57 protein-coding genes, 1 tRNA gene and 1 pseudogene (1 of these 59 running past the window's edge) are annotated in these 53,993 nt (G+C 70.3%); 26 read left to right on the top strand and 33 right to left on the bottom strand.

All coding sequences use genetic code 11. The annotated features are described in order from the left end of the window. Window positions 1-645: pseudogene (locus JNK30_RS13900) on the top strand (hypothetical protein); the annotation flags it as partial. 26 nt (window positions 646-671) lie between these two features. Here the strand turns inward: JNK30_RS13900 and JNK30_RS13905 are convergent. Beyond that, a complete protein-coding gene (locus JNK30_RS13905) occupies window positions 672-1,316 on the bottom strand; it encodes a PEPxxWA-CTERM sorting domain-containing protein (RefSeq protein ID WP_293483019.1) in 645 nt (214 codons plus the stop codon). A 143-nt stretch (window positions 1,317-1,459) separates the two neighbouring features. Further along, window positions 1,460-1,804: an MmcQ/YjbR family DNA-binding protein gene (locus JNK30_RS13910; protein ID WP_293483020.1), complete on the bottom strand. Its 345-nt coding sequence runs from the start codon at window positions 1,802-1,804 to the stop codon at window positions 1,460-1,462. A 203-nt stretch (window positions 1,805-2,007) separates the two neighbouring features. Here JNK30_RS13910 and JNK30_RS13915 point away from each other — a divergent pair, with 203 nt between their 5' ends. Further along, a complete protein-coding gene (locus JNK30_RS13915; RefSeq protein ID WP_293483022.1) occupies window positions 2,008-2,733 on the top strand; it encodes a class I SAM-dependent methyltransferase in 726 nt (241 codons plus the stop codon). Here JNK30_RS13915 and JNK30_RS13920 read toward each other — a convergent pair. From JNK30_RS13920 to ubiA, 7 genes are all read right to left on the bottom strand, one after another. Then, entirely contained in the window at window positions 2,727-4,493 is a 1,767-nt protein-coding gene (locus JNK30_RS13920; protein WP_293483023.1) for a gamma-glutamyltransferase family protein, read from the bottom strand. The genes JNK30_RS13915 and JNK30_RS13920 overlap by 7 nt on opposite strands. A 131-nt stretch (window positions 4,494-4,624) precedes the next feature. Continuing rightward, on the bottom strand, window positions 4,625-4,969 hold the full coding sequence (locus tag JNK30_RS13925) for a VOC family protein (protein ID WP_293483024.1): 345 nt from the start codon (window positions 4,967-4,969) through the stop codon (window positions 4,625-4,627). A gap of 37 nt (window positions 4,970-5,006) precedes the next feature. Next, a complete protein-coding gene (locus JNK30_RS13930) occupies window positions 5,007-5,657 on the bottom strand; it encodes a methyltransferase (protein ID WP_293483025.1) in 651 nt (216 codons plus the stop codon). A 52-nt stretch (window positions 5,658-5,709) separates the two neighbouring features. Next, complete coding sequence (locus tag JNK30_RS13935) at window positions 5,710-6,210, bottom strand: SMI1/KNR4 family protein (protein ID WP_293483026.1); 501 nt, start codon at window positions 6,208-6,210, stop codon at window positions 5,710-5,712. Then, complete coding sequence (locus tag JNK30_RS13940; protein ID WP_293483027.1) at window positions 6,207-7,199, bottom strand: fatty acid desaturase family protein; 993 nt, start codon at window positions 7,197-7,199, stop codon at window positions 6,207-6,209. Before JNK30_RS13940 ends, JNK30_RS13935 begins: the two co-directional genes overlap by 4 nt. Beyond that, complete coding sequence (locus JNK30_RS13945) at window positions 7,199-7,819, bottom strand: TetR/AcrR family transcriptional regulator C-terminal domain-containing protein (RefSeq protein WP_293483028.1); 621 nt, start codon at window positions 7,817-7,819, stop codon at window positions 7,199-7,201. Before JNK30_RS13945 ends, JNK30_RS13940 begins: the two co-directional genes overlap by 1 nt. 290 nt (window positions 7,820-8,109) lie before the next feature. After that, a complete protein-coding gene (gene ubiA, locus JNK30_RS13950) occupies window positions 8,110-9,093 on the bottom strand; it encodes a 4-hydroxybenzoate octaprenyltransferase (RefSeq protein ID WP_293483030.1) in 984 nt (327 codons plus the stop codon). A gap of 465 nt (window positions 9,094-9,558) precedes the next feature. Between ubiA and JNK30_RS13955 the strand changes: the two genes are divergently transcribed. After that, window positions 9,559-11,346, top strand: a complete 1,788-nt coding sequence (locus JNK30_RS13955) for an ABC transporter ATP-binding protein (RefSeq protein ID WP_293483032.1) — start codon at window positions 9,559-9,561, stop codon at window positions 11,344-11,346. Here the strand turns inward: JNK30_RS13955 and JNK30_RS23000 are convergent. The 3 genes from JNK30_RS23000 to ppk2 form a co-directional block, all read right to left on the bottom strand. Continuing rightward, entirely contained in the window at window positions 11,327-11,854 is a 528-nt protein-coding gene (locus tag JNK30_RS23000) for an endonuclease domain-containing protein (protein ID WP_367118753.1), read from the bottom strand. The genes JNK30_RS13955 and JNK30_RS23000 overlap by 20 nt on opposite strands. Beyond that, the gene (locus JNK30_RS13960) at window positions 11,851-13,074 is read right to left on the bottom strand and encodes a winged helix-turn-helix domain-containing protein (protein ID WP_293483034.1); all 1,224 of its coding nucleotides are present in this window, start codon (window positions 13,072-13,074) and stop codon (window positions 11,851-11,853) included. The genes JNK30_RS23000 and JNK30_RS13960 overlap by 4 nt, the downstream gene beginning before the upstream one ends. Window positions 13,075-13,243: 169 nt before the next feature. Then, window positions 13,244-13,996: a polyphosphate kinase 2 gene (ppk2, locus tag JNK30_RS13965; RefSeq protein ID WP_293483036.1), complete on the bottom strand. Its 753-nt coding sequence runs from the start codon at window positions 13,994-13,996 to the stop codon at window positions 13,244-13,246. 72 nt (window positions 13,997-14,068) lie between these two features. Here ppk2 and JNK30_RS13970 point away from each other — a divergent pair, with 72 nt between their 5' ends. After that, window positions 14,069-14,782, top strand: a complete 714-nt coding sequence (locus tag JNK30_RS13970; protein ID WP_293483038.1) for a 16S rRNA (uracil(1498)-N(3))-methyltransferase — start codon at window positions 14,069-14,071, stop codon at window positions 14,780-14,782. 21 nt (window positions 14,783-14,803) lie between these two features. Here JNK30_RS13970 and JNK30_RS13975 read toward each other — a convergent pair whose 3' ends face one another. From JNK30_RS13975 to nhaA, 3 genes are all read right to left on the bottom strand, one after another. Next, window positions 14,804-17,038 (bottom strand): molybdopterin cofactor-binding domain-containing protein, encoded by a 2,235-nt coding sequence (locus tag JNK30_RS13975; protein WP_293483040.1) that lies wholly within the window; start codon window positions 17,036-17,038, stop codon window positions 14,804-14,806. Beyond that, window positions 17,035-17,490, bottom strand: coding sequence for a (2Fe-2S)-binding protein (locus JNK30_RS13980; RefSeq protein ID WP_293483042.1), 456 nt, complete (start codon window positions 17,488-17,490; stop codon window positions 17,035-17,037). The genes JNK30_RS13975 and JNK30_RS13980 overlap by 4 nt, the downstream gene beginning before the upstream one ends. Before the next feature lie 63 nt (window positions 17,491-17,553). Further along, window positions 17,554-18,753 carry a Na+/H+ antiporter NhaA gene (gene nhaA, locus JNK30_RS13985; protein WP_293483043.1) on the bottom strand — a complete coding sequence of 400 codons (1,200 nt, stop codon included), beginning with the start codon at window positions 18,751-18,753 and terminating at the stop codon, window positions 17,554-17,556. An 88-nt stretch (window positions 18,754-18,841) separates the two neighbouring features. Between nhaA and JNK30_RS13990 the strand changes: the two genes are divergently transcribed. The 3 genes from JNK30_RS13990 (at window position 18,842) to JNK30_RS14000 (ending at window position 21,812) form a co-directional block, all read left to right on the top strand. After that, window positions 18,842-19,411 (top strand): carboxymuconolactone decarboxylase family protein, encoded by a 570-nt coding sequence (locus JNK30_RS13990; RefSeq protein WP_293483044.1) that lies wholly within the window; start codon window positions 18,842-18,844, stop codon window positions 19,409-19,411. 1 nt (window position 19,412) lies between these two features. Further along, window positions 19,413-20,213 (top strand): SDR family NAD(P)-dependent oxidoreductase, encoded by an 801-nt coding sequence (locus JNK30_RS13995; RefSeq protein ID WP_293483045.1) that lies wholly within the window; start codon window positions 19,413-19,415, stop codon window positions 20,211-20,213. 180 nt (window positions 20,214-20,393) lie between these two features. After that, window positions 20,394-21,812, top strand: coding sequence for a protein adenylyltransferase SelO (locus JNK30_RS14000; RefSeq protein ID WP_293483046.1), 1,419 nt, complete (start codon window positions 20,394-20,396; stop codon window positions 21,810-21,812). Here JNK30_RS14000 and JNK30_RS14005 read toward each other — a convergent pair. Genes JNK30_RS14005 through JNK30_RS14015 form a run of 3 tightly spaced genes read right to left on the bottom strand, consistent with a single transcriptional unit; the run spans window position 21,809 to window position 24,168 of the window. Beyond that, a complete protein-coding gene (locus tag JNK30_RS14005) occupies window positions 21,809-22,699 on the bottom strand; it encodes a DMT family transporter (RefSeq protein WP_293483047.1) in 891 nt (296 codons plus the stop codon). The two genes, JNK30_RS14000 and JNK30_RS14005, sit on opposite strands and share 4 nt — an antisense overlap. Next, complete coding sequence (gene gluQRS / locus JNK30_RS14010; protein WP_293483048.1) at window positions 22,692-23,519, bottom strand: tRNA glutamyl-Q(34) synthetase GluQRS; 828 nt, start codon at window positions 23,517-23,519, stop codon at window positions 22,692-22,694. Before gluQRS ends, JNK30_RS14005 begins: the two co-directional genes overlap by 8 nt. Before the next feature lie 10 nt (window positions 23,520-23,529). Then, window positions 23,530-24,168, bottom strand: coding sequence for a TetR/AcrR family transcriptional regulator (locus tag JNK30_RS14015; protein WP_293483049.1), 639 nt, complete (start codon window positions 24,166-24,168; stop codon window positions 23,530-23,532). Between the two features lie 1,051 nt (window positions 24,169-25,219). Here JNK30_RS14015 and JNK30_RS14020 point away from each other — a divergent pair. Beyond that, the gene (locus tag JNK30_RS14020) at window positions 25,220-25,780 is read left to right on the top strand and encodes an HNH endonuclease (protein WP_293483051.1); all 561 of its coding nucleotides are present in this window, start codon (window positions 25,220-25,222) and stop codon (window positions 25,778-25,780) included. On the opposite strand, the gene JNK30_RS14025 is transcribed toward JNK30_RS14020, so the two are convergent. Further along, window positions 25,753-26,361, bottom strand: coding sequence for a TetR/AcrR family transcriptional regulator (locus tag JNK30_RS14025; RefSeq protein ID WP_293483053.1), 609 nt, complete (start codon window positions 26,359-26,361; stop codon window positions 25,753-25,755). The genes JNK30_RS14020 and JNK30_RS14025 overlap by 28 nt on opposite strands. A gap of 117 nt (window positions 26,362-26,478) precedes the next feature. Here JNK30_RS14025 and JNK30_RS14030 point away from each other — a divergent pair, with 117 nt between their 5' ends. Next, window positions 26,479-27,381: a haloalkane dehalogenase gene (locus JNK30_RS14030; RefSeq protein WP_293483055.1), complete on the top strand. Its 903-nt coding sequence runs from the start codon at window positions 26,479-26,481 to the stop codon at window positions 27,379-27,381. A 14-nt stretch (window positions 27,382-27,395) separates the two neighbouring features. Next, the gene (locus JNK30_RS14035) at window positions 27,396-27,815 is read left to right on the top strand and encodes a DUF1330 domain-containing protein (protein WP_293483056.1); all 420 of its coding nucleotides are present in this window, start codon (window positions 27,396-27,398) and stop codon (window positions 27,813-27,815) included. Between the two features lie 60 nt (window positions 27,816-27,875). Here JNK30_RS14035 and JNK30_RS14040 read toward each other — a convergent pair whose 3' ends face one another. The 6 genes from JNK30_RS14040 to JNK30_RS14065 form a co-directional block, all read right to left on the bottom strand. After that, window positions 27,876-28,316 (bottom strand): hypothetical protein, encoded by a 441-nt coding sequence (locus tag JNK30_RS14040; RefSeq protein ID WP_293483057.1) that lies wholly within the window; start codon window positions 28,314-28,316, stop codon window positions 27,876-27,878. A 49-nt stretch (window positions 28,317-28,365) separates the two neighbouring features. Further along, window positions 28,366-30,045, bottom strand: coding sequence for a sulfatase-like hydrolase/transferase (locus JNK30_RS14045; RefSeq protein WP_293483058.1), 1,680 nt, complete (start codon window positions 30,043-30,045; stop codon window positions 28,366-28,368). A gap of 87 nt (window positions 30,046-30,132) precedes the next feature. Then, window positions 30,133-30,330, bottom strand: coding sequence for a hypothetical protein (locus JNK30_RS14050; protein ID WP_293483059.1), 198 nt, complete (start codon window positions 30,328-30,330; stop codon window positions 30,133-30,135). Between the two features lie 46 nt (window positions 30,331-30,376). After that, entirely contained in the window at window positions 30,377-31,834 is a 1,458-nt protein-coding gene (locus JNK30_RS14055; protein WP_293483060.1) for an ATP-binding protein, read from the bottom strand. Then, window positions 31,831-32,562 carry a response regulator gene (locus JNK30_RS14060; RefSeq protein ID WP_293483061.1) on the bottom strand — a complete coding sequence of 244 codons (732 nt, stop codon included), beginning with the start codon at window positions 32,560-32,562 and terminating at the stop codon, window positions 31,831-31,833. Before JNK30_RS14060 ends, JNK30_RS14055 begins: the two co-directional genes overlap by 4 nt. Window positions 32,563-32,640: 78 nt before the next feature. Beyond that, the gene (locus JNK30_RS14065; protein ID WP_293483062.1) at window positions 32,641-33,198 is read right to left on the bottom strand and encodes a Spy/CpxP family protein refolding chaperone; all 558 of its coding nucleotides are present in this window, start codon (window positions 33,196-33,198) and stop codon (window positions 32,641-32,643) included. A 445-nt stretch (window positions 33,199-33,643) separates the two neighbouring features. Between JNK30_RS14065 and JNK30_RS14070 the strand changes: the two genes are divergently transcribed. Further along, window positions 33,644-34,486: a PEPxxWA-CTERM sorting domain-containing protein gene (locus tag JNK30_RS14070; RefSeq protein ID WP_293483064.1), complete on the top strand. Its 843-nt coding sequence runs from the start codon at window positions 33,644-33,646 to the stop codon at window positions 34,484-34,486. 78 nt (window positions 34,487-34,564) lie between these two features. Continuing rightward, a complete protein-coding gene (locus tag JNK30_RS14075; protein WP_293483065.1) occupies window positions 34,565-35,365 on the top strand; it encodes a PEPxxWA-CTERM sorting domain-containing protein in 801 nt (266 codons plus the stop codon). Here JNK30_RS14075 and JNK30_RS14080 read toward each other — a convergent pair. After that, window positions 35,362-35,646 carry a hypothetical protein gene (locus JNK30_RS14080; protein WP_293483066.1) on the bottom strand — a complete coding sequence of 95 codons (285 nt, stop codon included), beginning with the start codon at window positions 35,644-35,646 and terminating at the stop codon, window positions 35,362-35,364. The genes JNK30_RS14075 and JNK30_RS14080 overlap by 4 nt on opposite strands. A gap of 79 nt (window positions 35,647-35,725) precedes the next feature. Then, window positions 35,726-36,055: a helix-turn-helix domain-containing protein gene (locus JNK30_RS14085; protein ID WP_293483067.1), complete on the bottom strand. Its 330-nt coding sequence runs from the start codon at window positions 36,053-36,055 to the stop codon at window positions 35,726-35,728. 65 nt (window positions 36,056-36,120) lie between these two features. Between JNK30_RS14085 and JNK30_RS14090 the strand changes: the two genes are divergently transcribed. Beyond that, window positions 36,121-36,669: a carboxymuconolactone decarboxylase family protein gene (locus JNK30_RS14090; protein ID WP_293483068.1), complete on the top strand. Its 549-nt coding sequence runs from the start codon at window positions 36,121-36,123 to the stop codon at window positions 36,667-36,669. Here the strand turns inward: JNK30_RS14090 and JNK30_RS14095 are convergent. From JNK30_RS14095 to JNK30_RS14105, 3 genes are read right to left on the bottom strand one after another with little or no spacing between them, the layout of a single operon-like run. Continuing rightward, window positions 36,666-37,229 carry a demethoxyubiquinone hydroxylase family protein gene (locus JNK30_RS14095; RefSeq protein ID WP_293483069.1) on the bottom strand — a complete coding sequence of 188 codons (564 nt, stop codon included), beginning with the start codon at window positions 37,227-37,229 and terminating at the stop codon, window positions 36,666-36,668. The genes JNK30_RS14090 and JNK30_RS14095 overlap by 4 nt on opposite strands. After that, on the bottom strand, window positions 37,226-37,741 hold the full coding sequence (locus tag JNK30_RS14100; RefSeq protein ID WP_293483070.1) for a disulfide bond formation protein B: 516 nt from the start codon (window positions 37,739-37,741) through the stop codon (window positions 37,226-37,228). The genes JNK30_RS14095 and JNK30_RS14100 overlap by 4 nt, the downstream gene beginning before the upstream one ends. A gap of 29 nt (window positions 37,742-37,770) precedes the next feature. Then, complete coding sequence (locus JNK30_RS14105; protein WP_293483071.1) at window positions 37,771-38,349, bottom strand: YqaA family protein; 579 nt, start codon at window positions 38,347-38,349, stop codon at window positions 37,771-37,773. A 172-nt stretch (window positions 38,350-38,521) separates the two neighbouring features. On the opposite strand from JNK30_RS14105, the gene JNK30_RS14110 reads away from it, so the two are divergent. The 7 genes from JNK30_RS14110 (at window position 38,522) to JNK30_RS14140 (ending at window position 44,284) form a co-directional block, all read left to right on the top strand. Next, window positions 38,522-39,112, top strand: a complete 591-nt coding sequence (locus tag JNK30_RS14110) for a PEPxxWA-CTERM sorting domain-containing protein (RefSeq protein ID WP_293483073.1) — start codon at window positions 38,522-38,524, stop codon at window positions 39,110-39,112. 133 nt (window positions 39,113-39,245) lie between these two features. Beyond that, on the top strand, window positions 39,246-40,349 hold the full coding sequence (gene hppD, locus JNK30_RS14115; protein WP_293483074.1) for a 4-hydroxyphenylpyruvate dioxygenase: 1,104 nt from the start codon (window positions 39,246-39,248) through the stop codon (window positions 40,347-40,349). Window positions 40,350-40,380: 31 nt separating this feature from the next. Further along, a complete protein-coding gene (locus tag JNK30_RS14120; RefSeq protein ID WP_293483075.1) occupies window positions 40,381-41,370 on the top strand; it encodes an isoaspartyl peptidase/L-asparaginase family protein in 990 nt (329 codons plus the stop codon). A gap of 1 nt (window position 41,371) precedes the next feature. Continuing rightward, the gene (locus JNK30_RS14125; RefSeq protein WP_293483076.1) at window positions 41,372-42,505 is read left to right on the top strand and encodes a homogentisate 1,2-dioxygenase; all 1,134 of its coding nucleotides are present in this window, start codon (window positions 41,372-41,374) and stop codon (window positions 42,503-42,505) included. Beyond that, window positions 42,502-42,777 carry a hypothetical protein gene (locus JNK30_RS14130; RefSeq protein WP_293483077.1) on the top strand — a complete coding sequence of 92 codons (276 nt, stop codon included), beginning with the start codon at window positions 42,502-42,504 and terminating at the stop codon, window positions 42,775-42,777. The genes JNK30_RS14125 and JNK30_RS14130 overlap by 4 nt, the downstream gene beginning before the upstream one ends. Next, window positions 42,774-43,778, top strand: coding sequence for a fumarylacetoacetate hydrolase family protein (locus tag JNK30_RS14135; RefSeq protein WP_293483078.1), 1,005 nt, complete (start codon window positions 42,774-42,776; stop codon window positions 43,776-43,778). Before JNK30_RS14130 ends, JNK30_RS14135 begins: the two co-directional genes overlap by 4 nt. After that, complete coding sequence (locus JNK30_RS14140; protein ID WP_293483079.1) at window positions 43,775-44,284, top strand: MarR family winged helix-turn-helix transcriptional regulator; 510 nt, start codon at window positions 43,775-43,777, stop codon at window positions 44,282-44,284. The genes JNK30_RS14135 and JNK30_RS14140 overlap by 4 nt, the downstream gene beginning before the upstream one ends. 18 nt (window positions 44,285-44,302) lie before the next feature. Here JNK30_RS14140 and JNK30_RS14145 read toward each other — a convergent pair whose 3' ends face one another. From JNK30_RS14145 to JNK30_RS14155, 3 genes are all read right to left on the bottom strand, one after another. Then, window positions 44,303-44,638 carry a hypothetical protein gene (locus JNK30_RS14145; protein ID WP_293483081.1) on the bottom strand — a complete coding sequence of 112 codons (336 nt, stop codon included), beginning with the start codon at window positions 44,636-44,638 and terminating at the stop codon, window positions 44,303-44,305. Between the two features lie 74 nt (window positions 44,639-44,712). Next, a complete protein-coding gene (locus JNK30_RS14150) occupies window positions 44,713-46,587 on the bottom strand; it encodes a ferrous iron transporter B (protein WP_293483082.1) in 1,875 nt (624 codons plus the stop codon). Continuing rightward, the gene (locus tag JNK30_RS14155; protein ID WP_293483083.1) at window positions 46,584-46,916 is read right to left on the bottom strand and encodes a FeoA family protein; all 333 of its coding nucleotides are present in this window, start codon (window positions 46,914-46,916) and stop codon (window positions 46,584-46,586) included. The genes JNK30_RS14150 and JNK30_RS14155 overlap by 4 nt, the downstream gene beginning before the upstream one ends. Window positions 46,917-47,038: 122 nt before the next feature. Here JNK30_RS14155 and JNK30_RS14160 point away from each other — a divergent pair. The 6 genes from JNK30_RS14160 to JNK30_RS14185 form a co-directional block, all read left to right on the top strand. Beyond that, a tRNA-Leu gene (locus tag JNK30_RS14160) sits at window positions 47,039-47,124 on the top strand. Window positions 47,125-47,293: 169 nt separating this feature from the next. Further along, on the top strand, window positions 47,294-48,538 hold the full coding sequence (locus tag JNK30_RS14165) for an integrase arm-type DNA-binding domain-containing protein (protein WP_293483084.1): 1,245 nt from the start codon (window positions 47,294-47,296) through the stop codon (window positions 48,536-48,538). Window positions 48,539-49,690: 1,152 nt separating this feature from the next. Then, a complete protein-coding gene (locus JNK30_RS14170; protein WP_293483085.1) occupies window positions 49,691-49,855 on the top strand; it encodes a helix-turn-helix domain-containing protein in 165 nt (54 codons plus the stop codon). A 7-nt stretch (window positions 49,856-49,862) separates the two neighbouring features. Then, the gene (locus tag JNK30_RS14175) at window positions 49,863-50,354 is read left to right on the top strand and encodes a helix-turn-helix domain-containing protein (protein ID WP_293483086.1); all 492 of its coding nucleotides are present in this window, start codon (window positions 49,863-49,865) and stop codon (window positions 50,352-50,354) included. Beyond that, window positions 50,351-51,469 (top strand): tyrosine-type recombinase/integrase, encoded by a 1,119-nt coding sequence (locus JNK30_RS14180; protein ID WP_293483087.1) that lies wholly within the window; start codon window positions 50,351-50,353, stop codon window positions 51,467-51,469. Before JNK30_RS14175 ends, JNK30_RS14180 begins: the two co-directional genes overlap by 4 nt. 77 nt (window positions 51,470-51,546) lie before the next feature. After that, window positions 51,547-53,993 carry the 5' portion of a DNA methyltransferase gene (locus JNK30_RS14185; RefSeq protein WP_293483089.1) on the top strand. The gene runs 331 nt beyond the window's last position, so the window shows 2,447 of its 2,778 coding nt (coding positions 1-2,447); it begins with the start codon at window positions 51,547-51,549; its stop codon lies off the right edge, out of view.

A 53,993-nucleotide genomic window follows, 5' to 3' on the forward strand; every position in this document is an offset into this window, starting at 1 on the left:
GACGGCCGGCTGCCCTACAGCGCCGAGGGGCGGAAGCGGTTCGCCGAGGCGGTCACCGGGATCCGCACCAACTTCGACGGGCCCGAGGGACGCCAGGTGGCCGAGCGCTGCCTGATGGGCTTCGGCTCCACCGCGGGCCCACCGATGATGAACGTGCTCTACAACAACACCTATCAGATCCAGCAGACGGCGGACGCCGTGGTGATCGTCGTGGAGATGAACCACGATGCGCGGGTCATCCGGCTGGGCGAGACGCGCCGGCTGCCGGGACACGTCCGCCAGTGGATGGGCGAGTCCATCGGCCGGTGGGAGGGCGACACCCTGGTGGTCGAGACCACCGGCTTCCACCCGGGCGAACAGCTGCGGCCGGGCATTCCGACGACCTTCTACGTCTCGAAGGACGCCAAGGTGACCGAGCGCTTCACCCGCATCTCGGACCAGCAGATCCGCTACGAATTCACGGTCGACGATCCTGCGACGTACACGCGGCCCTGGAAGGGCGAGATGCCGTTCAACGCCGCCAAGGGCCCCGTGTACGAGTACGCCTGCCACGAAGGGAACTACGCCCTGCCGGGCATCCTGCGCGGCGCCCGCGTGGCCGAGGCCGAGGGTCGCAAGCCTGAGGCGGTGGACGTCGGGGAGTAGGCGCGCCGCAGGGTCGGGTCTCGACCCTATCCGACCGTCGTCGCGGCCTTGATTCGGCGGGAGCGAAGCGTCGCGCCGGCCAGCCCGAAGCCCGCGATCATCAGCGCCCAGGCGCCCGGCTCGGGGACCCCGCCGGGCGCGGCGGTCACCGTCATGGTCACGTCGTCGAGCCCCGGCGCGCCACGGGCCGACGACCCGCTGTTGCCGGTGAACTGAATCCGGACAACGCCCGAGAGCGGCACGACGCCGCTGACGGAGTACTGGGTCCATTCCGACGTCGAGGCGCCGGGCAGGTGCGCCAGGGTGATGGCGTTGGTCGCGGTCGTTTCGCCGAACAGGGTGGCGGTGAGCGTGCCCGCGCTGTTCTGCGCCCAGCGGCCCACCCAGAAGCTGAAGGTGACCGCGTCGCCGGCGTTCAGTCCGGTCACGTCCTGGTAGAGGCCGCCCGTGGGGCTGGCGCCGTTCATGTCCAGGAAGCGGCTGCCGCCGTGCGGGTCGAGCAACTGGGCGAAGCCCGCGCCGGTCTGGTTGTAGGCGTTGTCCAGGATGTCGGGCGCCTCGAGGCCGCTGACGCGGCTCCAGCCGGTCGGCGTCAGGGGGCCGCGATAGTACGTGCCGAAGTTGTAGGCCGGCCCCGCCTCGAAGCCGCCGTTGGTCAGCGTGGCCGCCATGGAAGGCGCCGCCACAAGCACACTCGCCGCCGCGACCGCGGCCGAAACAAACCTACGCATCCGATGAGCCCCATGCCACTTGCCCCGCAAAGCTGCGACGGCGATCAGGCTTGGACATCCCCCGATTGGGGGCCCGGGCGATGTCAGCCCCTCGCCGCCTCCCAGGCCTTCACGACGCTCTTCTTGGCGATCTTGCGGAAGCGGCGTTCCAGGAAGTTGCGGAACGAGCCGGCGTGAAGGGACTCGAGACGGGCCAGCACGCTGGGATAGTCCTTGTAGTGCGGCGTGATGTGGAAGGTCAGCGGCTCGGCCTCCATCAGCATCTCGCGCTCGTCGAACGGCACGTCGACCAGGACCACGCTGTCGTCCTCGGCGCGCAGGCGGGTGAGGAACTTGCCGTTCACCTTGAAGGCGGGCCGGCCGTAGCTCACGCCCTCCTCGGCGCCCGGGAAGCTCAGGGCGATGTCGCGCATCTCGTCACGGGTCATGACCGCGAGTGTGGCGCCGGGCGGCGGCGGTGTCAGCCGCCGCGTGACGCCGGCGCGTGCGCCGCCGGCCGCCGTCTCGCTGAGCGGGGGATGGGCGGCGAGACGAGAGGGCGTGTGAGGCGGCGGCGGGTGGACGGGCCGGGATGCGCGCGCGATGGTCGGCCCGTTCCACAAGAGGTGAGTCCTTGGGCGCAGGATCGATCGTGCGACGGCTCGCGGGCGCGGCGAACCGGGCGGTTCTGTCGGTCGCCGGCCGGTTCATGGACAAGCCCTACCTGATCCCGGACCTGCCGGCGCCGCGGCTGACGGCGCACCAGGGCCTCTTCGAGCAGGTGGTGGCGCTGGGCGACCGGCCGGGCTTCCGCATCCTCGAGATCGGCAGCCGCGAGGTCACGGGCAGCTACGGCCTGCGAAGCCGGCTGCAGCACGCGCAGTACGTGGGGTTCGACTACTACCTGGGCCCGAACGTCGACGTGGCGGGCGACGCGCACCGCCTGTCAGACCTGGTGGAGGGCCCCTTCGACCTCGTCTTCTCCACGGCGGTCTTCGAGCACCTGGCCATGCCGTGGGTGGTGGCCGAGGAGATCGCCAGGGTCGTGAAGCCGGGCGGCCACGTGCTGGTCGAGACGCACTTCTCGTACTCGGCCCATGAGCGGCCCTGGCACTTCTTCCAATTCAGCGACATGGGCCTGCGGGCCCTCTTCTCGCCGGCGCTGGGCTTCGAGGTGGTCGAGGCCACGATGCAGAACCCCATCGTCGGCCGCTTCTCGGCCTTCGCCGACCGCTACCTGCGGTTCCAGCCGGTGACCGCGCTCTACTGCCACGCCACGATCCTGGCCCGGAAGACGCGCGACGTACCCGGGTTCCGCTGGCGCGACGTCGACCTGGCGGCGGTGGTGGGCGAGACCGCCTATCCGCCGCCTCAGTAGGCCAGGGCCACGCCGTCCTTGCGCATCTCGGTGGCGGCGGCATAGCGGCCGGGCCAGCGCTGGATGGCCTGGTAGCCGCCGTAGCCGCCGGGATTGGGCTTGAACGTCCAGCCGATGCGGGCGAGCTCGGCCTTGGTCTTCTCCGGCACGCCGGTCTCGAGGTTCAGCACGCCGGGCTGGCCCAGGTCCTCGCCGGTGGGCTCGCTGCCGCCGGTATGATGCCAGCGCGGGCTGTCGCCCGCCTCCTGCAGGCCCAGGCCGAAGTCCACCAGGTTCGAGATCACCTGCGTCTGGCCCTGGGGCTGCATGTCGCCGCCCATGACGCCGAAGCTGAGGAGGGCGTCTCCATCCTTCGTGGCGAAGCCGGGGATGATGGTCTGGAAAGGCCGCTTGCCCGGGGCGTAGACGTTGGGATGTCCGTCGGCGAGGGCGAAGAGTTCGCCCCGGTTCTGGAACATGAAGCCCAGGCCGTCGGGCATGAGGCCCGAGCCCATGCCGCGGTAGTTGGACTGGATCAGGGACACCATCATGCCGTCCGCGTCGGCGGTGGTGAGGTAGGTCGTGTCGCCGTGTCCCGGCGCCTTGCCGGGATAGACGGCCGGCGCGATGCGGTCCGGCCGGATCAGGGCCGCACGGGCCTTGGCGTACTCCTTCGAGAGGAGCCACTCGACCGGCTGTCGATAGAAGGCCGGATCGGCGTAGAACCGTGCGCGGTCTTCGAAGGCCAGGCGCTTGGCCTCGACGCCGTGGTGGATCGCGGCCGCCGACTGGAAGCCCATGCCGCGCACGTCGAACTCGTCGAGGATGTTCAGCATCTGCAGCGTGACCAGGCCCTGGCTGTTCGGCGGCAGCGCCCAGACGTCGATGTCGCGGTAGCGGACCGACCGGGGCTCCACCCACTCGGACCGGTGGGCGGCCAGGTCCTCGCGGGTCATCCAGCCGCCGATGCGCCGGAAGTAGCGCTCGATCCGCTCGGCGATCTCGCCCTCGTAGAAGGCGCGGCCGCCGCCCTCGGCGATCAGGCGGTAGGTGCGGGCAAGGTCCGGATTGCGGAAGATCTCGCCCTCGCGCGGCGTGCGGCGTTCGGGGGCCCAGAGCCTGCGGAAGTTCTCGACCTCCTCGATCCCGGACTCGGGCCGCGTGAAGATGCGGTTCGAGGATTCCACGTAGAAGGCGGTGGCCTGGATGACCGGCGCGCCCTCCTCGGCGTGGCGGATCGCCGGCTCAAGCACGCGCTTCCAGGGCAGCTTGCCGTAGCGCTGGTGCAGGCTCCACCAGGCGTCGACGGCGCCGGGCACGCTGACGGTCACGGCGCCGTGCGACGGCAGGGTCCCGTTCGGCCGGGCGCGCCCGCGCACGGTGTCCAGGGACAGGCCGCGGGGGCTGCGGCCCGAGCCGTTGAGGCCGATGACCTTCTTCTGCTTGGGATCCCACAGCATGCAGAAGGCGTCGCCGCCGATGCCGCAGGCGATGGGCTCCCCGAAGCCCAGCACGGCGTTGGCCGCGATGGCGGCGTCCACCGCCGAGCCGCCCGCTTTCAGAATCTCGATGGCCGCCAGCGTCGCCAGCGGATGCGCGGTGGCGGCGGCGCCGTGCAGGCCCCAGGCCGCCGAGCGGCTGGCGAAGGTGGCGCCGTCCACCCGGTCGCCGGGCGCCACGTCGGGCCGGTCGCGGTTGGGGTTCTCGCCGCGGCTCGTGGCGAGGGCCGGCGCAGCGGCCGCGGCGGCGGGCAAGGCGGCGAGGAAGGTGCGGCGGCGCATGGCGGACTCCGGAGCGTTGCCGCCTACGTCTAGCAGGCCAGCGCGCCGTGGAGCGAGGGCTTGGAACCCGCAGCTGAGCCCTTCCATCTGGATCCCGGCCTTCGCCGGGATGACCCCGTGTGAGTCGGACTCTAGCCCTCGCTCCAGACCGCCAGCTCGTTGCCGGCGGGGTCGGTGAAGTGGAAGCGGCGGCCGCCGGGGAAGCTGAAGATGGGCTGGCTGATGACGCCGCCCGCGGCGCGGACCCTCGCCTCCATCGCCTCCAGGTCCCGGGCGTAGAGGATGACGAGCGGCTTGTTCACGGCCCCGGCTTCCGCGCTGCTCTGGAACCCGCCGTCGAGGCCTTCCGCGAAGGCGGCGTAGTCCGGCCCGTAGTCGGTGAAGCGCCACCCGAACGCCTGGGCGTAGAACGTCTTGGTTCCCGGCAGGTCGCCGCCGGGCAGCTCCACATAGTCGACCTTGCCGTCTTCACGCATGCCGAAGTTCCCTGTTTGTTCGCAAGCTAGCTGCGCTTCAGGGCAGAGTCCAGACGGCGGTCTTCTTGACCTCCATGTCCTCGAGTTCGCGGGTCGTGGGGACCTCGTACTGGGCGAGGCGGACGAGGCCCTCGCGGGGGAAGTAGCTGCGGCCCGGGTCGCCGATAAGCACCTCCGCGCCGGCCGCGCGGGCCTCGCCGAGCCAGGCCATGACACGCTCGGCCAGCGGCTTCTCGTAGCAGATGTCGCCCGCCAGGATGACCTCGGCCCAGGCCGGCGGCGACGCGTCGAGCAGGTCGGCGTCCGTGAACGCGCAGGCCACGCCGTTGGCCTCGGCGTTGAGCGCCAGCGCCGCGCCGCAGAACGCGTCGATGTCGGCGGCCAGGACCCGGGCGGCGCCGGCCCTCGCGGCCGCGATGCCGACGATGCCCGAGCCCGACGCGAAGTCGATCACGCCCCTGCCGGCCACGACGCCCGGGTTGTCCAGCACGTAGCGGGCGAGCGCCTGGCCGCCCGCCCAGGCGAACGCCCAGAACGGCGGCGGCAGCCCGATCTCGGCGAGCGCTTCCTCGGTCATCCGCCAGATCGGCGTGATCTCGTCGGCCAGGTGAAGCTGCAGTTCGGGCGTATGCGGCGGCCGCTGCGGGCGCGTGTTGTCGAGGATGAACTGACGGCGGTCGACGATCATCGCCCTAACTCCCACGTCCCGCGCATCGGCGGGAGGGGGCGCGGCCCCGCGTTCAGGCCTGAACGTCCTCGAAGTGGACGAACTCGATCGCGTCGTAGTCCTGCAGCCAGTCCACGAAGGAGCCTGCGACCTCGGCCACCTCGCCCGTCTCGTGGTCCATGCGCACCACGGGGGCGTCGGTCGGGCGCGGCTCGCCGCTGGCGGGGCAGAGGAAGCCGTAGCGGTCGCCCATGCAGTCCGAGGCGAAGGGCACGAACGCGGCGGGCGTGGCCGCCGTGCGGTAGTCGTCGAGCCGCGCGATGGTCTCGGCCGGGGTGAAGAACTCGCCGACGTCCCCGCAATCGGCGTCGGCCTCGACGATGCTGGTGAGCAGCGAGCCCGTCAGGCGCGGCAGGCCCACCGCGACCAGGGCGTCATGATAGGCGCGCGGGAAGAGGCGGCCGATGCTGTACTCGGTGATCGCCAGGTCGCCCGGGTCGATGACCACGGGGGGCGTGTGCGGGCTTCCCCACTTGGTCGCGAAGCGCTGCAGCGCGAGTTCGGCCGGGCTCACTGGATGACCGCGCGGACCACGCCGCGCTCCTCGGGCGTAGGGCTGCCGCCACGGTCTTCGCCCACGGGTCGCGAGGTCGCCAGGCGCAGGACGTCGAGGTAGCTGGGCGCGGTGAGCATGCGCGGCAGCACCCCCTTGGCCTTCAGCAGCCGATGCGTCCGGGGCAGGTTGTAGCAGGGCACATGCATGAACATGTGATGCTCGCAGTGGTAGTTCACATAGTAGGGCGCGAGGAACACCCGCTCCAGCAGACTGGCGTGCGTGGTCCGCGCGTGGCGCAACGGATCGGGCTCGTCCTTGGCGATGCAGGCGTGCTCGGCGATGTTGCGCAGGCGGGTGACCATGGGCAGCCAGGTCGCCGACGGCAGCCACCAGAGCACGAACCAGGCCCAGCCGTAGCCGAACGGGGCGGTGAGCGCGATCGTGACGGCGCCCCAGACGAAGAACTTCGGCCGCGACCGGACGAACTTCCACAGGATCGACGCCACGCTGTCGCCGGGCTTGCGCTCCCGGATCCGGCGGAACAGCGGCGCCCAGCGCTGCTTGAGGTGCGTCTGGCCGGTGAGGTCCCGGATGATCTTGCGGCGAAGGCTCGTGCGGGTGATCGGGAAGGGGGCGGACAGGCCCAGGTCCGGATCCTCGGACTGCTGGGCGAACTTGTGATGGCCCAGGTGGTAGTTCCGGTACTGGACCAGACCGCCGGGCGTCAGGTTCTCGCCCACCCAGTCGTTGACCTTCAGGTTCGGGTGCAGCGCGCCGTGGGCCGCGTCGTGCATGAGGATGGCGAGGCCCAGCTGGCGGGCGCCGATGATCATCACCGCGAGCGGGATGGTGACCGGCCAGGCCATGGCCATGGCGGCGGCGAGCAGGATCACGCCCCAGCCATGGGCCACGAGCGCCAGGCCCTTCCAGGACGAGCGCGCCGACAGGGGCGTCCACTCGGCGGGGCTGAAGAAGTCCTTGGGCGCGACACGGGCGGCGACGGCCATCAGCGGGCTCCGGCGGTTCTGGCGGGTTCAGGGCGCAGCAGGGCCATCATCTCGTCGACGGCGTCCCCGATCGAGGTCTCGGTGGCCCCTTCGCGCAGGGTGACTCCCAGGGCCAGGGTCCAGAAGCGGCGGGCGGCCACGCCCGCATCGCCGTCGGCACGCCACCCGCGCCGGCTGCGGGCCTCGGCGTAGGCGCGGTCGCCCTCGGCGTGGAGCCGTTCGAAGGTGCGCGCGATCTGGGGCGCGAGATCGGGGCGGCGGCGGGTGAGCGAAAGCGCCTCCACGAACAGCGCCAGGCCCGGAGACCCGATCACCGTCTCCACGAGGCGGCGGTTGTAGTCCGATCCGCTGACCGCCCCCGCGGCGGCCTGCTCGGCCTGGCGCGCCACGTAGAGCACCTCCCGGCAGGCGGCCTCCACGAACAGCGCTTCCTTGGTGCGGAAGTAGTAGGTGACCTGGCTGGGGTAGGCGTCCGCCGCGGCGGCGATCTCGGCGACGGACACGCCCGAAAGGCCCCTGGCCTTGAACATCTCCACGGCGGCGTCGAGCAGGCGCGAGCGCATCCGCCGGCCCGTCTCGCGGACGGCGCGTACCTCGGCGAGGGGCTGCACGGTCGCCATGAATGAGTTGTATGGCGTACAAGAACCTGTGTCAAAGGCGTCAGGCCGCCGCTTCGTTTGCCGGCGCACCCGAGCGGCGCGCCTGCGCCAATTTGACGCCGCATCCATTCGGCCGGCGGCCACGTGGCGGTCACAAGCGGCCGCGATCCTCCACGCATGCGTACGGAGGCAGTTGTGATGCGTCGGGGATGGTTCAGTGGATTGCTGCGGTTGATGCGGAAGCCGCCGCGGAAGAAGGCGATGGCGCTTCCCGGTTGGGCGGGCAAGCGGTCCGTCTGAACGGTGAGGCTCTAGCTGAGGGCGCCGGCCGCCAGCGCCACGACGAGCATGAGGCCCGCCGAGGTGTTGGACTTGAAGAGGCGCAGCGCCAGCGCGGGGTTGTCCAAGCGGACACGCCGCGCCTGCAGCGCAAGGTGGATGGCGAAGGCGAAGAGGGCGAGGTGGAAGCCCGCTCCCAGGCCGGCCGCCTGGCCAGCCACGAAGGCGGCGGTGACGGCCAGGAAATAAAAGCCCATCACCGCCTTCGGCGCGGCGCGGCCAAGCCGTCGCGCCGAGGATTTCACGCCGGCCAGGGCGTCGTCCTCGAGGTCCTGGATCGCGTAGATCGTGTCGTAGCCCAGGGTCCAGAACACGCCGCTCGCGTAGAGCAGGATCGCGGCTGCGCTGAGATGGCCGTAGTCGAGCAGGACGAAGCCCTGCGTCTGCCAGGTCCAGGCGCCGCCCAGCACCGACCCGCCGGTGGCGGCGGCGTAGCCCAGCAGCGCGCCCCAGTTGAAGGTCAGCCCCAGCCAGGCCTGCGGCCACCAGGTGATCCGCTTCATGAACGGGTAGGCGGCGACCAGCGCCAGCGAGGCCACCCCCAGCGCCACCGCGAGCGGAGACAGCGCCAGCAGGATCACGAGCGAGACCAGGCTGCACGCGATCAGGAAGGCCCAGGCCTGCTTCACCCGGATCTGGCCCGAGGCCACCGGCCGGCCGGCCGTGCGCGCCACCTTGGCGTCGATGTCGCGGTCGACGATGTCGTTGTAGGCGCAGCCCGCCGCGCGCATGAGCGCCGCACCCACGAAGAACAGCGCGAGCAGCATGGGGTCGGGCAGGCGGCCGTCCTCGGCCGCGGCCAGCGTGATTCCCTGCCATCCCGGCAGCATCAGCAGCCAGACGCCCACCGGCCGGTCGAACCGTCCCAGCTTCAGCCAGGGCCGCAGGCGCGCCGGGGCCCATCGGTCGACCCAGTTGGTCGGCGCGGCGTCGGGCAGGGGCGCGGAAGGCTTCATGCCCTCCCTTTATGAGGCGGGGCAGGCCGGCGCCAGCGGGCCGGAGCGGGAAGTGCGCCGCGCTCCGGGGCGGTGGGACTGTGTCTCCCGCGCCACCCCTGGCGCTCGGAACGACGTGGGATGACCTCGTTCCTTGACCGTTCGATCGACCCCGCCTAGCGTCCAAGCCTTCGAGGCCACGAACGAGGGAGGTCCGTCGGAATGACAGCTGTCGCGATGACCAAACCCTGCGCGCGTCGTCTCGGGCCGCCGCCGCCGCTCCTGTAACTCCGAGCCGCTTCGCCGCGTGGCCTGACGGGCCGCCTCCGCGAAGCGATCCCGCGCGCCTCCAGAAGACCGCCCAGCCGAGGGCCTCCGGGCCTGTCGGCTCGAAGCCTACCGCGAAGCCCATCGACCTTTTTCCGCGCAGGACCATGTGCGGGCTCCAGAGGAGCCGCCGGTCCGGCGCCCGCATTCGAGACCGCCATGACCGACCACTACGAGGACGAAGAAGAAACCCGCCAGCGCCAGCTCTCCAATCGCAAGGTGCTCGGATTCATCGCCACCTACTGGCGCCGCCGGCCCTGGCTGCTGGCGGCGACCGTCGTGCTGACCCTGATCGCCATCGGGTTCGACCTGATGCTGCCCTGGGCGGCCGGGCGGCTGGTGGACGCCGTCGCCGCCGGCCCCGGCGACCCGGATCCCGCCTGGCGGGCGTGGCTGATGTTCGTGGGCGTCTACCTGGCGTTCTCGGTGATCCGGAACACCGCCATGCGCTTCCTGACGCCCTTCTCGGCCAACAACATGAAGGACATGACGGACGACGGCTTCCGCCGCGTGCAGAGCTTCTCGTCCGACTGGCACGCCGACACCTTCGCCGGCGCGACCGTGCGGCGGCTGAGCCGCGCCATGTGGGGCTACGACACCGTCACGGACGCCGTGCTCATCTGGTTCGGGCCCGCGGCCATCGTGCTGGGCGGCCTTTGCGTGATGATGTTCGTGCGCTGGCCGGGCGTGGGCCTCTTCGCCATGGGCGTGACGGTGCTCTACGTGCTCTCGAACATCTTCCTGACCTCGATCTACGCCCGTCCGGCCAACCTGAAGTCGGTGGCGCTGGACTCGCGGATCGGCGGGGCGCTGGCGGATTCCATCTCGTCGAACGCCACGGTGAAGACCTTCGGCGCCGAGGCCCGCGAGGAGGCGCGCATCGGCAGCGTCACCGAGCTGTGGCGCAAGGCGACCATCCGCACCTGGAACCGCTTCACCGACCTGTGGCTGCTGCACAACCTGCTGCTGGTGGCGCTGCAGGCCGGGCTGACCGGCCTTCTCCTGCGGGAGTGGGCGGTGGGGCGCGCCACGGCGGGCGACATCGCCTTCGCGGTGACGGCGTTCATGCTGATGAGCGGCTACCTGCGCAACATCGGCGAGAACATCCGCATGGCCCAGCGCGGCATGGACGACGTGGAGGACGTGGCCCGCTACGCCCAGACCGATCCGCAGGTGCTGGACCGGCCGGACGCCTCGGCCTTCCGCCCCGAACAGGGCGAGATCGTCTTCGACCGGGTGACCTTCCGCTACAAGTCGGCCGCCGAGCCGCTGTACGACCGCTTCACCCTGCGGATCGCGCCCGGCGAGCGCGTGGCTCTGGTGGGCCCGACGGGGTCCGGCAAGTCGACGTTCGTGAAGCTGATCCAGCGGCTCTACGACCTGCAGGACGGCGCCATCCTGATCGACGGCCAGGACGTGAGCCACGTCAGCCAGGGCAGCCTGCGGCGCGCCATCGCCGTGGTGCCGCAGGACCCGGCGCTGTTCCACCGCACGCTGGCGGAGAACATCAGTTACGCGCGTCCCGACGCCACGCCCGAGGAGATCGTCCTGGCGGCGCGGCGGGCCCGGGCGCACGAGTTCATCTCCCGTCTGCCGAAGGGGTACGACACCCTGGTGGGCGAGCGCGGCGTGAAGCTCTCGGGCGGCGAGCGGCAGCGGGTGGCGATCGCCCGCGCCTTCCTGGCCGACGCGCCGATCCTGGTGCTGGACGAGGCGACCAGTTCGCTGGACGTGGAGACCGAGCGGCAGGTGCAGGCGGCGATGGAGGAGCTGATGGCGGGCCGCACGACCATCGTCATCGCCCACCGGCTGTCCACCATCCGCGGCGCCGACCGGATCCTCGTGTTCGAGAGCGGCCGGATCGTCGAGGAGGGGCGGCATGCGGACCTGGTGAAGCGGGGCGGCGCCTATGCCCGGCTGCACGCGGTCACGGAGGGCGCAGCCTAATCGCGCTCTCGCGCCTCACGCCCCCTCCGTCTCGCCGCTTCCTCGGCGATCCACCTCCCCCGCGGGGCGGGGGAGGAGCGGGAGGGTGCTCCTCCCCTGCGAAGCGGGGGAGGTGGCTGACGGCGCAGCCGTCAGACGGAGGGGGCGCGTCGGCCGATCCTCTCGGCCGCCATCGCCAGATCCACGCCGTGACGTGCTCGGGATCCCTGGGCACGGCCGCCGCCGAGATCCGCACGACCTCGATCCCCTCGCGCCTCAGGAACGCATCCCGCCGCGCGTCGCGCTGCGCACGATCGCCGAAGCCGTGGCCCTGCCCATCGATCTCGACGCAGAGGCGGGCCGAGGCGCAGTAGACGTCGAGGACGTAGGGGTGGACCGGATGCTGGCGGCGGAACGCTGGTCGCCCCGGCTCGCGCCGTCGGACGCGCACCCAGATCAGCTTTTCCGGAAGGCTGAGCCCGCCGCGGAGGGCCTTGGCGCGGGCGTGCGTCCGCGCGGGCGATCTCATGACGCCCCCTCCTTCTCGCCGCCGGTAACGAGTGGGGCGAGGGCGGGGGCGAGGTCGCCGCGGGGGCGGACCTGGACCGAACCCAGGCCCAGCCAGCCCGCCATGCGCTGGAGCTCGGCGGCGAGCTTCGCCGGGGTGTCGGGCGAGGCCCAGGGCTCGGCGTGCGCGGACTGCGCCACGAGGACGCCCGCCTTGCGGTCGGCCTTGAGGTCCACGCGCGCGGTCAGCGCGTCGCCCTCGAGGAACGGCAGGACGTAGTAGCCGTGCTGGCGCTTGTGCGCCGGCGTGTAGATCTCGATCCGGTAGCGGACGCCGAACATCCGCTCGGTGCGGTCGCGGAACCAGATGGCGTTGTCGAAGGGCGAGAGCAGCGCCGCGGCCTCGATCCGGCGGGGCCGGCGCGCGGCGGGGTCGAGGTAGGCGGGCTCGCGCCAGCCCTTCACGGTAACGGGTACGAGCTCGCCGGCCTCCACGAGCTCGGCCAGGCGGTCCTTCGCGCCGTCGACCGGCATGCGGAAGTAGTCGCGCAGGTCGCGGGCGGTGGCCACGCCCATGGCGCGGGCGGCGATGCGGTAGAGCTCGCGCTGGGCGTCGGCGCGCGGCGGCGTCGGCGCGTCGAGGACGGCCTTCGGCAGCACCCGTTCCGGCAGGCCGTAGACGCGCTCGAAGGTCCCGCGCCGGGTGGCGGTGGTGAGCTCGCCGGTCCAGAACAGCGCCTCGACCGCCCGCTTGGCCTCGCTCCAGCCCCACCAGCCGCCTTCGCCCTTGTGCCCCATCTCCAGCTCGGAGGCGGCGAGGGGGCCGCGGTCGCGGATCTCGTCCAGGACCCGATCGACGAAATCGCGCCGTTCGCGCAGGAAGCGGGCGATGCCCTTCCACACGCCGACGCCGTCGTGGGCGTCCTGCATGCGCCAGCGGAGCAGCGGCTGCTGCGCCAGCGGGAGGAGCGAGGCCTCGTGCGCCCAGTACTCGAACAGCGGCCGCTTCCTGGCCCACGCGACCTCCTCCAGCAACTCGCGCGGATAGGCCCCCAGGCGCGAGAAGAAGGGCAGGTAGTGCGTGCGCGAGACCACGTTCACCGAGTCGATCTGCACCACGCCGAGCCGTTCGATCGTCCGCACAAGCTGGCGGCACCCCGCGGGCGCGTCGCGGTCGCCGCCGAGGCCCTGGGCGGCAAGGGCGATGCGGCGCGCCTCGGCGGCGGAAAGGGTGTCCTTCATGCGGGCCTCCGAAGACTCCCCGGCAGGCTAGCCGCCGAACAAAGGCGGAACAAGATTGAGTCAACGGATGGTTAACAGCCTTGGCCTTACCGCCTGCGCGCGCGGAACAAAGCGAGATGACCTGTGGTCGATTGTCGCGCCTGGTGCAAACGATGGTTGCGCGCCGGGATCAGGGCTCCAGTCGGCCGTCCGCGAGCGCCGCGGTCGAGAACTCGAACACCACCTCAGGGTCCGGGGGCTCGATGCGGTCCGCGATCGCCGGCGGCGCCAGGACCCTCAGGAGATGGCGCATGATGCTGGCCCGGGCGACCTTCTTGCGATCGGTGCGGACGATGGTCCAGGGCGCCTCGGGCAGGTGGGTGCGCCGGAGCATCTCGTCGCGCGCCGCCGAGTAGTCGCTCCACTTCTCCTGCGCCACCGCGTCCAAGGGACTGATCTTCAGCGCCTTCAGCGGGTCGGTCCGCCGGGCCTCGAGCCGCGCCGCCTGCTCCTCGCGCGAGATGTCGAGCCAGAGCTTGACGATCTGGACGCCCGAGTTGACCAGCATGCGCTCGAAGACGGGCACGTCGCGCAGGAATCGCTCCTGCTCGTCGGGCGTGGCGAACCCCATCACCCGTTCGACGCCGGCCCGGTTGTACCAGGAGCGGTTGAGGATCACGAGTTCGCCCTCAGCCGGCAGGTGCTCGACGTAGCGTTGGAAGTACCACTGGCTGCGCTCGCGCTCGGTCGGCTTCGGCAGGGCGACCACCCGGGTGGCGCGGATCGACAGGTGCTCGACGATGCGCTTGATCGCGCCGTCCTTGCCCGCGGTGTCGCGGCCCTCGAAGATCACCAGGTCGCGCTCGCCCGCGGCGATGGCGTGCTGCTGGAAGCGGACCAGGGCCGCCTGCAGGGCTTCGACGTCGTCGTCTTGTTCGGCCATGAACCTCTCTCGTCGGCTGGCGTGCGCGGTCCGCCGGATGCGGCTGCGGCAAGGTCGCGCTAGAACGCGCGAATGATCCGCCTGTTCGTTCCCCACGACCTCTCGACCGGCGCACGCCTCGACCTGGACGAGGGGCAGAGCCGGTACCTCGCCGCGGTGATGCGGCAGGCGCCGGGCGACGCCGTGGCGGTGTTCAACGGCCGCGACGGGGAATGGCGCGCGGTGGTGGCGAGCGTGACCAAGCGCGGCGTCAGCCTCGATGTGGACGCTCTTGCGCGGCCGCAGGCCGAGGGGCCCGACCTGGACCTGGTCGTCGCCCTGGTGAAGCGCGCGCGGCTGGAAACCATCGTGGAGAAGGCCGCGGAACTCGGCGCCCGGCGCGTGCGCCCGGTGATCACCGAGCGGACCCAGGCCGACCACACCCGGGTCGACCGGCTGCAGGCCATCGCCGTCGAGGCCTCGGAACAGACCGGCCGGCTGGACGTGCCGCAGGTCCTGGAGCCGGTCCGGCTGGAGCGGATGCTCGCCGACTGGGAGGCGGGGCGACGGCTGCTGTTCTGCGACGAGGCCGGCGAGGCGCGCCCGGTGCTGCAGGCGGTGGACGGCGCCGGCGCCTGGGCGATCCTGATCGGACCCGAGGGCGGGTTCTCGCCGCGCGAGCGCGCCGTGCTGCGGGCGCTGCCCTTCGCGACGCCGGCGGGCCTGGGCCCGCGGATCCTGCGCGCCGACACGGCCGCGATCAGCGCGCTGACGCTGTGGCAGGCGGCGGTCGGGGACTGGCGATAGCCCCCGCTCGGCCCGGCCGCCCTACGCCTTGATCGCCGCCTTGACCGCCGCCGGCCGGATGGGCAGGTCGCGCACCCGGGCGCCGACGGCGCGGTAGATCGCGTTGCCGATCGCCGGGCCGACCACGGTCGTCGCCGGCTCGCCCAGGCCCACGGGAGCCTCGGCCGAGGGGATGAACTCCACCTCCACGTCCGGCACGTCGCCCATCCGCAGCGGCGTGTAGGTGTCGAGGTTCACGTCCTTCACCTGGCCGTTCTCGAAGGCCGTGCCCTCGTGCAGCGCGAGGCTGAGGCCCCAGAGGGCGGCGCCCTCCACCTGGGCCAGCGCGCCATCCGGGTTCACCACCGTCCCGCAGTCGATGACCAGGGTGAGCTTTTCGACCTTCACGGCGCCCGTGGCGGGATCCACCCGCACGCGCGCGGCGCAGCCGGTCCAGGTGGGCATGTCGCGCTCCTGGCCGAAGGTCGTGGCGATCCCCAGGCCAGTGTTGCGCGGCAGCGCCTGCCCCCAGCCGGCCTTGGTCGCCAGGCGCTTCAGGACCGCGGCCTGGCGGCGGGCGCCGCCCACCGCGTTCGGCGCCGAGCCGGCGTTCCGGCCGCTCGCGTCCAGCATGGCGAGGCGGAACGCCACGGGGTCGGCCCCCGCCTCGGCCGCGGCCTCGTCCATGAAGCTCTCGACGGCCCAGTTGGTGAAGCCGGGGCCGACCGAGCGCAGCCAGCCCGGCCGGAAGGTCTCGTTGGCGAGGTCGTTGCCGATCGCCCGAACCCGATGGGCGCCGACGCTGTACCAATGGTTCGCGCCGTTGATCGCGAAGGGGTCGAATGGCGCGTCGTTCGCGCCCTTGGGCATGAAGAACGGCGCCATGGCCTGGGTGGGCCACCCGGCGCAGCAGTCGTGCTGCATGGCCACGATGCGGCCCCCGTCCAGGGCGGCCTTCACCACCTGGACCGACGGTGAGCGCGGACTGTCGAAGCGGCTGTCGTCTGCGCGGGTCCAGACCACCTTCACGGGCTTGCCGCCGATCGCCTTCGACGCCAGCGCCGCGGCGACGGCGTAGTCGCCGTTGAGCCGGCGCCCGAACCCGCCGCCCAGCAGGTGGGTGCGAAGGACGATGGTCTCCTCCTTGCGTCCCAGCGCCTGCGCCAGCCACGGCAGGACCAGCGACTGCCACTGGTTGCCTGTGTGGATCTCGAACACGCCGTCCTTCTCGAAGGCGAGCGCGTTCACCGGCTCCATCTGGAAATGCAGCGCCGTGGAGGTGGTGTAGGTGCGCTCCACCGTCTTGCGCGCCGCTGAGAAAGCGGCGTCGACGCCCGGATCCTCGACGACGAGGCCGCCCTTCGACCGGTCGGCGATCAGCGCGCGGGCGCGGGCCTGCAGGTCGGCTTCCGAGACGCCGGCGCCGGGGCCCGGCGTCCACGTGACCTTGAGCGCTTCCGCGGCGCGGTCGGCGGCGACGAAGGTCTCGGCGTAGACCATCACGAGGCCGGGGACCGTGCCGGACGGGTCGTCCATCGCGAGCGCGCGGATGAACCCGGGAACCTTGCGCGCCTCGCGGTCGTCGATCGACACGACCTTCGCGCCGTACCGGGTCGGCGGCAGCCTGGGCCGGGCGTAGATCATGCCCGGGACCTTGGCGTCGAGGCCGTAGACGGCCGAGCCGTCCACCTTGCCGGGGATGTCCCGCTGCGGCGCGGGCCGCCCGAGCAGGCGGCGGGTGGTGGCGGGCTTGGGCTGCAGCTTCGCCAGATCCTCCGGGGACCAGCGCCGCGAGAGGTCGCCGCGGGCGACGATCTCGCCGTAGCCGATGGACTTGCCGCCCAGCGTGACGCGGCCGTCGCGGGCCGTCGCCTGCGCGGGCGGACCGCCCAGCAACCTGGCGCCGGCCTCCACCAGGGTGATGCGGCCGGCCGCCGCCGCCTGGCTGTAGAGGGGGTAGGACTGCCACACCGACCAGGAGCCGCCGGTGACCATCAGGCCCCACTTGGGGTCGCTGTCCACGTGGACGAAGCTGACCTTCGACCAGTCGGCCTCGAGTTCCTCGGCGACGATCCGGGCGATGGCCGTGCCGACGTGCTGCCCCATCTCGGCGCGGATGACGTGGACGACCACGTTCCCCGAGGTGTCGATGGTGTACCAGATGGTCGGCGCGTAACTCCCGGCGGCGCCCGCCGGAGCCGACAGGGCGAACGTGGCGCCCGCGGCGCCGACGGTGACCAGGAAGCCGCGGCGGGAGAGGTCGGTCGGGGCGTTCATGCCTTCGCTCCCTGTCCGGCGGCGAGCTTGATCGCGCGGCGGATCCGCAGGTAGGCCATGCAGCGGCAGAGGTTGCCGGTCATGGCGGCGTCTATGTCGGCGTCGCTCGGCTGCGGCTTGGATTTCAGCAGGGCGGCGGCCTGCATGATCTGGCCCGACTGGCAGTAGCCGCACTGCGGCGCCTGGGCCTCGATCCAGGCCTTCTGCAGCGGGTGGCTTCCACCCAGGCCCTCGATGGTGGTGACCGCCTGTCCGGCGACCGCCGACGTGGGCGTTATGCAGGCGCGGACGGCCTCACCGTTCACGTGCACCGTGCAGGCGCCGCACTGGCCGATCCCGCAGCCGAACTTCGTGCCGGTGAGGCCGATCTCGTCGCGCAGCGTCCAGAGCAGCGGGGCGTCGTCGGGCGCCTTGGCGGTGACCTCGCGGCCGTTGAGTCTGAAGGTCGTCATGCTCCCCTCCCAAGTCGCGCTGACGCGCCAGCGGACGCCATTCCGGCCCCGGCGGCAAGAGGATTAGCGAAGCTCGTCGTGCGGCGACGCGCTGCGCCGCGCCGCCGCGAGCCGCAGCAGCGCGACGCCCAGCAGCAACGAGGCCAGCGAGCCCACGACCACGCCGGCGCGCACCTGCGTCTGGCGGGCCGGGTCGGCGTCGGGGAAGGCCAGGGCTCCGATGTAGAGGCTCATGGTGAAGCCCACGCCGCAGAGGGCGGAGACTCCGTAGAGTTCCAGCCACTTGGCCCCGGTGGGCCGCCGCGCCCACTTGAGCCCGATCGCCAGCGCCGCCGCGCCGAAAATCCCCAGCTGCTTGCCGAAGAACAGGCCCGCGGCCACGCCGATGCTGACGGGGCCCAGGGCCTTGCCGGTTTCCGCGCCGAGCGTGAAGCCCGCGGCCGTGAAGGCGAAGAGCGGCAGGATCAGGAAGGCGACGTAGGGGTGCAGCGCCTCCATGGTCTCGTTCAGGACCCCCGGCCCGCCCGGGCGCTTCGGCTCCAGGGGCATGCAGAAGGCGGCCGCGACGCCGGCGATCGAGGTGTTGATCCCCGACTTCAGTGTGAAGGCCCAGAGAAGCAGCCCGCCGGCGACCCAGAAGGTGTAGGGCGCGGCCCGCCAGCGTCCCATGGCGGCCAGGACCGCGGTCGTGATCGCGGCCGCGGCCAGCATCGGGAAGCGCAGCTCGGTCGTGTAGAGCACAGCGATCAGCGCCACCGCCACGAGGTCGTCGAGGATCGCGATGGTGAGCAGGAAGACCCGCAGCGTCGGCGGCAGGCGGGGGCCGGCCGCAGCCAGGGCGGCCAGGGCGAAGGCGATGTCGGTGGCGGTCGGGATCGGCCAGCCGGCCGTGCGGCCATCCGCGGCGACGCCGTTGACCGCGAGGTAGACCAGGGCCGGGACGGCCACGCCGCCGGCCGCCGCCAGGATGGGCAGCGCCAGCCTGCGCGGGTTCGACAGCTCGCCGCGAGCGATCTCGTACTTGATCTCGAGCCCGACGACGAAAAAGAAGACCGGCATCAGGAGCGACTTCACCCAGCCGCCCAGGCTCATGGTCTCCTCGAAGGGGCCGATCCGCACCGGCGTCGGCTGGTGGATGAAGCCGTAGTAGCTCGCCGCCCACGGGGAGTTCGCCCACGCCACGGCGGCCAGCGCCGCGACGACCAGCAGCGCGCCCGATCCCGTCTCGGTCTTCAGGAACTCCAGCGTGGAGCGGCGCGGCATGGGCCCTGCCTATCAACCGCCTCGGCCACGCTCTAGCGAAATCGGGCGCGCCCACTAAGCTGTCGCGATCCATTTCCCGAGGATCGCCATGAGACTGACCAAGCCCCGGATCGCTCCGCTCACCGACGGCGAGCTGACGCCCGACCAGGAGGAGGCGCTGAAGCCGGTCCGCAACGGGACCATGGGCGTCCTGAACATCTTCCGCACCCTGGCCCATGCCCCGAAGGCGCTCAGCCGGTTCAACGACTGGGGCTCGTACGTGCTCTCGCGGCGCAACGACCTGCCGGCCCGGGAGCGGGAGATCGTGATCCTCCGCATCGGCTACCTCTGCAAGTCGGGCTACGAGTTCACCCAGCACACCCGCATCGGCCTGCAGAGCGGCCTCAGCGACGCCGAGATCGAGGCGATCAAGCGCGGCGCGGACGCGGGCTGGTCGCCGGCCGACGCGGTGCTCATCCGGGCCTCGGACGAACTGCATGCCGACCAGTTCGTCACCGACGCCACCTGGGCCGAGTTGCGCCGCCACTACACCGAGAAGCAGTGCATGGACGTGGTCTTCACCGTCGGCCAGTACACCCAGGTGTCCATGATCCTGAACACCTTCGGCGTGCAGCTGGACGAGGGGCAGACCCTCGACCCCGAGCTGAAGGGCTACTGAGATGTCGGGGCGGCTCGCAGGAAAGGCTGCCGTGGTGGTCGGCGCGGGGCAGACGCCGGGCGAGACGGTCGGCAACGGCCGCGCCATGGCGCTGCTGTTCGCCCGAGAGGGCGCCCGGGTGCTGTGCGTCGACCGGCTGCTGGAGCGCGCGGAGGAGACCGCCGCCATGGTGGTGGAGGAGGGCGGCACGGCCGCCGCCCTCGGCGCCGATGTCGCCCGCGCAGCCGACTGCGCCCGCATCGTCGAGGCGGCGACGAGCCAGCTGGGCCGGCTCGACATCCTGATCAACAACGTCGGCATCGGCGGCGGCGACGGCCCCGCCCACCGCCTGGAGGAGGCGGCGTTCGACCGCATCCTGGCCGTCAACCTCAAGGGCATGTGGCTGACCATCAAGGCGGCCCTGCCGGTGATGCGCGAACAGGGCGGCGGCGCGATCGTCAACATCAGCTCGCTCGCCGCGCGCGCCGGCGGCATCCAGCTGGCCTACGAGCTGTCGAAGGCGGGCGTGAACCGGCTCACCACCTCGGTCGCGCAGTCGAACGCCCGCTACGGGGTGCGCTGCAACGCCATCATGATGGGCTACATGGACACGCCCATGGCGGTTTCCGGGATCGCCCAGGCCAGCGGCCGCTCCCCCGCCGAGGTCCGCGCCGAGCGCGACGCGCGGGTCCCGCTGGGCGGCAAGATGGGCACCGGCTGGGACACGGCCTACGCGGCGCTGTTCCTCGCCTCGGACGAGGCGGCCTTCATCTCGGGGGCGATCCTGCCGGTGGACGGAGCCATGGGCGTGCGCATCGGCTGACGGCGGAACGTGGGGCGCCGCCTCCGCGTTACCGCCGCCCGAGGGGCGCCGAGCAGGAGAGCTTCGCCATGAACAGCATCATCTATCTCGTCGGCCTCGTGGTCGTCGTCCTCGCCGTCCTGGCGTTCCTGGGCATCGCCTGAGGTTGCCCCTGCGCCTCGGTCGCGGGTAGGTCGGGGCATGCCCCCGTCCAGCGCCTACCGGCCCGACCCGCAATTCCCGGCTCTCGGCGGCGAATTCGCCGATCCCGTGCGCGCGGCGGACTTTCCCCAGGCCATCCTGCGCTACCGCAACGACCGCGCCGCCGCCACGGTGGGGCTGGACAGCCTGACCGACGCGGAATGGCTCGCGCACTTCGGGCGCTTCGAGCCGCTGCCCGGCAACATCGATCCGCCGCTGGCGCAGCGCTACCACGGCCACCAGTTCCGCGTTTACAACCCGGACCTGGGCGACGGCCGCGGGTTCCTGTTCGCGCAGTTGCGTGAGGCGGGAACCGGGCGGCTGCTCGATCTCGGCACGAAGGGGTCCGGCGAGACGCCCTGGTCGCGCCAGGGCGACGGTCGCCTCACGCTGAAGGGCGGCGTCCGCGAGGTGCTGGCCACCGCGATGCTGGAGGCGCTGGGCGTGCCGACCTCCCGTTCGTTCTCGCTGGTCGAGACCGGCGAGGCGCTGGTGCGCGGCGACGAGCCCAGCCCCACGCGCTCGTCCGTCCTGGTCCGCCTGAGCCACAGCCACGTGCGTTTCGGCACGTTCCAGCGGCACGCCTACTTCGAGGCCAAGGACCGGATCGCCGCCCTGGTGGACCATGTGATCGGCGTCTACGACCCGGACCTCGAGGGTCGCAACGACCGGCCCGTGGCGCTGCTGGACGCCGTCGTGGCGCGGTCCGCCCGCCTGACGGCGCGCTGGATGGCCGCGGGCTTCGTGCACGGGGTGCTCAACACCGACAACATGAACATCAACGGCGAGAGCTTCGACTACGGACCGTACCGTTTCCTCCCCCACTCGGACCCCAACTTCGTCGCGGCCTACTTCGACCACGCCGGCCTCTACAGCTTCGGGCGGCAGCCCGAGGCGGTGTTCTGGAACCTGCAGCAGCTCGCCGGCTGCCTGAGCCTCGTGGCGGACAGCGACCCGCTCGTGGACGCCCTGAACGGCTTCGGGCCCGCCTACCGGAACGAGCTCACCGCCGCCATGCTCGCGCGGCTGGGCGTGCGGCCGCAGGACCCCGACGCCGATGCGGCGCTCGTGCAGGCGAGCTTCCGCGCCATGGCCGAAGGCGGCGAGCGGCTTCGTTGGGAGCCGTTCTTCTTCGACTGGTTCTGCGGCGCCGAGCCCCGCGCCATGGCGGGTCCGCGCGCCGACCTCTACGCCGAGCCGCCCTTCGCCGAGTTCCGGGCGCGGCTGTCGGGCTACGCCGCGGAGCGGCCCGAGCGGCTGGAGCACCCGTACTTCGCCCGCCCCGAGCCCGAGGAGCTGCTGATCGACCAGATCGAGGCGCTGTGGGCGTTCATCGCCGAGGCCGACGACTGGAGCGTCTTCCACGAGAAGCTGGCGCGGATCGAGACCGCGCGGGTCGCGTGGGGCCTGGCCGTCTAGCTGCTGCGCTTGCGCGACGCCCACTGCGCCAGGACCACGCCCGCCAGGGTCGCAACGGCGCCCAGCGCCTGCAATCGCCCGATCGGTTCTGCGAACAGCGCCCAGCCCAGGTAGGCCGCGACCACAGGCTGGATCAGGACCACGACCGAGGCCGTGGAGGTGGGCAACCGTCCCATCGCCCAGGCGATGGAGCCCTGGCCGCTCACGTGCATCAGACCCAGGCCGGCCAGCGCGCCCCAGCCGAGCATCGTGGCGGGCAGCAGGTCTTCGCCCAGCAGCAGCGCGCAGACCAGCATCAGCGGCGCGCCGACGACGCTGACCCAGAACATCAGCTTGCTGGCGCCCTCGGTCTTGCGGCCCTCGCCCATGGCCAGGAAGTAGAGGGCGTACCAGAGCGCGGTCAGGGCCGAGAGGACGTCGCCCAGCGGCTGGTTCCGCAGGCCGCCGCCGCCCTTCTCGATCGCCATGAGCCAGGCGCCGCCGACAGCCGCCGCCACGGCCAGCAGGAACAGGCCGCTCGGGCGCTGGCGCAGGAATATCCAGGCGAAGGCGGTGACCACCACGGGCGTCAGGTTCGACAGCACCGTCGCGTTGGTCACCGAGGTGTAGTGGATCCCGTAGTGCCAGAAGCCCAGGTCCAAGGCGAAGAAGACGCCGGCCAATAAGGCCATCTTCGACGGCCGCCCCAGGGCGCCGGCGGTGCGGCGGGTCATCACCGCCAGCAGCGGCAAAGCGAAGGCGAGCCGCCAGAAGCCGGCCGCCGCGGGACCCGCTTCAGCCAGCCGCACGAGGATCGGCGACAGGCCGATGATGCAGGCGCCCAGGAGCAGCACGGCCAACGCCGGCCAGTCCGTCCGCGCGCCGCTCTGCGCCGCCGCCTCAGCCAAAGCCCAATTCCTTCCGCAGATCGGCCGGGCTCATACCCTGTTCGCGCAGGGACCGCAGCGTCTGCGCGCGATCGCGCTTGGCGAAGCGCTTGCCGTCGGGGCCCACCAGCAGGCCGTGGTGACGGTAGGCGGGCGTCGGCAGGCCGAGGAGGGCCTGCAGCAGCCGCTGCACATGCGTCGCCTCGAAGAGGTCGCGCCCGCGGATCACGTGGGTGACGCCCTGCAGCGCGTCGTCCACCACGACCGCCAGGTGGTACGCCACGCCCACGTCCTTGCGCGCGAGCACCACGTCGCCGCCGAGTTCGGGGCGAGCGGCCACCGCGCCCTGGCCCTCTTCCAGGAAGCCGAGGCCCTCGAACCCCCCGAGCCTGCGCGCCGCCGCGTCCAGCGACAGGCGCCATGCGAACGGCTCGCCGGCCGCCAGGCGGGCGGTCTCCTCCGCCGGCGGCAGGGGCGCGCCCCGGAAGACGTCCATCGCGCCGTGCGGCGCGCTCACCATCGCCTCGGCGATCTCCCGGCGCGTGCGGAAGCAGCGGTAGAGCAGCCCGTCAGCCTCCAGCCGGGCCAGCGCGGCCTGGTAGTCGGCGGCGTGCTCGGACTGGCGCCGGACCGGCGTTTCCCACGCGAGCCCCAGCCAGGCGAGGTCCTCGTAGATGGCGGCCTCGAACTCGGGCCGCGAGCGGGTCGTGTCGATGTCCTCGACACGGAGGATGAAGCGGCCCCCGGCCTCCCGGGCGGCCTCGAACGCGGTCAGCGCCGAAAAGGCGTGCCCCTTGTGCAGGTAGCCGGTCGGCGACGGCGCGAAGCGGGTGACGAACACCCGCGTGGCGTTAGCACCCGTCGTGGTCTTTCGGGAACAGGCCCATGTGGTTGAAGACCGCGTCCAGGAACTGGCGCTCGCCGCCCAGCTCCGCCTTCAGGTGCTCGAACTGCTTGAAGCCGGCCATCTCGGCCAGGCCGTGCGCGGCGCACCAGGCGGCCACGGTGGCAAGCTCCAGGTGCGTCTCGGCGCTGGGGTCGGCCCCGTGCTCGATCAGGGTGTCGCGCACCATGCAGTAGGCGTTGCCGTTCTCGGGATTGGCGTCCTCCACGTCCATGGGGAGGGCTTCCTTGTCACGGGCGGCGTCGTACATGACCCGGTAGAGGGCCGGATTGTCGCGGGCGAAGCAGACGTAGGAGATGCCCAGCGCCGTGAGCTGCTCGCGCCCCTGGGTCCGCGCCTTGGCGTCCAGCATCGCCAGCTGCAGCATTTCCCAGCCTTCGTGGGCCACGGCGTCGAGCAGCTCGGCCTTGTCCTTGAAGTGGTGGTAGGGCGCCGCCGGGCTGACGCCGGCCTCGCGCGCGACGGCTCGAAGCGAAAGCGCGCTCGGCCCCTCGGCTTCGAGAAGGCGTCTGGCGGCGTCCACGAGGGCGCGCCTCAGGTCGCCATGGTGGTAGGGGCGGGATTCGGCGCTTTTAGCTTCGCTCATGGCATTACCATAATTTCATATCTAAGCGCTGTACAGATGCCATTGACGGTCCAGCTTGGGCGGCCTATCTGAGCGCTGTTCAAATAGAAAACACCCCCGCTCCCCCGGGGTTCAAACTGAAAGGTGTGTGTCATGTCTCTCGCAAAGTTCGAACGGATCTTCGACCGTCTGGCTCCCTCGTTCCTGCTGTTCCTCGGCGCTGTCGCGGCCGTGGCCACGGTGGGGCTCGGCGCCTAAGGGACCTCCCTCCCGAAAGCCGAAGACGACAGGAGGGGCCCCTGAGCGGGCCCCTTTTTCGTCGCGCCGGCCCGCGCACGCGGATCCGCAGAACCGTCCGGCGAAATCGCTGATCTGTGCAGTGTTCAGATAGTGTTATCCATTCGTCGTCTAAACGGCGGCGCCCGCTCCCCCGGGACCGCCAATTCGTAACAAACTCAAGGTGTGTGTCATGTCTCTCGCAAAGTTCGACCGTTTCGTTCCGACCTTCCTGCTGTTCCTCGGCTTCGTGGCCGCGGCCGGCACGGTCGGCCTGGGCGCGTAGCCCTCCCCACCCGGCAGGAACCGAGGAGGGGCCCGCGAGGGCCCCTTTTCGTTTCGGGACCCTTCCCACGGGCTGATGCAAAATCGCATAGCCGGACACCGGGAATAACTATCTAGACAATGCTTAGATATGTGCTATCTGAGCATCGTTCAGATGAACGCCCGCCTTGCGGTGGGAAAATTCGAGAAAGGAGACCTCCGATGACGATGAATCGAATCCTCGATTTCGTCGTGGCGTACGCGGTTCTGGGCCTGACCCTGACCGTGGCCGGCGCCACCGCCGTTCTCGGCGCCTGATCCATGCGCCGATCCTAGGAGCCTCGCCCATCCTCGCGATCGGGCGAGGCCATCCCGCGCAGAGCTCCGCACCGGACCGCGTCCGTCGTAGATGTGTCTCCGAATCGGGCCTATAAATTCCGCGCTCGCATCGATTTCATCCGTCACTGAGGTGCTGTCTTCAGTCCAGAGTCGATCGCCATAATGCCCTCGAGGCGTCCGGGGAGGCCCTGCCGTGCAGGTGCTTAAGTCTCCGCCCTCGGGATGGCCCTGCCTCGTGCTGAACGCCGACTTCCGCCCCCTGTCGTACTACCCGCTCTCGCTGTGGCCCTGGCAGGAGGTCATCAAGGCCGTCTTCCTCGACCGCGTGGATGTCGTCTCCACCTACGAGCAGGAAGTCCGCTCTCCATCCTTCGCCATGAAGCTTCCGAGCGTCGTCTCGCTGAAGCAGTACGTGGCCCAGGACCGGCCGCCGGCCTTCACGCGGTTCAACCTCTTCCTGCGCGACGCCTTCACCTGCCAGTACTGCACGGCGTCCGAGGATCTGACCTTCGACCACGTCATCCCCCGCTCCCGCGGGGGGCGGACGACGTGGGAGAACATCGTGACCGCGTGCGCGCGCTGCAACCTCGCCAAGGGCGGGCGGACGCCCGGCGAGGCGCACATGCACCCGCGGCAGAAGCCGCGCCGGCCCACGGCCTACGAACTCCAGGAGCGGGGCCGCAGGTTTCCACCGCACCACCTGCACGAAAGCTGGCTGGACTACCTCTACTGGGACATCGAGCTGGAGGCCTGATCGTCCTCCAGCAGGCGCGTCACCGCCGTCGTGACCACCGCCTGCGCGTCCTCGGGGGCCAGGCCCTGCTCGCGCCGGAGCCTGGCCCACGCCTCGAAACTCATGAGCAGATCCAGCGCCTCGAGCCGCATCGGATCCTTGGCGATGGTCGGCGGGAGCTCCTGCAGGATGCGCTCGCGCATCTGCACCACGAGCTTCGCGTAGTCCGATCCCAGGAACTTGGAGCGGTGCTGGAAGGCGGTCGCGGCGCGTCGGAAGGGCGTGATGGCCTCGAAGATGCGCGCGCGGCGCGCGATCTGCTCGAACAGGCGACCGCGCCAGTCCTGCGCCTCGAAGGGCTGGTCGACGATGGTGCGCAGTTCGCGCTCCATCGCGCGGGAAATCTCCCGGTAGAGCGTGTCCATGTCCTGGAAGTGGCGGAACACGGTGCGCAGGCCGACGTCGGCGCGCTCGGCGACCTGCTCGGCGCTCGGCGCGACCTCGCCTGCGCAGATCAGGTCCATCATCGCCGCCACGATCCGCTCGCGGTTGTCCTGCCCGCGTCGGCGGCGGCCATCCAGCAGTTGCGGCGCCTGGGTCATGTCCTCATCTCGCCTGCCTCTCGGCGGGTGTCGAGCCGCTTCGCGCGTCCGGCTGTTGACCCTTCGATATAGTGGCACGCATAATGTCACTATAGTCTTGGGTGGAGGATTGTCGCGATGGAGGTTCTGAGGACGCCGGAGGCGCGTTTCGCGGGGCTGAAGGACTGGCCGTACGCGCCGCGCTACGCCGAGGTGACCGACGGCGACGGGACCCGGCTGCGCCTGCACTACGTGGACGAGGGGCCGCGCGACGGGGCGGTGGTGCTGCTGATGCACGGCGAGCCCTCGTGGGCCTACCTCTATCGCCACATCATCGCCGGGCTCGTCGCGCGCGGACACCGGGCGGTCGCGCCGGATCTCATCGGTTTCGGCCGGTCCGACAAGCCGGCCCGCCGCACGGACTACACCTACGAACGCCACGTGGACTGGATGAGCCAGTGGCTGACCGGCCTGGGCCTGCAGGACGTCACGCTCTTCTGCCAGGACTGGGGCGGGCTGATCGGCCTGCGCCTGGTCGCCGCGTACCCCGAACGCTTCGCAGGCGTGGTGGTGGCCAATACCGGCCTGCCCGTCGGCGGCGGGATGACCGACGGCTTCAAGGCTTGGCTCGAGTTCAGCCAGAACGTCCCGCAGATGCCCATCGGGATGCTGCTGAACGGCGGCTCGGCGCGCGACCTGAGCCCCGAAGAGGTCGCCGCCTACGACGCGCCGTTCCCGGACGAAAGCTACAAGGAGGGCGCGCGGCAGTTCCCGACGCTGGTGCCGGTGACGCCGCAGCACGCCTCGGTGGCCGAGAACCAGGCCGCCTGGAAGGTGCTCGAGCGGTTCGAGAAGCCGCTGGTCACCGCCTTCAGCGACGGTGACGCGGTCACGCGGGGCGGCGAGGCGCCGTTCCAGGCCCGGGTTCCCGGGGCCAAGGGCCAGCCGCACGTCACGCTCAAGGGCGGGCACTTCCTGCAGGAAGACAGCGGTCCCGAGATCGTCGACCTGCTCGACGCGATGATCCGCCGCCGCGGGTGAGGGAGAAAGCAGCCATGCAAGTGATCAACCAGGTGATGCCGCGCCCCGAGCAGGCGATGGCCTTCTTCGGCGGCGAGGAGGATGGGCCCTTCGTCATGGTCAACCTCCTGAAGTTCAAGCCGAAGGCCGAATACCCGGACGGGTCCGACGCGGACCTGAGCGGCGCCGAAGCCTACGCCCGCTACGGTGAGGCGGTGCGGGTGCTCGTCGAGAAGCTGGGCGGCCGGGTGCGCTACTCGGGCCAGGTGACGGGCCTGATGCTGGGCGAGGTCGAGGAGCTGTGGGACATGGTGGCGCTCGCGGAGTACCCGTCGCTGGCGGCCTTCCGCAGCATGGCGATGTCGCCCGAGATGGCGGCCATCGAGCACCATCGGAAGGCGGGTCTCGCAGGGCAGCTGAACATCCGGACCAAGCCGGGCGAGGGGTTCCTGTAAGTCGTCCCCGCCAGGACGCGGGCGACGTGAGGCCGGCCGGATCGGCCCTCCTGCGCGACCCTAGGTCGCCGGTCCCTCCCGGCTCCGCAGCGAGAGCACGAGGAACACGGCCGCCAGGGCGGCGGTGACGGGACTGGCGTAGTGCTCGGGCGGATGATGCCCGCCGGCGGGCGAAAGCACCCAGGCGTGAAGGCTCATCAGGGCGCGCTCGACGATGACCAGCGCCAGGAACAGCGGCGTCAGGCTGCGGTAGCGCACGACCACGGCCAGCATTGCGAGGCCGAGGGCCAGCTGGGTGGAGCCCTCCCAGCGGAAGACGCTGACGATCAGGTCGCGCCGGTCGCCCATGTCGAGGCCCGCGATCTCGCTGGCGCCGCCGTCCGGCAGGAAGCTGTGGATCAGCCCGGGGATGATCGTGCCCGCGGTCGCCAGGCCCAGGAACCAGACCGAGGCGCGGGCGCCGCGGTACTGGTCGTTGGTGGAGGGGGGCAGGAAGCTCACGCGAGGAGCCTGCCCGCGCCGAGGGCGCTGTCCGCCGCTGTCTGCGAGGCTAGTTGTCCCATAGGACGTACTCCTGCCCGGCACGCTGCTTCACGCCGCCTGGCTGATCGATGAAGATCGGGCCTTGGAGCAGGGAGGGCCAGGCGGGCCGTACGGTCTCGGCGTCCTGCGCCTTCAGCAGCGCCAGCATGCGCCGCGTCCGCTCCGGTTCGGCCCGGGACAGGTCGCGCTGCTCGGTCGGGTCGCTGGCCAGGTTGTGAAGCCAGACCTTGCCCTGGGCCTCGCTGGACTGGAGCTTCCAGTCGCCCTCGATGACGGCCTTGTACTGGCCCGACCGCCAGAACATCGCCTCGTGCGGCCGGCCCTGGGCGCGGCCCTGAACGAAGGGCGTCAGGTCCACCCCGTCGATCTTGCGGTCGGTGGGGGTGGCCGCGGCGGCCGCCGCGGCGGCGGTCGCGAAGATGTCCACGTGACCGACCGGGTGCGGGTAGCGGGAACCGGCCGGGATCGCCGCCGGCCAGCGCATGAAGAACGGCGTGTGGATCCCGCCCTCGAAGAAGGTCGATTTCCAGCCGCGGTATGGCCTGTTGATGTCGGGCAGGCCGACGTAGCCGGCGCCGCCGTTGTCGCTGGTGAAGATGATCAGCGTGTTCCGGTCGAGCCCCTCGTCCTTCAGCGCCTTCAGGATCCGGCCGACGTTCCAGTCGAGGTTGCGCGCCATGGCGCCATAGACCCGCAGCCGGTGGTCCTTGATGTGGGGCAGGGCGTCGTAGTCCGCCTTCTTGGCCTGCAGCGGCGTGTGGATGGCGTTCGGCGCGAAGTAGAGGAAGAACGGCCGGTTGCGGTTGGCGCGGATCGCCTTCACGGCCTCCTCGGCCAGGTAGTCGGTCATGTAGCCGCGCGGCTCGAACATCGGCGAGCCGTTGAACTGCACCTGGTAAGGCAGGTTGGGCCACAGGAAGCGGTCGATCGCGTCCCAGGGCTGCTTCGAGTTGACCACGTCCTTGTGCTTTTCAGGCAGGTACATCGAGGCGCCGGAGATGAAGCCCAGGCTCTCGTCGAACCCCTGATCCTCGGGGCGCGACCCCGCCTTTCCGCCCAGGTGCCACTTGCCGAAGTGCAGGGTGTGGTAGCCGCGCGCCTTGAGCACCTCGGCGATGGTGACCTCCGAGGCCGGGACGCTCAGCGTGTTGACCGCCTGGGGCGAGCTTTCGGTCGAGCCGGGCGGCATGTCCTTCAGCCGCTCCTTGAAAAACTTCGGCCTGACGATCGCGCCGGGTTCGGCCTCGGTGCCGACCATCCGCTCGAAGGCGACGGGGGCCGGCGTGAACTCGAAGCCGAAGCGGGTGGCGTACCGGCCGGTCATGATCGCGGCGCGGGAGGGCGCGCAGGTGGCGTTGCCCGCATAGCCGTTGGCGAAGCTCACGCCCTCACGGCCGATCGAGTCGATGTTCGGCGTCGGCACGGCGCCGTTCGCCACGCCGCCGCCGTTGAAGGTGATGTCGTTGAAGCCCAGGTCGTCGACCAGGATGAACACGACGTTCGGGGGACGCTGACCCTGCGGCGGGGTCTCGGGCCCCTGGGCCCACACGACCGGCCGGTTCGGCTCGACGTGCGGCAGGCGCGCCCGCGCGATCATCGACAGGATCGTGGTGCGGTTCAGGTAGGCCGCGCCCAGCGCGACGCCCAGCGCGAGCACGCCGGCGGCCAGCCATGTCCACAGCTTCATGGCGGATCCTCCCCCTCGACGCCGTCACCGGGCGCCTGGGAAGGACCTTATATAGTGACACTCATCGTGTCGATAGTTTCGCGCGGCTCAGGAGGGGTGCGTGCGCCGCCGGAATTCTTCCTCTTCGGCGGCGTACCGATCCGGGTGCGAGTACTCCTCCCGCGTGGCCGCCTCGGTGATGGGGTCGTTGGCGCGGTTCCGTCGGCGGTTCTGCATCACCGCCCAGACGATCACGGCCAGGAGCGCCAGCGCGCCGAGGCCGTACCAGAGTTCATGTGTGTACATGGCAGTCTCCTCGACCAGAGAAGCGCCGGGGAGAACGAGCGGTTCCTCAGGCGAGGGGGAGCGTGACCCGAGCGGTCAGGCCCTGCGCCTGCGGCAGCAGTTCGACGTCGCCGCCATGCGCCCGAGCCGTAGCGCGCGCGATCGGCAGACCCAGCCCGATGCCCCCGGAATCCAGGTTCCGCGAGGCGTCGGCGCGGTAGAAGGGCTGGAACACGCGCTCGAGGTCGGCGGGCGAGAGGCCGGGGCCCTCGTCCTCGATGTCGACCACGGCCTGGCCGCCCTCGCAGCGCAGCCGGATGCGGGCCTGGCCGGCGTACTTCAGCGCATTCTCGACGAGGTTCACGAACATCCGCTGCAGGGCCACGGCGTCGCCCTCGACCATGGCCGGGCAGGACTGGAGGATCTCCACGTCGCCCCCCACCAGGGCCGCGTCGTCGACGACGCACTCGACCAGGGACAACAGGTCCAGCTTCTCGCGGCGCCGCGGCGTGGACTCGTCCCGGATGAACGCGAGCACGCCGGCGATCATCTGCTCCATCTGCCCGACGTCGGACAGCACCGAGTCCCTGAGGCGCTCGTCTGCGCCCTCCAGCTTGAACCGGATCCGCGCCAGCGGCGTGCGCAGGTCGTGGCTGATCGCGCCGACCATGGCGGTGCGGTCTTCGATGTAGCGCCTGAGGCGACCCTGCATGTCGTTGAAGGCGGCCGCCGCCGCGCCGATCTCAGCCGGACCCGTGAGGACGACCGGCGGGGCGTTGGGGTCGCGTCCCAGCCGCTCGGCGGCCTCCGCGAAGCGCTTCAAGGGCGCGGTGATGCGGCGGGCGAAGAGGAACGCCGCGGGCGCCACGACGCCGAACGCCGCCGCCACGAGGAGCAGCATCCGCCGCTGCCAGTCCGTGGGGAACGGCTCGGGGGCGGACCGCACGACCGTCCACATCCCGTCGGAGCGGCGCACGGCGGCGCTGAAGTCGCCGATCACCGGCGCTTCGCGCATCAGCAGCAGGTGCAGGCCGGGCGGTGGGCGGCCGGGGTGGCCCTCGTCCATGCGCATCTCGAAGCGCCGGGTCTCGACCATGGCGTCGGGGCCGGGCGGCCCCGGAGGGGACCGCTTCTGATGCTCGACCACGATGCGCCCAACGACGGGCTCGCGCAGCATCCGCTCGAGCCGGCCGGGACGGCGCTGGACGAGGCGGACGTCGGCGCCGGGCCTGCCCAGGGCGGCGGCCAGCGCCGCCACGGGGGGCGGGCGGCCGTGGCGGGAGGCCTCGAACGCCTCGGGCAAGGCGGCGCTCACGCTGCGCAACATGGGCCGGCCGTCGCGGCTGGCCAGCGAACCCCCCTCGAGCGCCTGGGCGATTTCGCTGACGCGGTAGATCGGCGGCCTGGGCGGCGGAAAGAGCGCCACGATGGCGAACAGCAGCAGGTGCATGGCGGCCATGCAGGCCAGCACCAGGAGGATGAGCTGCACCGCGATGCTGGCGCGGGGCTGCGTCGGCAGCCTCATGGCCGGGTCACGGCCACGTCGAACATGTAGCCCGCGCCGCGTACGGTCTTGATGATCTCGCCATCCGAGCAGGCGTGCAGCTTGCGGCGCAGGCGGCTGATCTGGACGTCGACCGCGCGGTCGAAGACGTCGGAATCGTCTCCGCGGGCGATGTCGAGCAGCTGATCCCGCGAGAGGATGCGCTGCGGGTGGTCGAGGAAGGCCGACAGCAGCTGGAACTCCCCCGAAGTGAGCAGGATGGTCGCCCCGTTGGGCGCGCGGAGCTGGCGCCGCAGGGCGTCGACGACGAAGCCCTGGAACTGGAAGGCGCGGCCCTTGCGCGGCGCGCCGCCGCGGACCTCCTCCAGCCGGCGGAACACGGCGCGCACCCGGGCGAGCAGCTCGCGGGGGCTGCAGGGCTTGGCCAGGTAGTCGTCGGCGCCGAGCTCCAGGCCGAGGATGCGGTCGATCTCCTCGCCCATGGCGCTGACCATGATGATCGCCGGACCACCCTCCGCCGAGAGGCGGCGGCAGATGGACAGTCCGTCCTCGCCCGGCAGCATGAGGTCCAGCACGACGAGGTCGATGGGAGCCTGCGCGAGCACGGCGTCCATCTGGCCCGCGTCGGCCGCCGCATGCACCTGGAAGCCGTGGTCGGCCAGATAGGACGTGACCTGCTCGCGCAGCTGGGAATCGTCCTCCACCACCAGGATATGGCGGCCGGACAGGACGGATGGCGCGGGCGGCATGGCGGATCCTCTCGCCGCCGACTGTGGCGCCGTCATCGCGACTTCGCCACAATCGGGGGCGTGGGCGGCGCGCCGTGGTCAGTGACCATGCGGCGCGTCAGGGGCGTCCTTGCGGATGATGACCCGCCGCTCGACCGGGCCGCCGTGCATCATCATGCCGCGTCCTCCGCCCATCATCGGGCCATGGCCGGGGCCGCCGTGGCCGCGGAGCCGCTGCAGCGCATCGAACGCCTTCTGCTGATCGGCCGAGAGGGCGGCATAGAACCTGGCGAGCGCCTCCCGGCGGCGGGCGTGGGCGGTCCGCATGGCCTCCTCGCGCCTCGCCATCTCCTCCAGGCGCTGCGGCGTGGTCATCGGCTTGTCGTCGGGCGTCATCCTGCGTTCCATCCGCTGCGGCCCGTGGCTCGCGAGGAAGGCGCTGAGCGCCGCCTCCTGGTCCGGCCGCAGGCGCAGGAGGATCTTCAGGTCCTCGGCGTGCTGCTTCATCATCGCCTCGTGCCGCGCTTTCATCTCCTCGGGCGGCGGTCCGCCGTGGCGCATCATGCGGACCTCGGGACCGGGACCCGACGGCTGGGCGAAGGCGGCGCCGGCGGCGAGCGCAAGCGGCGCGAGGGCGAAGATCAGACGACGTTGCATCGGGACTCCTGCTGTTGGCTGTCGGGCATTCTGGCGCCGCCGTCGCGAACCCTGATGGCGGGCTGTGCGCCGGCGCTGAAACGTTCGTGCAAATGTCCGCCCGTGGGCCGCGGAGAATCGTTACGAAACCGTCATCCGCGCGCCCTACCGCCGCCGCAACGGCTTCCTAAATAAGTAGGGCCTCCGGGCCCCGGCCGCTCTCTCCCCCAGGCCCGCGCCGCTGGAGGCCCCGATGACGCCTCGCCCTCCCCCCGCAGGCGTTCGGAACGCGGCTCCCCCGAACCCCCAACCGGGGGGGCCGCACGTCCCTTCTCCCGTTTCGGCACGTGGGATCGCCCCGCCACTCGCGGCTTGGGCGAGTCGTGTTGCGCCGTTCGACGAAATCGCGAATGGTCACGCTTGGGTTGTGCTGTTGTCCTGATGGGCGATTCCGTTAGGACGGAAGATGGGGTTCCAGGTGTTCGAGACTTTCGGGAAGAGCGTGTTCGGCGCGCCGGTCATCAAGGCGCTGAAGGCGGTGGCGCCTGCGGCCGTCCTGGCGTTCGGCGCCATAGCGGGCACGAGCGCTCAGGCGGATGTCTACGTTTTCCAGAACGGCGTGATGGACCACGCGCGGACGCTGTCCATCGCCGGCATCGGCAGCAGCATCAAGGCGACGCCCGTACAGTTCGACGGCTTCATCGAGGGCACGCCCGATCAGCCGTTCACCAACCTCGTGGCGTTCTGCGTGGACGTCTACCATTCGATCTCGCTCGGGGACTACAACCCCGACCTGACCTACACCGACACCATTCCGCTCACGCACGACTCCAATCCGTCCGCGCCGAACCCCCTGAGCCCGGCCGAGATCACCCAGATCGGGCGTCTCGTGAACTATGGGACCAGCGTGTTCTACGAAGCGCCGACGGGCACCAGCACGCAGCGCAACAAGCGCTGGGACACCCTGGCCGCCGTTCAGGGCGCGATCTGGCAGGTGGCCTCCGGCCGAAACGTCACCAGCTCGAACGTCACGATGAACCAGCTGATCGACCACCTCGCCGGGGCCAACTACACCTCGTACTTCGCGCCCGAGTACGGTCCGGTGCATTCGGGGATCAAGTTCCTGACGCCGTTCAAGGACGAGCCCTTCGGTCCCGACAAGGTCTATCCGCACAAGCGGCTGAGCCAGGCGTTCGCCATCGCGGACGCGGTGCCGGAGCCTTCGACCTGGCTCCTGATGATCGGCGGTTTCGCGATCGCCGGCGGGGCGCTGCGCCGGGCCCGCCGCCAAGGCGCCTTCGCCGCCTGACGGCCCGACGACGGCTCGAAGGCCGAACGGCACGCAACCTGCTTTCCACAGTGGCGTGACCGCCGCCGGAGAGCCCGCATGTTCCGTTTCGATCCAACCCGCATCGCCGTCGCCGTGAAGCGGCTGGCGCCGGTGGCCGCCTTCGCCGCCTGCGTGGCGGGCGCTGCGCCGGCCGCGGCGGCTCAGTACTTCCTGGCCTCGTCGACGATGAACACGTCGCGGACCGGCCAGATCAGCGGGCCCGGCTACAGCGCCCATGTCTACATGGCGCCGATGCGGTTCACGGCCTACGAAGGGACCAGCGCCACCGGCCCGTCGTTCAACTTCGTGGGCTTCTGCGTCGACATCTTCCACGGCATCGGCCTGGGGACGCTGAACCTGAAGTACGACGACGCCTACGATCTCACGACCGATTCCAAGTACAAGACCAGCACGCCGTTCCAGGGCGGTACGGCCCTGAGCGGCGGCCAGCGGATCCAGGTGGCGCGCCTCGTGAACTACGGCACGCTGGTCTACAACAACGCGCCCAACACCACCGACACGGTGAACCGGCTGTCCGCGCTGCAGGGCGCGATCTGGAAGGTGATCAATCCCGGCTACACCGTCACCGGCAGCAACGCCGCCGTGAACGGCTACATCGCCGCCTACTCCGGCTCGAACTACCTGGCGAGCCTGACGGACTACGGCCCGGTCCACAGCGGGATCACCTTCATCAGCGAGACCGGCAAGTACGGCACGTCCTCGGCGCACCAGGCCTTCGCGCTGGCGGCGGTTCCTGAGCCGGGGACCTGGACGCTCATGATCGGCGGGTTCGCCCTCGCCGGGGCCATGCTGCGCCAGGCTCGCCGCCGTCCGGCGCCGGTCCGGATCCGGGCCTAGCGGAAGACGTGGATCCCGCCGGCGCCGCGGCCCGGCGCCTCGGCCAGCCCGCGGATTTCCAGCTGGGCGCGGCGCGCGCCGCACACGCAGCGCAGGCGATGTCCCATGTCCTGCACCAGCTGACGGCCCAGTCCCTGGGCGATCCAGGGCCTGGGATCGATGACCGCCTCGCGCCCGCATCCGCAGCGGGCCCATAGGCTGGATCGCGCGGCGGTCGCCCAACCGAGCCGCGCCTCGCCGAAGGTCAACTCCCGCGCCAACTGCCTGCTGCCGTCCGCCATGTGCGACTCCCTTGGCGCGAACAAAAGCAGAACTCGCGACGCTTGGCGACTCCGCTGAGGCTGTGTTTTTGCCCGATTCTCAACCCGGCGTGGTCGGCTTGGATGCGGCCCAGCGCTCGGCGAAGGCGTACAGCGGCATGAAAGCTGTGAGGAACTCGCGGCCCTCCTCGCTGAGGCCATAGCCGCGGCCGGCCGCGTGCTCCACCAGCCCCGCCGCACGCAGCTCGGCGAGCCGGGCCTGCAGCACGGTGGGGGAGGCGTCGTCGCAGGCGCTGCGCAGCGCACGGGCCGTCAACGCGCCGTCCCGCAGCTCCCACAGGATGCGCAGGGTCCAGCGCCGACCCAGGAGGTCCAGGAGCGCCATGATCGGGCGCCCCGTGCGGGAGCCGCGGACGGGCCGGTCAGCCATGCTTGACCCGTGCTACTGAAAATGTAACGTTCATGCTACTGATAGCGTAGCAACGAGGTGAGGCCATGCCAAGGATCGCGCCGCTGGAACCGCCGTATCCGGAGCCGGTCCGGCAGGGGTTCGACGCCATCATGCGCGGCGCCCCGCCGCTCCTGCTGTTTCGCACCCTGGCGACCAGCGAGCGGGCATGGCGGAAGTTCAGGGCGGGCTCGCTGCTCGACCCCGGGCCCCTCAGCCTTCGTGAACGCGAACTGGTCATCGACCGCACCACGGCCCTGGCCCGCTGCGAGTACGAATGGGGCGTGCACGTGCAGATCTTCGCGCGCGCGGCGGGGCTCTCGCCGCAGGAGGTCGACGCCACGGCCACGGTCGGCTCGGACGCCCTGTCCTGGACGCCGGCCGAGCGGGCGCTGCTGCAGGCGGTGGAGGCCTTGCACGAGAGGGCCACCCTGTCGGATGCCGAGTTCGGCGCGCTGCGCGCCCACTACGACGAAGCCGCCATCCTCGAGGTGCTGCTCCTCTGCGGCTTCTACCGAACGGTGGCGTACGTGGCGAACGGACTGGACCTATCCCTGGAGCCGGACGCTGCCAGGTTCCCGGCGCGAGAGGCCTAGACCTTCTCGCTGATCTTGATCGCCGCCCGGCAGCCGGCGCCGATCACGGCCGACAGCAGTCCGTAGCCCGGCGCCTCGCGCGCGCCTTCCTCCAGGGCGTGGTCGCGGTGCGCAACCTCGTCGTCGCGGAACTTCGCGAGCTCGGCCGCCAGTTCCGGCTCGCGCTCGGCGAGCTCGGCGACCTGGTCCGCGTAGTGGCCCTCGATCACCGTCTCGACGGCCTCGGTGCAGGCATGCGCGGCCTTCTCTCCGAGCAGGGCGGTGCCGGCGCCCAAGGCGAAGCCGGCCACGCGCCACAGGGGCGTGAACAGCGTCGGACGGACACGGTGCTCGGTCAGCAGCCGATCGAAGCGCGCCAGGTGCTCGGCCTCCTGAGCCTGCATCTCGGCGAAGTGGCCGGCCAGTTTCTCCTGCCCGCGCGCGCGCTCGAGGACAGCGCGCTGGCCGCGGTAGATCTGCACGGCCGCCAGCTCGCCGGCGTGGTCGACCCGCAGGATCTCGGCGAGACGCGCCGCCGCCGCGCCGCGGCCGGGGCGGGGAGGCACAGGTTTCTGCGTCATCGCTTGGCGTGCTCCCTGATCGCCGCTGCGGCGGAGAGCGCGGCCAGCCCAACCGAGATCACGGCGTTCCAGCCCGCCATGGAGAGCCCGGCGAAGACCCAGGGGGCCTCGTCGCAGGCTGGCGGCCGAACCTTCTCGCCGGCGAGGAACGCGGCCATGTCCGCCGCGCTGACGCCCGCGGCGCCCGCGCTGGCGCAGGCCTCCGGCCCCGGCCAGAACTTCCATTCGGCGCCCGCGTGGTACCCCGCGACGCCCGCCCCGAGCAGGAACAGGGCGCCGAGGATCCAGCAGGTCAGGGGCCGCCACCTGGGGCCGCCCGGCATCCGGACCAGGGCCATGAACACGACGCCCAGCGCCGCGATCGTCCAGTAGACCTCGCGCTGGCGCAGGCACAGCGTGCAGGGGGCGTAACCGCCGAAGGTCTCGAAGGCGTGCGCCGTCGCCAGCATGGCGGCCGCCACGAGGACGCAGCAGAGCCGCCAGCGGTCGAGGAAGGGGCGGAGGGCGGTCATCGCCGGCGCTTATCGCCCGGAACACCTCGCTAGAGGAAGACCTTGATCGCCACGATCCCGCTCACGAGCAGGATGAGGAGGAGCACGGAATAGAGGTTCAGCCGCCGTTCGAACTCCTCGAGCATGGCCGGTCCGAAGTACTTCAGGATCGCGGCCACGAGGAAGAAGCGGGCGCCCCGGGTCACGATCGAGGCCCAGATGAAGGTGAAGAGGCTGAACTGCGCGAAGCCCGCCGTGATGGTCACGAGCTTGTACGGGATGGGCGTGAGGCCCTTCACCAGGATCACGCCCAGGCCCCATTCGTCGAACCACTTCTGGAACTCGGCCTTGCCCTCGGGATGGCCGAACACGTTGAGGATGAACTGTCCAACGGGCTCGAGGAAGACGCCGATGGCATAGCCGAGCAGACCGCCGAGCACCGAGGCGATCGTGCAGATCCCCGCGTAGACGAACGCCTTGTTTCGATTGGCCAGCACCATCGGCGCCAGCATCACGTCGGGCGGGATCGGGAAGAACGAGCTCTCTGCGAACGAAACCACGAACAGCGAGGCCGGGGCGTGCCGCGAGCGCGCCAGGCCCATCACCCACTCGTAGAGTTTGCGGAACATGCGTCTCCCTGACCTGGATTCTGCCCGCCTGCCTAGCAGTCGCCGCTCCCGCTGTCGCCGCCGCAGCCGCCGTCCATCTTCTTTCACCCAGAAGTAGAGCAAGCTTGACTTACGCGTGTGATGGGCGCCGCCAATGACGCCGCTGGGGCGGGCATTTCCTCTGGAGGTCCGCATGAAACGACTTCTCGCTGCCGCCGCACTCGCGTCGGGACTTTCGCTGGCGTCGGGCGCGGGCGCGGCGGTCTTCGTCGTAGACGCGCTCCTGCATTCTTCTGACGGCGGAGCCGGCGCCGGCCTCGACACGGTGGTGCTGGACGCAGGCGATCTCTTCACCGTGAGCGTCGGACTCGACGACCTGTGGAGCGCCGGCGCCCTGCCTCGCTGGTCGGACGCCGATGGACTGACCGGCGACCGGACCGCCACGGGCTCGGATGAGTCGGGCGAGGCGGCGGGCGTGCTGATCGGCGCGGACTTCGGCCTGCTGACCCTGAACGGCTTCTCGGCGCCCTATGGGAGCCTCGTCGGGCAGATCGGGGCGGGGCCGGGAAGCTACCGCCTGCTCGGGACCAGCTTCTCGGGCGCCGCCTGGGCGAGCGGGACGCTGAAGCTGTTCTATTGGGACACCTTCACCGCCGACAACTCGGGCTCGGTCGCCGCCGACGTGGCGGTCGTGCCTGAGCCGGCCGTCTGGTCGATGATGATCGCCGGCTTCGGCCTCGCCGGCACGATGCTGCGCAGCCGGCGGCGCATCGCGCCGGCCTGACCGGCCGTCGCGCCGGACCTTCGGGGCGTCGGGTCCGGCGGTGGCGTCCAACTCGCGCGGGCGGCGGTCAGGACCCGGCGGCTGGCGCGAGATGGTTTCACATGATACTAGTTGTCTCCCACGGAGACACGCCATGACCGACCTTCGCGAGACCGCCGCCGAGAGCCGGGACCTCTTCGACAACCCGTTGGGCACCGACGGGTTCGAGTTCGTGGAATTCACCTCGCCCGAGCCCGAGCGGCTCAAGGGCCTGTTCGAGAAGATGGGCTTCACCGCGACAGCCCGGCACCGTTCGAAGAACGTGCTGCGCTTCCGCCAGGGCGACATCAACTTCATCCTCAACATGGAGCCGGCGGGCCAGGCCGCGGAGTTCCGGTCGGTGCACGGGCCGTCGGCGAACGCCATGGCGTTCCGCGTCCGCGACGCGGCGAGGGCCTTCAAGCTGGCGGTGGAGCGGGGCGCAAAGCCCGTGCAGGGCCCGGTGGGCCCCATGGAGCTGAACATCCCGGCCATCGAGGGAATCGGCGGCTCGAACCTCTACCTGGTCGACCGTTATGGCGCGCAGGAGATCTACGACGTCGACTTCGTTCCGATCCCCGGCGCCGAGGAAGCCCGCAAGGCCAACGAGGTGGGGCTGACCTACCTGGACCACCTGACCCACAACGTCCATCGCGGCCAGATGGCGCGGTGGGCGGAGTTCTACGAGCGCATCTTCAATTTCCGCGAGATCCGCTACTTCGACATTGAAGGAAAGCAGACGGCGCTGGTCTCGAAGGCCATGACCAGCCCTGACGGCAAGATCCGCATCCCGCTCAACGAGAGCCAGGACGAGCACTCGCAGATCGAGGAATTCCTCAAGGACTACAAAGGCGAGGGGATCCAGCACATCGCGCTGGGCACGAACGACATCTACGACTCCGTGGAGGCCATGCGCGACCGGGGGGTGCGCTTCCAGGACACCATCGACACCTATTTCGACGGCATAGACGCGCGCCTTCCCGGCCATGGCGAGAACGTGAACCGCCTGCGCGCCGACCGCATCCTGATCGACGGCGCGCCCAGCGAAGGCCAGGGCCTGCTGCTGCAGATCTTCACCGAGAACATGATCGGCCCGATCTTCTTCGAGCTCATCCAGCGGAAGGGCAACGAAGGCTTCGGCGAGGGCAACTTCAAGGCCCTGTTCGAGTCCATCGAGCTGGACCAGATCCGCCGCGGCGTGCTGCCGGCCAAGGGGTGACAGCCGCCCCGCGCGCTGAGACGGTGTCGGCATGAGCCTGCCTCCGAACCCCCGCTGGGCCCTGGTCTGCCACGGCGGCGCCGGGACGATCCCCCGCGGGCGCCTCACCCCCGAGCAGGAGGCCGCCTATCGCGCGGCGCTGGGGGACGCGGCGAACGCCGGGGCTGAGGTGCTGCGCGAGGGCGGCGCCGCCATGGATGCGGTCGAGGCGACCGTGCGCCTGCTGGAGGACGACCCGCTGTTCAACGCCGGGCGCGGGGCGGCCTTCACCGCGGAGGGGCGAAACGAGCTGGACGCCTCGATCATGGACGGCGCGACCCTGGCGGCGGGCGCCGTCGCGGGGGTGTCCACGACCCGCCATCCCATCTCCGCCGCGAGGGCGGTGATAGACGGCTCGGATCATGTGTTGCTGGGCGGGGAGGGCGCCGACGCCTTTGCCCGTGCGCAAGGGCTGGAGCAGGTGGCCCCCGGCCATTTCTTCACCGAGGCGCGCTGGGCCAGCCTGGAGCGGGCGCTGGGGAAGCTGGGGCTGCCCATCCCGCCGCGGCCACATGGAGTCGGCGTCGATGCGCGCGCGGCCCTGGCGCATGACGAGGGCAAGCGGGGCACGGTCGGCTGCGTCGCGCTGGACCGGCGCGGCAACGTGGCCGCGGGCACGTCCACCGGCGGCACGACCGCCAAGCGCTGGGGCCGCGTGGGCGACAGCCCGCTGATCGGCGCGGGGACCTACGCCGCCAACACGGCCGCAGCGGTGTCGTGCACGGGCGCAGGCGAGTACTTCATCCGTCTGGGCGTGGCGCAGCGCATCTGCGCCCTGGTGGAGCATGCCGGCCTGTCCCTTCAGCAGGCCGCCGACCGCGTCGTGCACGAGGACCTGTCGGGCCTGGGCGGCGAGGGCGGCGTGATCGCGGTCGACCCCCACGGCCGCATGGCGTGGAGCTTCAACACCGACGGCATGTACCGCGCCCGGATCGCCGAGCGCGAGCCGCTCACCGTGAGCATCTACAAGGACGAGGCCTGACATGGCAAAGGGCGACTGGATCCCGGTCCGCGGCGCGCAGGGCGCACATTCCCGCCAGGCGCACGCCGACCTGCCGGAGGGAGCCTACGAGCGCGAGATGTCGAAGGAAGGCTTCTTCGGCCCGGCTGCCTTCCTCTACCATCCGCGCCCGCCGACGGGCTGGACCTCGTTCGAGGGCCCGCTTCGCCCCCGCGCCTTCGACCTGGCCCGGCTGAACGCCGCCGAGCCCTCGCCGTGGGCCGCCGGCGTGATCCTGCACAACCCGGCCTGCGAGATGCGCTTCTGGAAGCTGGCCGCCCCGATGCCGGCCCTGGCGCGCAACGCCGACGGCGACCAGCTGCTCTTCGTGCACCAGGGCGCGGGCGACCTGTTCTGCGACTTCGGCCGCATCGCCTACGCGGCCGGCGACTACCTCTACCTGCCGCGCGGAACGATGTGGCGGCTCGCCCCTGCCGAGCCCACCGCGATCCTGACGATCCAGGCCACGAACACCCACTTCCGTCTGCCGGACCGTGGAATCCTGGGACCTCATGCCCTGTTCGACCCCGCGGTGCTGGACACGCCGGCGATGGACGAGGCCTTCCGCGACCATCAGGCCGAGGCGGGCGATCACCGCGTCGAGGTGAAGAAGCGCGGCCAGGTTTCGACCGTCACCTATCCCTACAATCCGCTGGACGCGGTCGGCTGGCACGGGGAGCTCGCGCCGGTGCGCCTCAACGTGAAGGACATCCGCCCGGTGGTGAGCCATCGCTACCACCTGCCGCCCAGCGTGCACTCCACCTTCGTCAGCGACCGCTTCGTGGTCTGCACCTTCGCCCCTCGCCCGTTCGAGAGCGATCCCGGGGCCATCAAGATCCCGTTCTTCCACAACAACGACGACTACGACGAGGTGCTGTTCTACCACGCGGGCGACTTCTTCAGCCGCGATCACATCGAGGCCGGGATGATGACCTTCCATCCGTCCGGCTTCACCCATGGACCGCACCCGAAGGCGCTCAAGAACATGCTCGCCCAGCCCAAGCCCGCCACCGACGAGTACGCGGTGATGATCGACACCCGCGATCCCCTGGACGTGGGCGAGGCCGCCGCCTCGGTTGAGAACCCCGCCTACGTGGACAGCTGGAAGGGCGGATGACCCGGGACGAGGACCTGGCCGCGGCGGCCGAGGACGAACTGGACCGCGCGCTCACGCTGGGCTGGCGGGAACTGGTCAAGGTGACGCCCTGGGGCGATACGTTCGAGGGCTTCACGCCGGACGGCCGGGACGTGTGTTTCGAACGCGCCTACATGTGGGAAGGCGCGACGGGCGGCGACATCCGCGTGGAAGTCACCGTGTACGAGCCGCAGGCCTACGAAGCCGGCGTACGCCGGATGCGAACGATAACGAGGGACGGGAACACCGCATGAAGCTGGCGTCGTTGAAGGGGGGCCGGGACGGCCGCCTGGTGGTCGTGTCGAACGACCTCGCCTGGTACACGCCGGCCGACCGCATCGCGTTCACCCTCCAGGACGCGCTGGACGACTGGGACGTCTGCGAGCCCGAGCTTCGCGGCCTGGCCGAGAGCCTCGAGCACGGCTCGGTGCCCAAGGCGCGCTTCCACGAGCATGACGCGGCCAGCCCGCTGCCGCGCGCCTACCAGTGGGCCGACGGCTCGGCCTATGTGAACCACGTGGCGCTCGTGCGGCAGGCCCGCGCCGCCGAGATGCCCGAGAGCTTCTGGACCGACCCCCTCATGTACCAGGGCGGATCGGACGGCTTCCTCGCGCCGCGCGATCCCATCCCGCTGGGGGACGAGGCCTGGGGATGCGACCTGGAGGGCGAGGTCGCCGTGGTCACGGGCGATGTGCCCATGGGCGCGAGCCGCGAGGAAGCGCTGGCCGCCATCCGGCTCGTCATGCTCTGCAACGACGTGTCGCTGCGCAACCTGATCCCGCACGAGCTCGCCAAGGGCTTCGGCTTCTTCCAGTCCAAGCCGGCGTCCGCGTTCTCGCCGGTGGCCGTGACCCCCGACGCCCTGCCGAACTTTCGCGACGGCAAGCTGCACGGCAAGCTGGAGGTCGAGCTGAACGGCAAGCCCCTGGGCGAGGCCGACGCCGGCGTGGACATGACCTTCGACTTCGGCGTGCTGATCGCCCACGCCGCGAAGACGCGGGCGCTGTCGGCCGGCACGATCATCGGCTCGGGCACGGTCTCGAACCGCGACCCCGACGGGGGCCCCGGCAAGCCCATCGCCCAGGGCGGCGTCGGCTACTCGTGCCTGGCGGAGGTTCGCACGGTCGAGACGATCCTCGGCGGCAAGCCTGTGACCCCGTTCCTGAAGGCGGGCGACACGGTGCGCATCCAGATGGTGGACGCCCGGCGCCATTCGATCTTCGGCGCCATCGAGCAGTCGGTGGTCCCGGCATGAGCGCGCTTCGCGGAGGCGGCGGCGAGACGGCCGGCGCCACGGTCCTGAAGCTGGACGGCTATCTGCCCTACCGCCTCTCGGTCGCGTCGAACGCGGTGTCGGGGCTGATCGCCCGCGCCTACGAGGACCGCTTCGGGCTGACGATCCCGCAGTGGCGGCTGATCTGCGTGCTGGCCGAGGATGGCGGGCTCTCGCAGGTGCAGATCGTCGCCCGGACCGTGATGGACAAGGTCACGGTCAGCCGCGCGGCCCAGGGGCTGGTCAGGCGTCATCTCGTCGCCCGGTCCGAGAACGCGGCGGACGGCCGCAGCCACGTCCTGGCGCTGACCGACGAGGGCCGAAGCCTCTATGCCGAAATCGCGCCGCTGGCGCTGGCCTATGAGGCGGCGCTGATCTCGGGCCTGGCCCCGGACGAGGTGGCCCTGCTCAAGCGCCTGCTGGGCCGCCTGCAGAGCGCCGCGGGCCAGCTGGCGGGCGACGGCGCCCCGCCTGCAGCAGGCCTCTAGGCTTCGCTGATCCTCGCCTCAGGCCGCCATGGCCTCGGTGCGGACGCCCCAGCGGTGGGAGCCTTCGCCGAACGGCAGGTGGAAGCCGTACGTCGCCCGCTTGCGCTCGTCGCGCCAGGTCTCCTCGAAGGAGTGGATGAGCTGCTCCTGCAGCTCTTCCGGGATCTGACGGACATCGTGGCCGAGGTTGCGGGCCACTTGCTCGATCACCATCGTCCGGTGCGCTTCGCCGCCGAGCGACAGCAGGGCCTCACGGACGCGGCGGCACAGGGTCTGCTTGACCTTGACGGTCTTCCTGGCCGGAGCGGCGTCCTGGGCGATTTCCAGCTGGTTCTGCATGGTAGCCGCAAGCATTCCCCGGTCTGATTTACGACCGGGTTAAGGCACACGGAAAAAGGGCGGTTAACGCAACCTCGGGTGGAGGGCGGTCAGCCGGCCCCCAGCGCCACGGCCGTGTGGTAGACCAGGAACGACGCGAGGTAGGCCAGCGTGACCATGTAGAGGAACATCACGCCCATCCAGCCCCACGAGTTGGTCTCGCGCTTCACCACCCCCAGCGTCGCCACGCACTGCGGCGCGAAGATGTACCAGGCCAGGAAGGACAGGCCCGTGGCCAGGCTCCAGCTCTCGGCCAGGCGAGCGCCCAGCGCGCCCACGTTCGCCTCGGCGTCGCCGATCGCATAGACCGTGCCCAGCGCGGCCACCGCGACCTCGCGGGCCGCGAAGCCCGGGATCAGCGCCACGACCATCTGCCAGTTGAAGCCGATCGGGGCGAACAGCGGCTGGATCGCGTGGCCGATCATGCCCGCGAAGCTGTAGTCGATCGCCGGTCCGATCGCGCCGGCCGGCGGCGCCGGGAACGTCGAGAGAACCCACACCAGCACCATCAGCGGCAGGATGATCCGTCCGGCCCGGGACAGGAAGATCTGCGCCCGCTGCAGCAGGTTGCGCAGCACGTTCTCGGCCGAGGGCAGCTTGTAGGTGGGCAGCTCCATGAGGAACGGCTCGACCGCGCCGCGCCAGAACACCTTGCGGATGACGAACGAGACCGCCAGCGCGCTGGCGATGCCGGCGGCGTACAGGCCGAACATCACGAGGCCCTGCAGGTTGAGTCCCGGGCCCACCGTGCGGTCCGGGATGAAGGCGGCGATGATCAGCGTGTAGACCGGGATGCGCGCCGAGCACGTCATGAGCGGCGCCACCAGGATCGTCGTCATCCGGTCGCGCTTCTGGTCGATGACGCGGGCCGACATGATGCCCGGGATCGCGCAGGCGAAGCTGGACAGCAGCGGGATGAAGGCGCGGCCGTGCAGGCCGGCGCCGCCCATGATGCGGTCCATGAGGAACGCCGCCCGGGCCATGTACCCGAAGTCCTCGAGCAGGATGATGAAGAGGAAGAGCACCAGGATCTGCGGCAGGAACACCAGCACGCTGCCGACCCCGGCGAAGAGGCCGTCGACGATCAGGCTCTCGAGCAGGCCGTCCGGCAGCAGGTTCGCCGCCTGCGCGCCCAGCCAGCCGACCCCCGCCTCGATCGCGTCCGCGGGCGGCCCGGCCCAGGTGAACACGGCCTGGAACATCAGGAACAGCAGGCCGAGCAGGATCGCCAGCCCGGCGACGGGATGCAGCAGCACGGCGTCCACCTTGCCGGTCACCGTGTCGGGACGCTCGGGCGGACGGACGTAGGTCTTCAGGATACGTTGCGCCTCGCGGTGCGCCCCGCGGATCTCGGCGGCGGTGGGCTCGCGCCAGGTGTTGGCCCCGGCCAGCGCGCCCGCGGCCAGCAGCTCGTCCACCTTCGCGGTGAGGTCGTCGATGCCGCGCTTGCGGGTCGCCACGGTGGTGACGATCGGGCAGCCCAGCTCGCGGCTCAGGCCGTCGAGATCGATCCGCAGGCCCTGGCGCTGGGCGATGTCGTACATGTTGAGCGCCAGAACCATGGGCCGGCCCACGGCTCTCAGCTCCAGGATCAAGCGCAGCACGAGCCGCAGGTTCGTGGCGTCCGCCACCGCCAGCACCACGTCGGGCTCGTGCTCGCCCGCCAGGCGGCCCAGCACGGCGTCGCGCGTGACCGCCTCGTCCGGACTGCGGGCGCGCAGGGAATAGGTGCCGGGGAGGTCCAGGACCGAAAGCGTGCGGCCGGCGGGCGTGGTCAGCGTGCCCTCCTTCCGCTCGACGGTGACGCCGGCGTAGTTGGCCACCTTCTGGCGGCTGCCGGTGAGCGCGTTGAACAGCGCGGTCTTGCCGGTGTTGGGATTGCCGACCAGCGCCACGCGCGTCGGCCGCAGGACGCCCTCGCTCATCGCGCCGCGTCTTCCGGGCGCTCGATGCGGACCCAGACGTGCTGCGCGTCGCGACGGCGCAGCGCCACGCGCATGTCGTCGACGCGGACGGCGATGGGATCGCCCTTGATCAGCCCCTGGTGCAGGAGCTCGACCCGCGCGCCCTCGACGAAGCCGAACTCGAGCAGGCGCCGTTCCAGCTCGGACTCGTCCACGCCGTGGCCGCCGCTCTGGTCGGCCCGCACCTCGACGATCACCCCGCGGTCGCCCGGCTGCACCGTGGACAGCGAAACGCTGCCCGCCAGGACGGCGTCCGCTCCGCCCCTCGCCTCGGCCGCCATGTCGTGCATTCGCGTGGATCCCGCCGACGCCGCCCGCGAAACTTGCGAACGATTATCAGGTATGCGCGCAGCCTCTTCGACGCAAGGCTCGCGTTGACGCGGGCGCCCGTCCCCCTATGTTCGCCGCCGCTGCCCCAGTGGCGAAATGGTAGACGCGGCAGACTCAAAATCTGCTTTCCGCGAGGGAGTGCTGGTTCGAGTCCGGCCTGGGGCACCATCGACCTGTTCGCGCATGATCGCGGGCGGGTAGGAAAACCACTTAAAATCAGCTATATATGTGGACGCCGGGGTCGCCGAGAGACGCCAGTGTTCGCGGATGATCGCGGGGCATTGGGGGTCACCATTGGGGGCTCGGTTTCGAGACGCCTGCTGGAGTGACCCCCACTATGTCGCTGTCCGACGCTGCTATCCGGTCCGCGAAGCCCGGTGCGAAGCAGTTCAAGCTCTACGACGAGGGCGGACTTTTTCTGATCGTGAAGCCTTCGGGCGGCAAACTTTGGCGTCTGAAGTACCGCCACCTGGGCAAGGAGCAGCAGCTTTCGCTGGGGGTCTTTCCGGCGGTCGGCCTGAAAGAGGCGCGCAAGCGCCGCGACGCGGCGCGCGAGCAGATCGCCAACGGCTTGAACCCCGCCTTCGAGAAGAAGCGCGCGGCGGCTGCAGCGCTGGTGGGTGCGGCGAACACCTTCAAGGCCGTGGCTGACGAGTACATCGGCAAGCGCGAGCGGGAAGGGCTGAAGGAGATCACCACCGGCAAGGCCAAGTGGCTGCTGGCGCAGCTGGAGCCTGCGCTGGGCACACGGCCCATCGCCGACATCGAGCCTTACGAACTGCTCGCCGTCCTGAAGAAGGTCGAGCTTTCCGGCCGCCACGAGACGGCCAAGCGCCTGCTGGCCTTCTCGGGGCGGGTGTTCCGGTTCGCGGTGGCGACCACGCGGGCCCGGCGGAACATTGCGGCCGACCTGCAGGGCGCGCTGATGTCGCCGAAGGTCAAGCATCACGCGGCCATCATCGATCCCAAGGGCGTGGGCGCGCTTCTCCGCGCGATTGACGGCTTCGACGGGCATCCGACGACGCGTTGGGCGCTGCAGCTGGCGCCGCACGTGTTCGTGCGCCCGGGGGAACTGCGTCAGGCGGAGTGGGCGGAGATCGACCTGGACGCCGCGATCTGGCGCATCCCGGGCTCGCGCATGAAGATGAACCGGGAGCATGTGGTGCCGCTGTCGACCCAGTCGGTCGCGATCCTCAAGGCCGCGGGCGAACTCACCGGCGGCGGACGGTTCGTGTTCCCCTCGGTCCGCACGCCGCTACGGCCGATGTCGGAGAACACCCTCAACGCCGCCCTGCGACGCCTCGGCTACACGTCGGAGGAGATGACGTCCCATGGCTTCCGGTCGACAGCGAGCACCCTGCTCAACGAGTCGGGGAAATGGAGCGTGGACGCCATCGAGCGCGCCCTCGCACACGGCGACGCCGACAGTGTGCGTGCCGCCTACCACCGCGGCGCCCATTGGCAGGAGCGGGTGCAAATGGCGCAGTGGTGGAGCGACTACCTCGACCGGCTACGGGAAGGCGGCAAGGTGATCCCGCTCGACCTTGCGGGCTTAGGGTGCTTGCGCGAGCGTATGGCCTGAGTCCGCCGTGCAACCTTAGTTGTCTGTTCGCCCAAAGCCTCCGTTAGGCTCGGCGAAGCGTCGGAGACGTCGCTCTCCAAAAGGCCGATAGTAGCTCGAAATTCAGTAGCCCCGAAAAACCGGCTCCCGCTTTTCCACAAAAGCCTTTGCGGCCTCCCGGTGACCTCCGGCGTGAGGAGTTCCTTATCCTGCCGCACCCGCAGGTCCTGCAGTACATGCGCAACAAGACAGCCGACTATGGCCGCTGGATCGGTGGTATGCGCAAGCTGAACCGGCGGTTCAGCGGGTGAGGGCAGTCCCAAACGACAGGGCGCCCAACTCCGAGCGGCTACCAAGAATCAGCGTTCCATCGTGTTATTCAATGATGCTGACGGAGTTGGACTTCCGACCGTCCGTAGATGGGGCTGGTCGAGATCAGCGCCCAACGGCGTGGATGCGCGCCAACGAAGTGATCGCCTTGGGCGAGAAACTCACCTGGGGGCTCCGACCCAACGATCTTGCCGCGGCTGGGGCCAGGGGGGCGCTGCGGACCTGGGCTGACCGTCTGGTCGTGGGGCAGACGGCCTGGAGAGGGGGCGAAATTCCAGCAGTCTTCTGGAGCCTGATGCAGAACCGGCTGGGCGACTGGCACACGGGGACCTTCGAGGTCGATGTGGAGGGGCGTTTCGTCGTTCGAGCCGAACGTGTGAAGTTTTACGTGAGAGACTTGCGCGAGCTCTTCCCGGAGTTGTTCAGGCAAAGCCGCGCGGCGAGGGCGCCGCTCGAGGGGAAGCAGAAGGAGGAACCTGCCCAACCTACACCGGCGCCGGCGAAGGCCCCTGCCGCGGGGGGACGAAAGCCGTCTGCAGCCTGGCCCGATTGGGTCGCGGAGGTCGTTGCATACTTTCACGAGGAGGGCATTCCAGCCGGTGAGGGCTCCGCCGGCGTGGATGTTGTCCTAAAGGTTGTGTCCGATCGCTTGGCAGAGCGTGGTCTGGAATGTCCCGCGCGTTCCACGACGCAGGAGACAATGCGGGCTGTGCTGCTAAGGCTGCGCTCGCTCTAGACACCGTTTCCGGCAGTTTCCGGCACTATCCGGCGCCCGAATCGCGGGGGCTTCCAGACGCTTCCTCCGTACCCGCTGGCTTTCGCTGGCGCTCACGGAGAAGGCCCATGGAACCCATCACTGCATCCATCAACGATACCGCCAAGGCGCTGAGCCTGGGGCGGACCTCGATCTACGCGCTCATCCGGGAAGGTCGGCTGGAGACCGTGAAGCTCGGCCGGCGGACGCTGGTCAAGATCGCGTCGATCCGCCGCCTGCTCGAAGGCCAGTGAGGCGGCCGTGGCCCGGACCCGCCTCAACCCGCGCCTGATCAAGCTCAACCGGTCCCACACGATCGAGGAGGTGGCGCGCCACTTACGGCTGAGCCGCGAGGCGGTGCGCCGCTGGGTCCGATCAGGCCAGCTGCAGCCCATCGACAGCGGCCGCCCGATCCTGCTCGCGGGGGCGACGCTGCGGGCGTTTCTCGCTGAGCGAAGGGCGGCTGCGAAGAGGCCGACGCCGCCCGGGCACATCTACTGCCTGAAATGCCGGGAACCTCGTCCGCCGGCCTTGGGCATGGCGGATTTCACCCCGCCGCCCGGGCGTGGCGCCGGCAACCTGCGGGCGCTCTGCGCCACCTGCGGCACGGTGATGAACCGCCGCGCCCGATGGGAGGCCGTCCCTGTAATCCTGCCGGACGTCGAGGTCCGCGTGGTGGAGCGGGAGGGACGCATAGCTGAGCGCCCAACCCCTTCCGTCAACGTCGCCTTCAAGGAGCACGCGAGCGCATGACCAGGACAAACCCCGCCAACGAGCGGATCAAGCGCGACTACTTCATCTACCTGCGGGAGGCCCGCCGGGCGAGCGAGGCCTCGATCGACGGGGTGGCGAAGGCCATCAGCCGCTTCGAAGAGAGCACCGGCTGGAAGGGTTTCGACCGCTTCCACCGTGAGCAGGCGGTGGCCTTCAAGCGCCGGCTGAACGAGCAGCGGGCGGTGCGTTCGGGCGAGCGGCTGAGCCGCGCCACGGTCCACCAGACGCTGTCGGCCCTGCGCAGCTTCTTCATCTGGCTGGCCGACAAGCCCGGCTACAAGCGCCGCATCGCCTACTCCGACGCCGACTACTTCAACCTCCCCGAGAAGGACGTACGGATCGCGAAGGCGTCGCGTCCGAAACCCGCGCCGACCCTTGAGCAGATCGGCCACGTGCTGTCGGTCATGCCCAGCGGCAGCGATGTCGAGCTGAGAGACCGCGCCCTGATCGCCTTTACCCTCCTCACCGGCGCCCGCGACGGCGCCCTGGCCTCGTTCCGCCTCAAGCACGTCGATCTGGCCGAGGCGGTGGTGCATCACGACGCCCGGGAGGTGAACACCAAGTTCTCGAAGACCTTCTCGACCTGGTTTTTCCCGGTTGGCGATGAGGCGTTGCGGATCTTCACCGAGTGGGTCGGCCACCTCCGCTCGCTGCACTGGGGCGACGACGATCCCCTGTTCCCGGCGACGCGCATCATCGTCGGTAATGATGGCGGCTTCATCGCCGCGGGGCTGGAGCGCCGGATGTGGACCACCGCCGATCCGATCCGGCGCATCTTCCGGCAAGCCTTCGCAGCCGCCGGCCTGCCCTACTTCAACCCGCACAGCTTCCGCGCCACGCTGGCCCTCCTGGGCGAGCGGACGTGCAAGACACCCGAGGCGTTCAAGGCCTGGTCGCAGAACCTGGGGCACGAGAAGGTGCTGACCACCTTCACCAGCTACGGCGCCGTGCCCCCCGCCCGGCAGGCCGAGTTGATCCGGGGGCTGGGCCATAGCTCGGTGAATGAGTCCGAGGATGACTTGGCGGCCAGTATCGCCGAACTGCTCGCGAAGCGGCGGCCTCCGCCGGGAGGACCGAGCCACACCGCGCCTTGAGCTGAGTGCGGGAGCCGGCCTGTCCTCTTCGCTTGCGACTCCGCTAGGATCAGCCGTCCGCAACCACCAAGCGCCAGATGAACGCCGTCGAGATCGAACAAGCCGTATCGCAGCTCGCGGAGCAGCCGTTCGATGCGGCGGAGTTCCCGTTCGAGTTCCTGCGGGCGTTCGGCAACAAGGACGTGACGATCAAGCGCCTGCGCAGCGGGAACAACAACGCCTCCGACGTGCCGGGGGGCGTGCTCCAGCGCAACAACATCCACCTGGCCACGTGCGCGCAGGGCGCGGTCGCCGATACGCTGCGGGCGCTGCGGGAGAGCCCGCGCACGGCCGCCAACAAGGCGCGCTTCATCCTCGCCACAGATGGCGTCGAGTTCCACGCCGAGGACCTGACCACCGACGATCCGCCGGTGATCTGCGAGTACGCGAAGTTCCCCGACCGGTTCGGCTTCTTCCTGCCGCTGGCGGGCATCACCACCGTCAAGCAGATCCGAGAGAGCGCCTTCGACATCCGCGCGACGGGAAGGCTGAACCGGCTTTACCGCCAGCTTCTGGCCGACAACCCCGACTGGGATCGCGCCGATCGGCGGCCGGACATGAACCACTTCATGGCCCGGCTGATCTTCTGCTTCTTCGCCGAGGACACCGGCATCTTCAACGGTGAGGGGCTGTTCACGCGCACCGTCGACCAGATGAGCGAGCGTGATGCGTCGAACACCCACGAGGTGATCGAGGCGATCTTCCGGGCGATGAACACGCCTGTCAGCCACGACAACAAGCCGGACGACCGCTATCGCAAGGCGACAGGGACGCCGCGCTGGGCCGACGCCTTTCCCTATGTGAACGGCGGTCTGTTCTCCGGCGACCTGTCGGTCCCGCGCTTCAGCCGCATCTCGCGGTCCTACTTCCTGACGATCGGCGGCCTCGACTGGACCCAGATCAACCCGGACATCTTCGGCTCGATGATCCAGGCCGTCGCCGACGACGAGGAGCGCGGCGAGCTAGGCATGCACTACACCTCGGTGCCCAACATCCTGAAGGTGCTGAACCCGCTGGTCCTCGACGACCTGCGCGAGCAGCTGGAGGCAGCGGGCGACAATGCGCGATCGCTGCTGAACCTGCGTAAGCGGATGTCGCGCATCCGGGTGTTCGACCCGGCGTGCGGCTCGGGCAACTTCCTGGTGATCGCCTATAAGGAAATGCGGGCCATCGAGGCCGAGATTAATCGGCGGCGTGGGGAGGCGGACCGGCGGTCAGACATCCCGCTAACGAATTTCCGGGGGATCGAACTACGAGACTTTGCGGCTGAGATCGCAAGGCTGGCGCTGATCGTCGCCGAGTACCAAGCGGATGTGCAGTATCGAGGGCATCGTCAAGCGCTCGCCGAGTTCCTCCCGCTCGATGCCGACAACTGGATCACCTGCGGAAATGCACTGCGCCTCGATTGGATAGGTCTCTGCCCGCCTTCCGGTACCGGCGTAAAGTTGTTTTCGGACGACCTGTTCGCGGCCCCGCTTGAACAGTCGCAGATCGACTTCGAGAATGAGGGCGGAGAGACCTACGTCTGCGGAAACCCTCCCTACGTCGGGGACAAATACCAGACGACCGAGCAGAAGAGAGACCTGCAGTCGCTCAAGCAAGGCCGCCAAGACGTTCGTGCAATCGACTACATCGTCGGCTGGTTTTGGAAGGCCTCCGCCTATATCGCGCACGGAGGCCGCTTCGCGTTCGTCACGACCAACTCAATCTGCCAAGGCGTTCAAGTACCGCTCGTCTGGCCCCGCATCCTCAACGCTGGCCAAACAATCTTCTTCGCCCACGACAACTTTATCTGGGGTAACAACGCTTCCCGAAACGCTCAGGTCACATGCGTGATCGTAGGGGTGGCCCGTGCGGAGAAGTGTCGGAAGTTCCTCTTCGCCGAGGAGGCCAAGAAGGAAGTCGACAACATCAGTCCCTACCTCTCAGCTGGCCCCGACATCATTGTTGAACGGGCAAACGAGCCAATCTCAGAAGTCGCCGTGATGTTCGGCGGTAACATCCCTCGCGATCAGGGACACTTGCTGCTGAGCCCCGAGGAGCGAAACGAGCTCGTTCGCGCCTACCCGGCGGCCGAGCCGCTGATCTCACCTATTCTGGGCTCGAGCGAATTCATCAACGGCGACCGAAGGTACTGCCTTTGGATTTCCGATGAGGATGCTGAACTTGCCTATTCGATCCCCCCCATCGCAGCGCGCCTGGAAAGCGTCCGCGAGTACCGGCTGAACGGCAGTGAGCGAGGCAAGGCCGGTCTGGAAACGCCTTACAAGTTTGAGCGCACGATCATCGGCAACAAAACGACGTTGGTCGTTCCGAGTGTGTCCTCTGAGCGAAGATTTTATCTTCCGTGCGGCATTCTTGGCCCCGAGGTCAGGGTCTCTAACCTAGCATTGGCGATCTACGACGCTCCCATTTGGAACATGGCGCTGATCGCATCTCGCCTGCACTTGGTATGGATCGCGACGATCTGCGGCAAACTTGAAAC

The organism is Phenylobacterium sp., from assembly GCF_016793225.1.
GTDB lineage: Bacteria > Pseudomonadota > Alphaproteobacteria > Caulobacterales > Caulobacteraceae > Phenylobacterium.

Excerpts from the sequence above, each read along its gene's own strand:
- JNK30_RS14180 (WP_293483087.1), top strand. The coding sequence starts at position 50,351 with ATGACCAGGACAAACCCCGCCAACGAGCGGATCAAGCGCGACTACTTC.
- JNK30_RS14100 (WP_293483070.1), bottom strand. The coding sequence starts at position 37,741 with ATGACCGCCCTCCGCCCCTTCCTCGACCGCTGGCGGCTCTGCTGCGTC.
- JNK30_RS13955 (WP_293483032.1), top strand. The coding sequence starts at position 9,559 with ATGACCGACCACTACGAGGACGAAGAAGAAACCCGCCAGCGCCAGCTC.
- JNK30_RS14145 (WP_293483081.1), bottom strand. The coding sequence starts at position 44,638 with ATGCTTGCGGCTACCATGCAGAACCAGCTGGAAATCGCCCAGGACGCC.
- JNK30_RS14075 (WP_293483065.1), top strand. The coding sequence starts at position 34,565 with ATGTTCCGTTTCGATCCAACCCGCATCGCCGTCGCCGTGAAGCGGCTG.
- JNK30_RS14105 (WP_293483071.1), bottom strand. The coding sequence starts at position 38,349 with ATGTTCCGCAAACTCTACGAGTGGGTGATGGGCCTGGCGCGCTCGCGG.
- JNK30_RS14130 (WP_293483077.1), top strand. The coding sequence starts at position 42,502 with ATGACCCGGGACGAGGACCTGGCCGCGGCGGCCGAGGACGAACTGGAC.
- JNK30_RS14155 (WP_293483083.1), bottom strand. The coding sequence starts at position 46,916 with ATGCACGACATGGCGGCCGAGGCGAGGGGCGGAGCGGACGCCGTCCTG.
- JNK30_RS13995 (WP_293483045.1), top strand. The coding sequence starts at position 19,413 with ATGTCGGGGCGGCTCGCAGGAAAGGCTGCCGTGGTGGTCGGCGCGGGG.
- JNK30_RS14030 (WP_293483055.1), top strand. The coding sequence starts at position 26,479 with ATGGAGGTTCTGAGGACGCCGGAGGCGCGTTTCGCGGGGCTGAAGGAC.
- JNK30_RS13980 (WP_293483042.1), bottom strand. The coding sequence starts at position 17,490 with ATGACGACCTTCAGACTCAACGGCCGCGAGGTCACCGCCAAGGCGCCC.
- JNK30_RS14170 (WP_293483085.1), top strand. The coding sequence starts at position 49,691 with ATGGAACCCATCACTGCATCCATCAACGATACCGCCAAGGCGCTGAGC.
- JNK30_RS13905 (WP_293483019.1), bottom strand. The coding sequence starts at position 1,316 with ATGGCGGCCACGCTGACCAACGGCGGCTTCGAGGCGGGGCCGGCCTAC.
- JNK30_RS14120 (WP_293483075.1), top strand. The coding sequence starts at position 40,381 with ATGAGCCTGCCTCCGAACCCCCGCTGGGCCCTGGTCTGCCACGGCGGC.
- JNK30_RS14060 (WP_293483061.1), bottom strand. The coding sequence starts at position 32,562 with ATGCCGCCCGCGCCATCCGTCCTGTCCGGCCGCCATATCCTGGTGGTG.
- JNK30_RS14080 (WP_293483066.1), bottom strand. The coding sequence starts at position 35,646 with ATGGCGGACGGCAGCAGGCAGTTGGCGCGGGAGTTGACCTTCGGCGAG.
- JNK30_RS14165 (WP_293483084.1), top strand. The coding sequence starts at position 47,294 with ATGTCGCTGTCCGACGCTGCTATCCGGTCCGCGAAGCCCGGTGCGAAG.
- JNK30_RS14050 (WP_293483059.1), bottom strand. The coding sequence starts at position 30,330 with ATGTACACACATGAACTCTGGTACGGCCTCGGCGCGCTGGCGCTCCTG.
- JNK30_RS13960 (WP_293483034.1), bottom strand. The coding sequence starts at position 13,074 with ATGAAGGACACCCTTTCCGCCGCCGAGGCGCGCCGCATCGCCCTTGCC.
- JNK30_RS14140 (WP_293483079.1), top strand. The coding sequence starts at position 43,775 with ATGAGCGCGCTTCGCGGAGGCGGCGGCGAGACGGCCGGCGCCACGGTC.
- JNK30_RS14125 (WP_293483076.1), top strand. The coding sequence starts at position 41,372 with ATGGCAAAGGGCGACTGGATCCCGGTCCGCGGCGCGCAGGGCGCACAT.
- JNK30_RS14090 (WP_293483068.1), top strand. The coding sequence starts at position 36,121 with ATGCCAAGGATCGCGCCGCTGGAACCGCCGTATCCGGAGCCGGTCCGG.
- JNK30_RS14110 (WP_293483073.1), top strand. The coding sequence starts at position 38,522 with ATGAAACGACTTCTCGCTGCCGCCGCACTCGCGTCGGGACTTTCGCTG.
- JNK30_RS13975 (WP_293483040.1), bottom strand. The coding sequence starts at position 17,038 with ATGAACGCCCCGACCGACCTCTCCCGCCGCGGCTTCCTGGTCACCGTC.
- nhaA (WP_293483043.1), bottom strand. The coding sequence starts at position 18,753 with ATGCCGCGCCGCTCCACGCTGGAGTTCCTGAAGACCGAGACGGGATCG.
- JNK30_RS14035 (WP_293483056.1), top strand. The coding sequence starts at position 27,396 with ATGCAAGTGATCAACCAGGTGATGCCGCGCCCCGAGCAGGCGATGGCC.
- hppD (WP_293483074.1), top strand. The coding sequence starts at position 39,246 with ATGACCGACCTTCGCGAGACCGCCGCCGAGAGCCGGGACCTCTTCGAC.
- JNK30_RS13920 (WP_293483023.1), bottom strand. The coding sequence starts at position 4,493 with ATGCGCCGCCGCACCTTCCTCGCCGCCTTGCCCGCCGCCGCGGCCGCT.
- JNK30_RS14095 (WP_293483069.1), bottom strand. The coding sequence starts at position 37,229 with ATGACGCAGAAACCTGTGCCTCCCCGCCCCGGCCGCGGCGCGGCGGCG.
- ppk2 (WP_293483036.1), bottom strand. The coding sequence starts at position 13,996 with ATGGCCGAACAAGACGACGACGTCGAAGCCCTGCAGGCGGCCCTGGTC.
- JNK30_RS13945 (WP_293483028.1), bottom strand. The coding sequence starts at position 7,819 with ATGGCGACCGTGCAGCCCCTCGCCGAGGTACGCGCCGTCCGCGAGACG.
- JNK30_RS13940 (WP_293483027.1), bottom strand. The coding sequence starts at position 7,199 with ATGGCCGTCGCCGCCCGTGTCGCGCCCAAGGACTTCTTCAGCCCCGCC.
- JNK30_RS14025 (WP_293483053.1), bottom strand. The coding sequence starts at position 26,361 with ATGACCCAGGCGCCGCAACTGCTGGATGGCCGCCGCCGACGCGGGCAG.
- JNK30_RS13910 (WP_293483020.1), bottom strand. The coding sequence starts at position 1,804 with ATGACCCGTGACGAGATGCGCGACATCGCCCTGAGCTTCCCGGGCGCC.
- JNK30_RS13970 (WP_293483038.1), top strand. The coding sequence starts at position 14,069 with ATGATCCGCCTGTTCGTTCCCCACGACCTCTCGACCGGCGCACGCCTC.
- JNK30_RS14135 (WP_293483078.1), top strand. The coding sequence starts at position 42,774 with ATGAAGCTGGCGTCGTTGAAGGGGGGCCGGGACGGCCGCCTGGTGGTC.
- JNK30_RS14085 (WP_293483067.1), bottom strand. The coding sequence starts at position 36,055 with ATGGCTGACCGGCCCGTCCGCGGCTCCCGCACGGGGCGCCCGATCATG.
- JNK30_RS14000 (WP_293483046.1), top strand. The coding sequence starts at position 20,394 with ATGCCCCCGTCCAGCGCCTACCGGCCCGACCCGCAATTCCCGGCTCTC.
- JNK30_RS13990 (WP_293483044.1), top strand. The coding sequence starts at position 18,842 with ATGAGACTGACCAAGCCCCGGATCGCTCCGCTCACCGACGGCGAGCTG.
- JNK30_RS23000 (WP_367118753.1), bottom strand. The coding sequence starts at position 11,854 with ATGAGATCGCCCGCGCGGACGCACGCCCGCGCCAAGGCCCTCCGCGGC.
- JNK30_RS14065 (WP_293483062.1), bottom strand. The coding sequence starts at position 33,198 with ATGCAACGTCGTCTGATCTTCGCCCTCGCGCCGCTTGCGCTCGCCGCC.
- JNK30_RS14070 (WP_293483064.1), top strand. The coding sequence starts at position 33,644 with ATGGGGTTCCAGGTGTTCGAGACTTTCGGGAAGAGCGTGTTCGGCGCG.
- JNK30_RS14055 (WP_293483060.1), bottom strand. The coding sequence starts at position 31,834 with ATGAGGCTGCCGACGCAGCCCCGCGCCAGCATCGCGGTGCAGCTCATC.
- JNK30_RS14045 (WP_293483058.1), bottom strand. The coding sequence starts at position 30,045 with ATGAAGCTGTGGACATGGCTGGCCGCCGGCGTGCTCGCGCTGGGCGTC.
- JNK30_RS13930 (WP_293483025.1), bottom strand. The coding sequence starts at position 5,657 with ATGATCGTCGACCGCCGTCAGTTCATCCTCGACAACACGCGCCCGCAG.
- JNK30_RS14015 (WP_293483049.1), bottom strand. The coding sequence starts at position 24,168 with ATGAGCGAAGCTAAAAGCGCCGAATCCCGCCCCTACCACCATGGCGAC.
- JNK30_RS13925 (WP_293483024.1), bottom strand. The coding sequence starts at position 4,969 with ATGCGTGAAGACGGCAAGGTCGACTATGTGGAGCTGCCCGGCGGCGAC.
- ubiA (WP_293483030.1), bottom strand. The coding sequence starts at position 9,093 with ATGAAGCCTTCCGCGCCCCTGCCCGACGCCGCGCCGACCAACTGGGTC.
- JNK30_RS14150 (WP_293483082.1), bottom strand. The coding sequence starts at position 46,587 with ATGAGCGAGGGCGTCCTGCGGCCGACGCGCGTGGCGCTGGTCGGCAAT.